The 54,467-nt window shown below is 62.1% G+C and carries 59 protein-coding genes (1 of these 59 cut by a window edge); 24 read left to right on the forward strand and 35 right to left on the reverse strand.

Features of this window, described 5'->3' with window-relative positions:
* Positions 1–31: 31 nt before the first annotated feature.
* The 5 genes from BM275_RS00540 (at position 32) to glpD (ending at position 6,246) form a co-directional block, all read left to right on the forward strand.
* Complete coding sequence (locus BM275_RS00540) at positions 32–796, forward strand: YoaK family protein (RefSeq protein WP_041013585.1); 765 nt, start codon at positions 32–34, stop codon at positions 794–796.
* Positions 797–1,028: 232 nt separating this feature from the next.
* Positions 1,029–1,910: an MIP/aquaporin family protein gene (locus tag BM275_RS00545; RefSeq protein WP_090518964.1), complete on the forward strand. Its 882-nt coding sequence runs from the start codon at positions 1,029–1,031 to the stop codon at positions 1,908–1,910.
* A gap of 12 nt (positions 1,911–1,922) precedes the next feature.
* Positions 1,923–3,431: a glycerol kinase GlpK gene (gene glpK, locus BM275_RS00550; protein WP_042928053.1), complete on the forward strand. Its 1,509-nt coding sequence runs from the start codon at positions 1,923–1,925 to the stop codon at positions 3,429–3,431.
* Positions 3,432–3,564: 133 nt separating this feature from the next.
* Entirely contained in the window at positions 3,565–4,323 is a 759-nt protein-coding gene (locus BM275_RS00555) for a DeoR family transcriptional regulator (protein WP_041013582.1), read from the forward strand.
* 387 nt (positions 4,324–4,710) lie between these two features.
* Positions 4,711–6,246, forward strand: coding sequence for a glycerol-3-phosphate dehydrogenase (gene glpD, locus BM275_RS00560; RefSeq protein ID WP_208607434.1), 1,536 nt, complete (start codon positions 4,711–4,713; stop codon positions 6,244–6,246).
* A gap of 9 nt (positions 6,247–6,255) precedes the next feature.
* Here glpD and BM275_RS00565 read toward each other — a convergent pair whose 3' ends face one another.
* Entirely contained in the window at positions 6,256–6,543 is a 288-nt protein-coding gene (locus BM275_RS00565; RefSeq protein ID WP_090518966.1) for a cell division protein ZapA, read from the reverse strand.
* The gene (locus BM275_RS00570) at positions 6,540–6,767 is read right to left on the reverse strand and encodes a hypothetical protein (protein ID WP_090518967.1); all 228 of its coding nucleotides are present in this window, start codon (positions 6,765–6,767) and stop codon (positions 6,540–6,542) included. The genes BM275_RS00565 and BM275_RS00570 overlap by 4 nt, the downstream gene beginning before the upstream one ends.
* Before the next feature lie 154 nt (positions 6,768–6,921).
* Here BM275_RS00570 and BM275_RS00575 point away from each other — a divergent pair, with 154 nt between their 5' ends.
* A complete protein-coding gene (locus tag BM275_RS00575; protein WP_014819951.1) occupies positions 6,922–7,203 on the forward strand; it encodes a peptidylprolyl isomerase in 282 nt (93 codons plus the stop codon).
* A gap of 95 nt (positions 7,204–7,298) precedes the next feature.
* Here the strand turns inward: BM275_RS00575 and BM275_RS00580 are convergent, their stop codons facing one another.
* Positions 7,299–8,894 (reverse strand): methyl-accepting chemotaxis protein, encoded by a 1,596-nt coding sequence (locus BM275_RS00580; RefSeq protein WP_046621797.1) that lies wholly within the window; start codon positions 8,892–8,894, stop codon positions 7,299–7,301.
* A gap of 296 nt (positions 8,895–9,190) precedes the next feature.
* Here BM275_RS00580 and BM275_RS00585 point away from each other — a divergent pair, with 296 nt between their 5' ends.
* The gene (locus tag BM275_RS00585) at positions 9,191–9,559 is read left to right on the forward strand and encodes a SpoIIAA family protein (RefSeq protein ID WP_003299292.1); all 369 of its coding nucleotides are present in this window, start codon (positions 9,191–9,193) and stop codon (positions 9,557–9,559) included.
* 97 nt (positions 9,560–9,656) lie between these two features.
* A complete protein-coding gene (locus BM275_RS00590) occupies positions 9,657–10,118 on the forward strand; it encodes a DUF3597 domain-containing protein (RefSeq protein WP_090518968.1) in 462 nt (153 codons plus the stop codon).
* A 40-nt stretch (positions 10,119–10,158) separates the two neighbouring features.
* Here the strand turns inward: BM275_RS00590 and BM275_RS00595 are convergent, their stop codons facing one another.
* From BM275_RS00595 to BM275_RS00605, 3 genes are all read right to left on the reverse strand, one after another.
* Positions 10,159–10,572 carry an HPF/RaiA family ribosome-associated protein gene (locus BM275_RS00595; protein ID WP_014819948.1) on the reverse strand — a complete coding sequence of 138 codons (414 nt, stop codon included), beginning with the start codon at positions 10,570–10,572 and terminating at the stop codon, positions 10,159–10,161.
* A gap of 311 nt (positions 10,573–10,883) precedes the next feature.
* Positions 10,884–11,144 (reverse strand): hypothetical protein, encoded by a 261-nt coding sequence (locus tag BM275_RS00600; protein WP_014819947.1) that lies wholly within the window; start codon positions 11,142–11,144, stop codon positions 10,884–10,886.
* Positions 11,145–11,333: 189 nt separating this feature from the next.
* The gene (locus BM275_RS00605) at positions 11,334–12,152 is read right to left on the reverse strand and encodes an inositol monophosphatase family protein (RefSeq protein ID WP_090518969.1); all 819 of its coding nucleotides are present in this window, start codon (positions 12,150–12,152) and stop codon (positions 11,334–11,336) included.
* A 398-nt stretch (positions 12,153–12,550) separates the two neighbouring features.
* Here BM275_RS00605 and BM275_RS00610 point away from each other — a divergent pair, with 398 nt between their 5' ends.
* On the forward strand, positions 12,551–12,946 hold the full coding sequence (locus tag BM275_RS00610; protein WP_046621808.1) for a DUF3597 domain-containing protein: 396 nt from the start codon (positions 12,551–12,553) through the stop codon (positions 12,944–12,946).
* Positions 12,947–13,002: 56 nt separating this feature from the next.
* Here the strand turns inward: BM275_RS00610 and BM275_RS00615 are convergent, their stop codons facing one another.
* Positions 13,003–13,239: a DUF2789 domain-containing protein gene (locus BM275_RS00615; protein ID WP_014819944.1), complete on the reverse strand. Its 237-nt coding sequence runs from the start codon at positions 13,237–13,239 to the stop codon at positions 13,003–13,005.
* A gap of 117 nt (positions 13,240–13,356) precedes the next feature.
* On the opposite strand from BM275_RS00615, the gene BM275_RS00620 reads away from it, so the two are divergent.
* Complete coding sequence (locus tag BM275_RS00620; RefSeq protein ID WP_090518970.1) at positions 13,357–14,289, forward strand: 2-hydroxyacid dehydrogenase; 933 nt, start codon at positions 13,357–13,359, stop codon at positions 14,287–14,289.
* Positions 14,290–14,323: 34 nt separating this feature from the next.
* Here the strand turns inward: BM275_RS00620 and BM275_RS00625 are convergent, their stop codons facing one another.
* Positions 14,324–15,532, reverse strand: coding sequence for an ammonium transporter (locus BM275_RS00625; RefSeq protein WP_090518971.1), 1,209 nt, complete (start codon positions 15,530–15,532; stop codon positions 14,324–14,326).
* Between the two features lie 280 nt (positions 15,533–15,812).
* On the reverse strand, positions 15,813–17,309 hold the full coding sequence (gene dgt, locus BM275_RS00630; RefSeq protein ID WP_090518972.1) for a dGTPase: 1,497 nt from the start codon (positions 17,307–17,309) through the stop codon (positions 15,813–15,815).
* 107 nt (positions 17,310–17,416) lie between these two features.
* On the opposite strand from dgt, the gene BM275_RS00635 reads away from it, so the two are divergent.
* From BM275_RS00635 to BM275_RS00645, 3 genes are all read left to right on the forward strand, one after another.
* A complete protein-coding gene (locus BM275_RS00635; protein ID WP_041013572.1) occupies positions 17,417–17,614 on the forward strand; it encodes a hypothetical protein in 198 nt (65 codons plus the stop codon).
* Between the two features lie 20 nt (positions 17,615–17,634).
* Entirely contained in the window at positions 17,635–18,324 is a 690-nt protein-coding gene (locus BM275_RS00640) for an MOSC domain-containing protein (protein ID WP_208607437.1), read from the forward strand.
* Between the two features lie 186 nt (positions 18,325–18,510).
* A complete protein-coding gene (locus BM275_RS00645; RefSeq protein ID WP_090518974.1) occupies positions 18,511–18,777 on the forward strand; it encodes a hypothetical protein in 267 nt (88 codons plus the stop codon).
* 38 nt (positions 18,778–18,815) lie between these two features.
* Here the strand turns inward: BM275_RS00645 and BM275_RS00650 are convergent, their stop codons facing one another.
* Entirely contained in the window at positions 18,816–19,700 is an 885-nt protein-coding gene (locus BM275_RS00650) for an EamA family transporter (RefSeq protein WP_090518975.1), read from the reverse strand.
* A 215-nt stretch (positions 19,701–19,915) separates the two neighbouring features.
* Here BM275_RS00650 and BM275_RS00655 point away from each other — a divergent pair, with 215 nt between their 5' ends.
* Positions 19,916–20,614 carry a YebC/PmpR family DNA-binding transcriptional regulator gene (locus BM275_RS00655; RefSeq protein ID WP_014819936.1) on the forward strand — a complete coding sequence of 233 codons (699 nt, stop codon included), beginning with the start codon at positions 19,916–19,918 and terminating at the stop codon, positions 20,612–20,614.
* A gap of 93 nt (positions 20,615–20,707) precedes the next feature.
* Positions 20,708–21,052, forward strand: a complete 345-nt coding sequence (locus tag BM275_RS00660) for a YajD family HNH nuclease (RefSeq protein ID WP_003299313.1) — start codon at positions 20,708–20,710, stop codon at positions 21,050–21,052.
* 21 nt (positions 21,053–21,073) lie between these two features.
* Here the strand turns inward: BM275_RS00660 and BM275_RS00665 are convergent, their stop codons facing one another.
* Complete coding sequence (locus tag BM275_RS00665) at positions 21,074–21,505, reverse strand: universal stress protein (protein WP_090518976.1); 432 nt, start codon at positions 21,503–21,505, stop codon at positions 21,074–21,076.
* A gap of 135 nt (positions 21,506–21,640) precedes the next feature.
* Here BM275_RS00665 and BM275_RS00670 point away from each other — a divergent pair, with 135 nt between their 5' ends.
* The 3 genes from BM275_RS00670 (at position 21,641) to BM275_RS00680 (ending at position 23,613) form a co-directional block, all read left to right on the forward strand.
* Positions 21,641–22,081, forward strand: coding sequence for a group II truncated hemoglobin (locus tag BM275_RS00670; protein ID WP_042925621.1), 441 nt, complete (start codon positions 21,641–21,643; stop codon positions 22,079–22,081).
* Positions 22,082–22,266: 185 nt separating this feature from the next.
* The gene (locus tag BM275_RS00675) at positions 22,267–22,815 is read left to right on the forward strand and encodes a non-canonical purine NTP pyrophosphatase (protein ID WP_046621846.1); all 549 of its coding nucleotides are present in this window, start codon (positions 22,267–22,269) and stop codon (positions 22,813–22,815) included.
* Positions 22,816–22,821: 6 nt separating this feature from the next.
* Positions 22,822–23,613, forward strand: a complete 792-nt coding sequence (locus BM275_RS00680; protein ID WP_041013568.1) for an SIR2 family protein — start codon at positions 22,822–22,824, stop codon at positions 23,611–23,613.
* 113 nt (positions 23,614–23,726) lie between these two features.
* On the opposite strand, the gene BM275_RS00685 is transcribed toward BM275_RS00680, so the two are convergent.
* Both BM275_RS00685 and BM275_RS00690 read right to left on the reverse strand, forming a co-directional pair.
* Complete coding sequence (locus BM275_RS00685) at positions 23,727–24,242, reverse strand: hypothetical protein (RefSeq protein ID WP_090518977.1); 516 nt, start codon at positions 24,240–24,242, stop codon at positions 23,727–23,729.
* 262 nt (positions 24,243–24,504) lie between these two features.
* Entirely contained in the window at positions 24,505–26,442 is a 1,938-nt protein-coding gene (locus BM275_RS00690; RefSeq protein WP_090518978.1) for a sodium:solute symporter family protein, read from the reverse strand.
* A gap of 155 nt (positions 26,443–26,597) precedes the next feature.
* Here BM275_RS00690 and BM275_RS00695 point away from each other — a divergent pair, with 155 nt between their 5' ends.
* On the forward strand, positions 26,598–27,443 hold the full coding sequence (locus tag BM275_RS00695) for a GNAT family N-acetyltransferase (RefSeq protein ID WP_046621844.1): 846 nt from the start codon (positions 26,598–26,600) through the stop codon (positions 27,441–27,443).
* An 18-nt stretch (positions 27,444–27,461) separates the two neighbouring features.
* Here BM275_RS00695 and BM275_RS22205 read toward each other — a convergent pair whose 3' ends face one another.
* The 8 genes from BM275_RS22205 to ispF all read right to left on the reverse strand — a co-directional run bounded on the left by BM275_RS22205 (position 27,462) and on the right by ispF (position 34,006).
* Entirely contained in the window at positions 27,462–27,599 is a 138-nt protein-coding gene (locus BM275_RS22205; protein ID WP_003299325.1) for a hypothetical protein, read from the reverse strand.
* 542 nt (positions 27,600–28,141) lie between these two features.
* Positions 28,142–29,137, reverse strand: a complete 996-nt coding sequence (gene rpoS / locus BM275_RS00700) for an RNA polymerase sigma factor RpoS (protein WP_003299327.1) — start codon at positions 29,135–29,137, stop codon at positions 28,142–28,144.
* Between the two features lie 100 nt (positions 29,138–29,237).
* Positions 29,238–30,038, reverse strand: a complete 801-nt coding sequence (locus BM275_RS00705; RefSeq protein WP_003299328.1) for a peptidoglycan DD-metalloendopeptidase family protein — start codon at positions 30,036–30,038, stop codon at positions 29,238–29,240.
* Positions 30,039–30,117: 79 nt separating this feature from the next.
* Positions 30,118–31,053 carry a polyprenyl-phosphate transporter gene (locus BM275_RS00710; protein ID WP_090518979.1) on the reverse strand — a complete coding sequence of 312 codons (936 nt, stop codon included), beginning with the start codon at positions 31,051–31,053 and terminating at the stop codon, positions 30,118–30,120.
* Positions 31,054–31,072: 19 nt separating this feature from the next.
* Entirely contained in the window at positions 31,073–31,708 is a 636-nt protein-coding gene (locus BM275_RS00715; RefSeq protein ID WP_003299331.1) for a protein-L-isoaspartate(D-aspartate) O-methyltransferase, read from the reverse strand.
* A gap of 38 nt (positions 31,709–31,746) precedes the next feature.
* Positions 31,747–32,496 carry a 5'/3'-nucleotidase SurE gene (gene surE, locus BM275_RS00720; RefSeq protein WP_090518980.1) on the reverse strand — a complete coding sequence of 250 codons (750 nt, stop codon included), beginning with the start codon at positions 32,494–32,496 and terminating at the stop codon, positions 31,747–31,749.
* Complete coding sequence (truD, locus tag BM275_RS00725) at positions 32,496–33,536, reverse strand: tRNA pseudouridine(13) synthase TruD (RefSeq protein ID WP_090518981.1); 1,041 nt, start codon at positions 33,534–33,536, stop codon at positions 32,496–32,498. Before truD ends, surE begins: the two co-directional genes overlap by 1 nt.
* Positions 33,533–34,006, reverse strand: coding sequence for a 2-C-methyl-D-erythritol 2,4-cyclodiphosphate synthase (gene ispF, locus BM275_RS00730; protein WP_090518982.1), 474 nt, complete (start codon positions 34,004–34,006; stop codon positions 33,533–33,535). The genes truD and ispF overlap by 4 nt, the downstream gene beginning before the upstream one ends.
* Positions 34,007–34,187: 181 nt before the next feature.
* On the opposite strand from ispF, the gene BM275_RS00735 reads away from it, so the two are divergent.
* Both BM275_RS00735 and BM275_RS00740 read left to right on the forward strand, forming a co-directional pair.
* Positions 34,188–34,490, forward strand: a complete 303-nt coding sequence (locus tag BM275_RS00735; protein ID WP_003285796.1) for an ArsR/SmtB family transcription factor — start codon at positions 34,188–34,190, stop codon at positions 34,488–34,490.
* A 38-nt stretch (positions 34,491–34,528) separates the two neighbouring features.
* A complete protein-coding gene (locus tag BM275_RS00740; protein WP_090518983.1) occupies positions 34,529–35,578 on the forward strand; it encodes an alkene reductase in 1,050 nt (349 codons plus the stop codon).
* 134 nt (positions 35,579–35,712) lie between these two features.
* Here the strand turns inward: BM275_RS00740 and fghA are convergent, their stop codons facing one another.
* Complete coding sequence (gene fghA / locus BM275_RS00745) at positions 35,713–36,558, reverse strand: S-formylglutathione hydrolase (RefSeq protein ID WP_090518984.1); 846 nt, start codon at positions 36,556–36,558, stop codon at positions 35,713–35,715.
* A gap of 89 nt (positions 36,559–36,647) precedes the next feature.
* Positions 36,648–37,763, reverse strand: a complete 1,116-nt coding sequence (locus BM275_RS00750; protein WP_041013633.1) for an S-(hydroxymethyl)glutathione dehydrogenase/class III alcohol dehydrogenase — start codon at positions 37,761–37,763, stop codon at positions 36,648–36,650.
* 163 nt (positions 37,764–37,926) lie between these two features.
* Between BM275_RS00750 and BM275_RS00755 the strand changes: the two genes are divergently transcribed.
* The 3 genes from BM275_RS00755 (at position 37,927) to BM275_RS00765 (ending at position 40,520) form a co-directional block, all read left to right on the forward strand.
* Positions 37,927–38,880, forward strand: a complete 954-nt coding sequence (locus BM275_RS00755) for a LysR family transcriptional regulator (protein ID WP_090518985.1) — start codon at positions 37,927–37,929, stop codon at positions 38,878–38,880.
* 83 nt (positions 38,881–38,963) lie between these two features.
* Positions 38,964–39,278: an HPF/RaiA family ribosome-associated protein gene (locus BM275_RS00760; RefSeq protein WP_014819923.1), complete on the forward strand. Its 315-nt coding sequence runs from the start codon at positions 38,964–38,966 to the stop codon at positions 39,276–39,278.
* A gap of 75 nt (positions 39,279–39,353) precedes the next feature.
* On the forward strand, positions 39,354–40,520 hold the full coding sequence (locus BM275_RS00765) for a baeRF3 domain-containing protein (protein WP_090518986.1): 1,167 nt from the start codon (positions 39,354–39,356) through the stop codon (positions 40,518–40,520).
* A gap of 33 nt (positions 40,521–40,553) precedes the next feature.
* Here the strand turns inward: BM275_RS00765 and ispD are convergent, their stop codons facing one another.
* The 12 genes from ispD to fabZ all read right to left on the reverse strand — a co-directional run.
* Entirely contained in the window at positions 40,554–41,270 is a 717-nt protein-coding gene (gene ispD / locus BM275_RS00770; RefSeq protein ID WP_090518987.1) for a 2-C-methyl-D-erythritol 4-phosphate cytidylyltransferase, read from the reverse strand.
* Positions 41,267–41,545, reverse strand: a complete 279-nt coding sequence (gene ftsB, locus BM275_RS00775; protein ID WP_014819920.1) for a cell division protein FtsB — start codon at positions 41,543–41,545, stop codon at positions 41,267–41,269. Before ftsB ends, ispD begins: the two co-directional genes overlap by 4 nt.
* Positions 41,546–41,687: 142 nt before the next feature.
* A complete protein-coding gene (gene eno / locus BM275_RS00780) occupies positions 41,688–42,977 on the reverse strand; it encodes a phosphopyruvate hydratase (RefSeq protein ID WP_014819919.1) in 1,290 nt (429 codons plus the stop codon).
* A gap of 33 nt (positions 42,978–43,010) precedes the next feature.
* Positions 43,011–43,856 carry a 3-deoxy-8-phosphooctulonate synthase gene (gene kdsA, locus BM275_RS00785; RefSeq protein ID WP_042925650.1) on the reverse strand — a complete coding sequence of 282 codons (846 nt, stop codon included), beginning with the start codon at positions 43,854–43,856 and terminating at the stop codon, positions 43,011–43,013.
* On the reverse strand, positions 43,853–45,484 hold the full coding sequence (locus BM275_RS00790) for a CTP synthase (RefSeq protein WP_090518988.1): 1,632 nt from the start codon (positions 45,482–45,484) through the stop codon (positions 43,853–43,855). Before BM275_RS00790 ends, kdsA begins: the two co-directional genes overlap by 4 nt.
* A 168-nt stretch (positions 45,485–45,652) precedes the next feature.
* A complete protein-coding gene (gene tilS, locus BM275_RS00795; protein WP_090518989.1) occupies positions 45,653–46,942 on the reverse strand; it encodes a tRNA lysidine(34) synthetase TilS in 1,290 nt (429 codons plus the stop codon).
* 145 nt (positions 46,943–47,087) lie between these two features.
* A complete protein-coding gene (locus BM275_RS00800) occupies positions 47,088–48,038 on the reverse strand; it encodes an acetyl-CoA carboxylase carboxyltransferase subunit alpha (protein ID WP_090518990.1) in 951 nt (316 codons plus the stop codon).
* 182 nt (positions 48,039–48,220) lie between these two features.
* Positions 48,221–51,742 carry a DNA polymerase III subunit alpha gene (gene dnaE, locus BM275_RS00805; protein WP_090518991.1) on the reverse strand — a complete coding sequence of 1,174 codons (3,522 nt, stop codon included), beginning with the start codon at positions 51,740–51,742 and terminating at the stop codon, positions 48,221–48,223.
* A 154-nt stretch (positions 51,743–51,896) separates the two neighbouring features.
* Complete coding sequence (rnhB, locus tag BM275_RS00810) at positions 51,897–52,535, reverse strand: ribonuclease HII (protein WP_090518992.1); 639 nt, start codon at positions 52,533–52,535, stop codon at positions 51,897–51,899.
* Positions 52,535–53,668: a lipid-A-disaccharide synthase gene (gene lpxB / locus BM275_RS00815; RefSeq protein ID WP_003299357.1), complete on the reverse strand. Its 1,134-nt coding sequence runs from the start codon at positions 53,666–53,668 to the stop codon at positions 52,535–52,537. The genes rnhB and lpxB overlap by 1 nt, the downstream gene beginning before the upstream one ends.
* A 1-nt stretch (position 53,669) precedes the next feature.
* The gene (gene lpxA, locus BM275_RS00820; protein WP_090518993.1) at positions 53,670–54,446 is read right to left on the reverse strand and encodes an acyl-ACP--UDP-N-acetylglucosamine O-acyltransferase; all 777 of its coding nucleotides are present in this window, start codon (positions 54,444–54,446) and stop codon (positions 53,670–53,672) included.
* Positions 54,443–54,467: the 3' end of a 3-hydroxyacyl-ACP dehydratase FabZ gene (gene fabZ, locus BM275_RS00825; RefSeq protein WP_003299359.1), read on the reverse strand. It continues 416 nt past the right edge of the window; only the last 25 of its 441 coding nucleotides appear in the window; its start codon lies off the right edge, out of view; its stop codon occupies positions 54,443–54,445. Before fabZ ends, lpxA begins: the two co-directional genes overlap by 4 nt.

A 54,467-nucleotide genomic window follows, 5' to 3' on the forward strand; every position in this document is an offset into this window, starting at 1 on the left:
TCGCCGCTTTGCTGCCGAGCGCGAGCCTGCCATGCCGATCAAGTACGCCCGTCGTCTGACCGATCGCCGACGGTCCGCCCATAGCAATCGTCAGCTCGGCCTGTGCCTCGCGTTTGTCGCGGGTGCCGCCAATGCCGGCGGGTTCATCGCCGTCCAGCAGTACACCTCGCACATGACCGGTATCGTCTCGGCAATGGCCGACAACCTGGCCCTCGGTGCCACCGATCTGGCGCTGGCAGGCTTCGGTGCATTGCTCTCGTTCGTTCTTGGTGCCATGTGCTCGACGCTGATGATCAATTTCTCGCGACGTCGCCGTCTGCATAGCCAGTACGCGCTACCGCTGGCGCTGGAAGCCGCGCTGTTGCTGCTGTTCGGTATCCTCGGCGCGCGCCTGATGACGGTTCCGGGTTTCTTCGTGCCGCTGACCGTGGTGCTGCTGTGCTTCATCATGGGCCTGCAGAACGCGATCATCACCAAACTCTCCAATGCCGAAGTGCGCACCACCCATATCACTGGCATGGTGACCGACATCGGCATCGAGCTGGGCAGGCTGATCTACTTCAACCGCAATCGTCATGACGACATGCCACCGGTTCGGGCCAACCGACAGCGCCTGCGCATCAACCTGCTGATGGTGATGAGCTTCTTCGTCGGCGGATTGAGCGGCGCAGCCGGCTTCAAGCATTTCGGCTTCATCGCCACGGTCCCGCTGGCCGCCTTGTTGCTGGCATTGGCTCTGGTGCCGATGGCTGACGATCTGCTGCTCGGCTGGCGCCTCTGGCGGCGTCGGCGCTAAGACACCGACGGTTTCCAACGCCCTCCCGCTTGGCAAGGCTTCATCGGTCACGGCGATGACTCGGACCGAGGCGACAGCAAGCACCACCATTTGTTCCCGCAGCGCGCCCGTAAAATGTTCGAATTTTTACTTTGACAGCTGCATTCTTTGCCTCTAAGTTTTCGTTTCCGAACAATTCCGAACCAACGCAGTGCTCGGAATAAAACAAAAACAAACGAACGAGGCTCCGCGCATGAGTACGCCCATCGTCCCGACGCTCAAGGGACAATGCATCGCCGAATTTCTCGGCACTGCCCTTCTTATCTTCCTCGGTACTGGCTGCGTCGCAGCGCTCAAGCTCGGCGGTGCCGACCTGGGGTTGTGGGAAATCAGCATCATCTGGGGCATCGGCGTTTCGATGGCGGTGTACCTTGCCGCCGGCGTCTCCGGTGCCCACCTGAACCCGGCCGTGACCATCGCATTGTGGCTGTTCGGCACATTCGAGCGGCACCGCGTTCCGGCCTACATCCTGGCGCAGGTGGCCGGCGCCTTCTGTTCTGCGGCGCTGGTCTACGGGCTGTACAGCAGTCTGTTTTTCGATTTCGAACAGGCCCAGCAAATGGTTCGCGGCAGTGTCGAGAGCCTCGAACTCGCATCGATCTTCTCGACCTACCCCCACGCCTCGTTGTCGTTCGGCCAGGCGTTTCTGGTGGAGGTCGTCATCACCGCCATTCTGCTCGCGATGATCATGGCCATCACCGATGACGGCAACGGCCTGCCCAGCGGCCCGCTCGCACCTTTGCTGATCGGCCTGCTGATCGCAGTGATCGGCGGCGCGATGGGACCGCTGACCGGCTTCGCGATGAATCCCGCACGGGATTTCGGGCCTAAACTGATGACCTTCTTTGCCGGCTGGGGTGACGTGGCCTTCACTGGCGGGCGAGACATTCCGTATTTCCTGGTCCCGATCTTCGCCCCGATTCTCGGCGCCTGCCTCGGCGCTGCAGGTTACAAGGCACTCATCTGCCGGCACCTGCCAGGCGTTGGATCGGCCGCCTGCGATGCACCAAAACCCAAGGAAAAGGCCTCTGCCGAAATGGGCTCCGCCCAGCCCGATATCAGCAAAGTTCGCTAAGGAAACGACGCCATGAGCAATCAGAACAAGCAATTCATCGTCGCCCTCGACCAGGGCACCACCAGCTCCCGCGCCATCGTGCTGGACCGCAACGCCAACGTGGTGACCATCGCTCAGCGCGAATTCGCGCAGATCTACCCGCAACCGAGCTGGGTCGAGCACGACCCCATGGAAATCTGGGCGACCCAGAGCGGTGTGTTCGTCGAAGCCCTGGCCCAGGCCGGCATCACCAACGAGCAGGTGGCGGCCATCGGTATCACCAACCAGCGCGAGACCGCCATCGTCTGGGACAAGATCACCGGCCGGCCGATCTACAACGCCATCGTCTGGCAGAGCCGCCAGAGCACGCCGATCTGCGACCAGCTCAAGCGCGACGGCATGGAAGATCACATCCGCAAGACTACCGGCCTGGTGATCGACCCCTACTTCTCCGGTACCAAGATCAAGTGGATTCTCGACCACGTCGAGGGCAGCCGTGAGCGCGCCCGCCGCGGCGAACTGCTGTTCGGCACCGTCGATTGCTGGCTGATCTGGAAGATGACCCAGGGCAAGGCCCACGTCACCGACTACACCAACGCCTCACGCACCATGCTGTTCGACATCCACAAGCTGGACTGGGACCCGGTGATGCTGGAAACCCTGGATATCCCACGCGAGATGCTGCCGGATGTACGCTCGTCCTCCGAGGTTTATGGTCACGCCTACCTTGGCTCGGGCCAGAGCACCGGCATCCCCATCGCCGGTATCGCCGGGGACCAGCAAGCCGCTCTGTTCGGCCAGATGTGCGTCGAGCCAGGCCAGGCGAAGAACACCTACGGTACCGGCTGTTTCCTGCTGATGAACACCGGCACCAAGGCGGTGCAATCCGAACATGGCCTGCTGACGACCATCGCCTGCGGACCGCGTGGCGAAGTGAACTACGCACTGGAAGGCGCCATCTTCAATGGTGGCTCCACCGTGCAGTGGCTGCGTGACGAGCTGAAGGTGCTCAACGAGTCGCTGGATTCGGAATACTTCGCCACCAAGGTGCCGGACAGCAACGGCATCTACCTGGTGCCAGCCTTCACCGGTCTCGGCGCGCCCTACTGGGACCCGCGTGCCCGTGGCGCACTGTTTGGCCTGACCCGCGGGGTCAAGGTTGATCACCTGATCCGAGCAGCATTGGAATCCATCGCCTACCAGACTCGCGACGTACTCGATGCCATGCAGCAGGATGCCGGCGAGCGCCTGCGCGCCCTGCGCGTGGACGGCGGCGCGGTAGCCAACAACTTCCTCATGCAGTTCCAGGCCGATATGCTCGGTACTCAGGTTGAACGCCCGCAGATGAAGGAAACCACGGCCCTCGGCGCTGCGTACCTGGCCGGACTGGCTACCGGTTTCTGGAGCGATCTCGACGAGTTGCGCAGCAAGAGCAGCATCGAGCGGGTGTTCGAACCGGCGTGCGGAAGTGAACAGCGCGAAGCGCTCTATCGCGGCTGGCAGAAGGCGGTCGACCGTACGCGCAACTGGGCCGAGGACTGATCCGACGGACAACAGGCCTGCCTCTGGAGGCGTTCGGAGACAGGCCTGGCATGTGCGAATTCGAACAGCCGGCGCTTTAATCGAACGCCAGACTACGGCATGCTTCCCGCACAACAGCGAACAAGGAAGCCTCATGAGCCTGGCGCCCCGACAGCAGAACATTCTGGAACTCGTGCGCGAGCGCGGCTACGTGAGCATCGACGAGCTGGCACGGCACTTCGCCGTCACGCCGCAAACCATCCGCCGCGACATCAACCAGCTCGGCGACGCCGGCCTGCTCCGGCGCTACCACGGCGGCGCGGCCTACGATTCCAGCGTGCAGAACACCGCCTACAGCCAGCGCGCGCACCAGATGCGCGACGAGAAACTGCGTATCGCCGCCGCCATGGCCGCGCGCATCCCCGACCAGGCTTCGCTGTTCATCAATATCGGCACCACCACCGAGGCGATCGCCCGCGCCCTGCTCAACCACCGTGACCTGAAGATCATCACCAATGATCTGCACGTGGCGAGCATTCTCAGCACCAAGGAAGACTTCGATGTGCTGATCGCCGGCGGCAACGTGCGCAGCGATGGCGGCGTGGTGGGCCAGGCCACCGCCGATTTCATCAGCCAGTTCAAGGTCGATTTCGCCCTGATCGGCATCAGCGGTATCGACGAGGACGGCACCCTGCTCGACTTCGATTATCAGGAAGTGCGCGTCTCCCAGGCGATCATCCATAACGCGCGCAAGGTCTTCCTCGCCGCGGACTCCAGCAAATTCGGCCGCAGCGCCATGACGCGCCTGGGCTCGCTGGAACAGATCGACTGCCTGTTCACCGACTCGGCACCGTCAGAGGTGTTCGCCGAGCTGCTGGCCCGCCACAAGGTGCAGCTGGAAATCGCGGAGTAGGCGGACCGCCTCCCTCGTTGCCAGCTTCCCACGCGGCGACGCTGAACCTGTAGCAGCGGTCTCGGCCGCGAATCGCAGCCAGCCAACAAACAGCTAACACGCAGCATCTACTGACTGAGCGCTCCCATGGTCCAGGGAGGAGCGCACTCCGCGCCGCGGCGCAGCCAAGTGCTCAAGGACGTCGCCCCAGTATGGGCAACCACTACAAGATGCATGCGGAGGCCGATATAAGCAGGCGCTCGGCTGTGCTCAACAGCGGATATCCCCATCTTTAGTTTTCGAATATTTTCCTTTTAATCAATTTCGAACATTTTTTCTTTCATAAGGATTCTTTTCCGAATAGCATGTTCAAAACCGAACATGTCTTTCGTTTTCGAGGAGAAGCCCGTGCCCCATTCCGCTCAGCCCGTCTCCGAGCTTTATGACGTCGCCGTAATCGGCGGCGGTATCAATGGTGTCGGCATTGCTGCCGATGCCGCCGGCCGCGGGCTGTCGGTGTTCCTTTGCGAACGCGACGACCTGGCCAGTCATACGTCATCGGCCAGCAGCAAGCTCATTCATGGCGGGCTGCGCTATCTGGAACACTACGAATTCCGCCTCGTTCGCGAGGCGCTGGCCGAGCGAGAGGTGCTGCTCGCAAAGGCGCCGCATATCGTCAAGCCGATGCGCTTCGTGCTGCCCCACCGTCCTCACCTGCGCCCGGCGTGGATGATCCGCGCTGGCCTGTTCCTCTACGACAACCTGGGCATGCGCAAGAAGCTGCCGGCTTCGCGGGGCCTGCGTTTCGGCAGTGAGAGCCCCCTGAAGCCAGCCATCACCCGCGGCTTCGAATACTCCGACTGCTGGGTTGACGACGCGCGACTGGTGGTGCTCAACGCCATGGCGGCGCGGGAGAAAGGCGCGCATATCCATACCCGCACCCAATGCCTGAGCGCCAAGCGTGCTGGCGGCATCTGGCATGTCGAGCTGCAGCGCGAGGACGGCAGCCGCTTCTCACTAAAGGCCAAGGCACTGGTCAATGCGGCCGGTCCCTGGGTCGCACAGTTCATCGGCGAAAACCTGCAGCAGCGCTCGCCGTACGGCATCCGCCTGATTCAGGGCAGTCACATCATCGTGCCCAAGCTGTATGAAGGTGAGCAGGCCTACATCATGCAGAACGAGGATCGGCGCATCGTCTTCGCCATCCCCTACCTGGATCGTTACACCATGATCGGCACCACCGATCGCGAGTACCGTGGCGACCCGGCCAAGGTGAGCATCAGCGAGGAAGAGATCGCCTACGTATTGGGCGTGGCCAACACGCACTTTCGCAAGCAACTCGAGCCCAGGGACATCGTGCATACCTTCGCCGGCGTCCGGCCGCTATGCGACGACGAATCGGATAACCCGTCCGCGGTTACCCGCGACTACACCCTGTCGTTGGCGGCGGAAGAAAAGCAGGCACCGCTGCTTTCGGTGTTCGGCGGTAAGCTGACCACCTACCGCAAGCTCGCCGAGTCGGCGATGGCGCAGCTCAAGCCGTTCTTCCCGGCTATGGGTGAAAGCTGGACGGCGCAGGCGGCACTGCCTGGCGGTGAAGGCATGAGCACAGCCGATGCACTCACCGAAGAGCTGGTGGCCAAGGTACAGGGGCTGAAACTGCCGCTGGCCAAGCGCTGGGCAACCCTCTACGGCAATCGGGTATGGCGCATGCTGGGCGAAGCGCGCTCGCTCGATGCACTGGGCGAAGACCTCGGCCAGCAGCTGCATGCGCAGGAAGTCGACTACCTGCGGCGCGAAGAGTGGGCAACCCAGGTGGATGACATCCTCTGGCGCCGCACCAAACTCGGGCTGGCCTTCAGCGAGCCGGAAAAGGCTCGCCTGCAGCGTTACCTGACAGAGCGCCCGGTCAGCGAAACCACGCGCAGCAGCGACGCAGCCTGAGGCAGCCGCTCAGCCCTGCGCCGCGAGCTGCTGATTGATACGGGCGACGCTGGCGGCGATGCGTTGCTCGACATCCTGCATTTGCTCGTTCTGTTGCAGCAGCGGCACGCAGAGATTCAGTGCGGTGAGCACCAGCAGCTTGTCGCCCGTGGCGTTGGGAAACTGTCGCTGGCTGTCGGCCAGATGCTGCTGCAGCAAGGCCGCCGCCTCCTGCAGCAGAGCCTCCTGGCTGGGCGGCGCGCGGAACGAGTATTCGCGGCCGAATACCCTGAGCACCTGAACGCCATCCGCCGTCATGCGGCGCTACTGCCAGCTGCACGCTCCACCAGCGCCTGCAGCCGCGCCAGGGTAGCGCCCTGCTTGTCTTCCTGCTCCAGCGCAGCCAGTTGCAGGTTGTCGTTCTCCTCACGCGCCTGCTGCAGCTGCTGCTCGAGCAAGACACAGTGCTCGCTCAGGTTCTGGTTGCGTTGCAGCAGATCGTTGATGACGTTTTCAAGTTGCGCAAGGGTGCTATCAAGCATGGAGCGTTTTCCGGGTCCGATGAAAAAGCGCGCGAGAGTACCCGAAAGGAAGGCCGCCGGGGGCCTTCATTAAGCCTTCAATGCCACGCGGTCCGGTCGCCAATGCCACCGGTTTGCGGTAGCCTCGGCAGCCTATTTGAAGAGGAGAGTCCCCATGGCACGCGCTACCGCCCGCCACATCCTGGTTTCCACCGAAGCCAAGTGCAACGAACTGAAAGCCGCTATCGAAGGCGGTGCCGACTTCGCCGAGGTCGCCAAGGAAAACTCCAGCTGCCCATCTAGCCGTCAGGGCGGCGATCTGGGTTCATTCGGCCCGGGTCAGATGGTCAAGGAATTCGACACCGTCGTATTCAGCGCCCCGCTCAATCAGGTGCAAGGCCCGGTGAAGACCCAGTTCGGCTATCACCTGCTGGAAGTGACCAGCCGTCAGGACTGATTACCCCAGTCCCCGCCCCTCATGGGCGGGGATGCCCTTGCGCCGGACAGGCGCCCTCCGCCAGCATTCCCCTCCCCCGATTCACGCCGACCTGATCACACCTCGAGACGGAAACGCCCGGTCAGTGCCTTTAGGCCTTTCATGCTCTGCATGATGGTATTGCCCGACGCAGCCGTGTCGTGGGTAACACCAGCAGCCTGATCGGCGACCTGAGCGATGCGCGTCAGCGACTGGTTCATGTCCTCGGCCACCTGCGACTGCTCCTCGGCCGCCGTGGCGATCTGATTGGTCATGCCGCGGATGGTCTGCACCGCGCCGACGATCTGCCCCAGCGCATGCTGCGCCGCCTCGATCTGGGTGAGCGTCACCGAGCTGCTCTGACGCGACGCATCCATGGCCGTACCCGCGCGGGTGGCCTGGCTCTGCAAGCGCTCGACCAGCACGCTTACCTCCTTGGCCGAGCTCTGCGTGCGGCTGGCCAGGCTGCGGACTTCGTCGGCAACCACCGCAAAACCGCGGCCCTGCTCGCCAGCACGCGCCGCCTCGATGGCCGCATTCAGCGCCAGCAGGTTGGTCTGCTCGGCGATCCCGCTGATCACGTTCAGCACCTTGCCGATCTCGTGACTGTCCTGCACCAGCTGCTGCATCACATCGGACAGGCTGTCGACATGACCGCTCAAGGTGCGGATGGCGCCGACCGACTCATTCATCACCGCGCTGCCAGAGTTGGTCTCCTGCTCAGCGACATCTGCGGCATTGGCGGCCTCGACCGTGCTGCGCGCGACTTCCTGGGAGGTGGCGAGCATTTCGTTCATGGCGGTGGCGACCTGATCAATCTCGGCTTGCTGCCCCTCGACGTTGCGCGCGCTGTCCCCGGCCAGATTCGCCATGCGCACGCATTGGCCATCGGCTTCGTCAGCAGCCAGACGCACACCGCGGATCATCTCTCCAACCTGCCCCAGCAGGCGGTTGTACGCCAGGGTGATCATGCCCATCTCGTCATCGGCGTGCCGCACCTGCAGCGGCGCGGAAAAGTCGCCCTGGCTGACCCTCTCCAGACGCCCCCGCAGCTCGTCGATCTGCAGCATCAGCCAGTTCATGCCGGCGACCCGTCCCAGCACGACCATCAGCAGGATGCACAGGGTCGAACCCAGGGCGACCCAGAGCTGCTGCGACGCGCTGCGGTTGGCTTCAGCGGAAATCAGCAGCACCACTTCGTTGGAAGCGGCAAGGATGTCGTTTGAGTCGGTGGCAATGGCGTTCACGTCAGCGCTCTGACCTGCGGCCAGTGCCTGTACGGCGGGCCGATAACGCTGCCAGATCTGATCGACGCGCTGCAGGTGCGGTTGTGCACTGGTCAGCTCCACCGGTGCGATGCCCTGGGCGCGGTCGCCGTTGAGCAGCAGCCGATGCGACTGCTCGAAGCGTTGGATGGTCTTGTCGACGGCGGTCTTGTCGCCGACGCCCTGCGCCGCCAGCAGCGCTTCCTTCATCATCTTCTGGCTGAGCATGCGCTGGGCTCCGGCCATGTCGATCTGGCTGGCGTCCTTGGCGGACATGAACAGCACAGCGGCGGTCAGGGCCGCACACAGGAAGATCAGGCTGTAGGAGAAGAAGAACTGATGATTGATGGTGCGCAGACCCAGTCCGCGCAAAAGGGACTGAATGACGTTCGCCAAGGTGCTGGTCATGGGGGTATCCACTACAGGGAGAGAAAGCGATGCCAGCGTCGAATGGCGTCGCAGCTAACACTGTTCTCGGCGGCGCCAGGGGCAACTTGATACCGTTTATCAACTATCTGCAAGCCGTGCCATTGCTGGCTTTGCGCGCCTTTTTTGGCACTCACGCAACGCAGCCCCACGTATTGACGCAGATCAACGAAAACGGCACTTGCGCACCTGTTTTTTTGGCCCGGTCGCGACGCAACGTCTATGGTCAGGTGTGCGGGGTAACTCGCATAAAACACAGATCAATCGAGGGTCTGCGCATGTTTCACGTATCGCGCCGAGGCGAAAACCGCATCGATATCGACTTCTCCGGCAAATTGGACAGTCAGGCCATGCGCGCTGCGCTGGATGACCTGCTGTTTAAATCCGAAGGCATCAGCCATGGCCGCATGCTCTATCGCATCGGCGACTTCGACCTGCCTACGCTCGGCGCTGTCGGCGTGGAGCTGTCACGGCTTCCGCACCTGTTCCGCTTCATACGCCGTTTCGACCGCTGCGCGGTGGTCGCCGGCAAGGAATGGCTGCGCAAGGCCAGCGAGGTGGAAGGGGCGCTGATCCCCGGGCTGACCATCAAGGCCTTCGACCTGCACCAGGAAGCCGAAGCCAGCGCCTGGCTGGAGCACGGCTGAGGGGCCACGCCAGGCCGACAATTACCCGACCTGCGGGAGCGAATGGTCTGTCCTGGGTTGCTGTCGAATATGGACATCAACAGTCAGGAGAACGGACATGGGACTTTTCGATACGATCAAGGCCAAGCTCGGCCTGGGTGATGCTTCCAACGAGGCGCAACACAAGGCTGATGCACCACCAGCCGACGCCACCCGCTCGAGCGCCGAGGGCATCACGCTGGGAGAAAGGCCCACCGCCACCGACAACGCGACTATCGCGCCGCACCAGGACTTGAATCAGTCATCAGCCACGGCGAGTGGCGTGGATGTGGTGGCACAACTGGAAGCCAAGGCGGCGGCGCACCCGGAAGCGCTGAACTGGCGCACCTCGATCGTCGATCTGCTGAAGTTGCTCGGGCTGGACAGCAGCCTGGAAGCACGCCGGGAGCTTGCTACGGAACTAGGCTGCCCGCCGGCAGAGATGGCGGACTCGGCGCAGATGAACATGTGGCTGCACCGGGCGGTGATGAAGAAGCTTGCCGAAAATGGCGGCAGGATTCCGTCGGAATTGCTGCACTAGATGTGTGAAGGGCCTTCCGAGGAAGGCCCTTGCTTACGGCTTATGAATTGCGGACCTGCTCGTCCGCGAGGAAATCTTCCTCCAAGAGTGCGTCACGCTCAGCCACCGCGCCATCGATCATCTGCGGCTGGGCTCCGGAGCGCTTGCTACGCAACTTGCCGAACTGGTGAGCGAGCGCATTGTTCAGCTTGTCCACCGCGCCGTCGATCGCCAACTCCAGCGATTCGGCCTTGTGGGTGACGGAGATCGGCTGCAGCCCCTTCGGCCGCGCTTCGATCTGGCAGCGCTTGTCATGGGCGCCGGCCTTGTCACCGTTTTCGTCGTTGAGGTGCACGACGACGCGCGTCAGCTCGTCGTCGAACCGGTCCAACCTGCTTGCGACACTGGCACTGACCCAATCAGCCAGACGGGCACTGCCTTCGATGTGGTTATCGCTGTGAACCTGGATTTGCATAAGTCGTCCTTACTTCCGCTTATGAGCACCACCGTTTCCGGTGGCTTGGTGATAGCTATGCCACCGTTTCACTTATTAAGCAACGGGCAAAATGCCGCCGACGCAGTCCTGCCCGTCAGCACTTTTCGCTTTGCTATCCGAAACTTAGCCGGTTCGCCGGCGTTCCTGCCGTAAACGGTACAGATTTGTGCGCTGGCAATTGCGAAGCGAATTGTGTGTGCAGGAACGAAGAACCGCACGCTCACTCGGCACGCTCAAGGCATGCGTCGGACGATGGACATCCGACGCATGAAAAGACGCTTCGGGCAGTGCTAGGCGGCCTTCTGGAACAGCTCGCGGCCGTGATCGAGATGCTGATCGACCAGCCACTTGCCATGGGCGATGGACAGTCGCTGGGCCTTTTCCAGCTCGTCCATGAACGCATGCTCGAGCGGTAGCGGCATACGGCGAGTCACGTGCCCGGCGGGATCGGTAATCCGGCAACCGCCAGCCCAGGGTGTCGGGGTACCGGGATATTCCATCACCTCGGCGGTGATGAGGTGGTCGCGGTGGGTGCATTGCATCATGGTCATGATCGTTACCTCGCTTCGTATGCGGGCAGCCATCAGATCACGCAGGTTGGCTCAGGCTGATGGGCCGCCGATTGTTCCTCCCCTGATGAACAGGGCCGTTTCGCCGGCCCCAGCGCGTCAGAACGGTATAGCACAGACTGCCCGACTCGGGCCTGGCAGTGCACGCTCGACTGACGAACGCGCAACGCCTCAGCCATCCAGCGAAGGGCCGATTAGCTCGGCCAGCTGTCGATACACGCCGGGCGCCGCCACCAGATAGGGGTTACCCCTGAGCAGCCCATCGTTGCGGAAGAAATCGTTGCGCAGCCCGCCCGTCTCGGCCACTAGCACCAACCCGGCCAGGCAATCCCAGCTCTTGAGTTCGGTCTCGTAGTAACCGATCAGTCGCCCTGCGGCGACGTAAGCCGTCATCAGCGCGCCGGAGCCATTGCGGATGAACATGCCGCCTTCGGCCAGCAGCTTTTCCAGAAACGGAATGAAATGCTCCTTGCCGCGCGGGTGAAAGGTGCCCGCACCGGTCAGGCCATCACGCACATGGCTGGCGGCGCTGGCCGTGATGGGTGTCTCGTTGACATAGGCACCGCGGCCGAGACAGCCATGGAAGAGTTCGTCATGGTTGGGGTCGGCGATCGCGCCGATGTGGGGTTCCCCGTCGATCAGCAGCCCGATGGAAACGCACCAGTTGTGCAGACCGTTGACGAAACAGGCAGTGCCGTCGATGGGATCGATCACCCACACGCAGCGGGCCTTGAGGTCGGCCGAGCCGCTTTCCTCGCCGAGAAAGCCGTCCTGCGGGAAGCGCTCGGCCAGGCGTGCGCGAATAAAGTCTTCGATGCTTTTGTCGGCGATGCTGACCACATCCTGCCGGTCGTTGCCCTTGTGCTCGACATCCAGCGTCTCGCGTTGCCGATAGAAATCCATGCCCAGCTGCGCGGCTTCCAGTGCGAGGCTCCTGGCGCAGGCGTAGCGGGCATCGATATCGAGGTCTTGCTGGGTCGACTCGCTCATGATCGGTTCCTGAAACAAAAGCGGCATTCTAGTGGACTGTTTGGTGAGTTGGTTGAGGCAAGTTCGGATGATCAGGGCTCCGAGACAAGGCGCTGCGACGAGTCATAGCGGGGCTATGGCAAGGAGCAGCAACGCGGTATCGGGGCCATGGGCGCCGAAATCGACCAACTGAACCTGCCAAACAGGCCACTCGACATGCGCCTGTTACAGCACGAGCGATGCAGGGAATCGACTGGGCAAGACGATGAATGACTTCGGTCCACCCAGGGCGCCCCAAAGCCCAATTTCCCCACGCCACTCGCCGGAACACCCCGTTCAATACGGATGCGACGAATCGATACACGAGCGGTCCTAACCTGCGAGCCACGGCTCATCATTCACGCAGACAGGAGATTCCCATGGGCTTGTTTAACTCGATACTGGAAAAGATCGGCCTCGGCCAGGCACATGCCGCACCCGACAGCACAGCGCCCTCCACACCACCTGAGGCCTCCACAGGCGGTGCCGGCGCACCCACGGGCCCTGCAGTGGACCAAGTGGACGTCGCGGCCAAGCTCGACGGCATGGCGCAGAATCACCCGGAGAAACTCAACTGGCGCACGTCCATCGTCGACCTGCTGAAGTTGCTCGGTCTGGACAGCAGCCTCACCGCGCGCAAGGAACTGGCTACCGAGCTGGGTTGCCCGGCTGACAAGATGGGGGATTCGGCGCAGATGAACATGTGGTTGCACAAGGCGGTGCTGAACAAACTGGCCGAGAATGGCGGCAACGTACCAGCCGATCTGCTGGACTGATCTGCCTCGAGGGGCGACAGGCGAGCTGCAGCGATTGCGGCAGCTCGCGCTGGTGATCAATGCTCGTGCATGCGCACGTTCAGCTCGTCGACAATCGGCGCCCACTCCGCATCCTCGACCCACTCATCGCGCAGCAGCGCGCGCTGCGACTCGTTCCAGACCGGCGCATCGGCCAGCCGAACGTCTTCCGGCAGGTGCCCATGCTTGCCGATGAATGCATCGATACTCGCCGGGTCTGACGCCAGACCCAGCTGCTCGAACAGAGTACCGAGGTCTTTGTTGGGTAGTTCCATGATGTTCTCCTTAGGCTCGTCAACAGGCTGAAAGGCGCGTCGCGCGTTCCGCTACTTGCCTATTCAGAGACTCTGCGGCTGACTACAGTTCCGCCTGGACCGATGAGGAATGACTGCATGGACATCCTGCTCTGCGGCAGCTTCGACGATAACGAGCGCGACGCCTGGCTCGCAGAGCTGCAGCGCGCCTTGCCGCAAGCCCGCTGGCACCTGTCCGCGACGGCGGAGAACGCGGGACTGATCACCGCGGCGGTGGTCGCGAACCCACCCGCGGGATTGCTGCAAGGCTTGCCAAACCTGCGGCTGATCCAGTCGCTCTGGGCCGGCGTGGACCGCCTGCTCAGCGACCCGAGCCTGCCGGACGTGCCGGTGGCACGCATGGTCGACCCGGCCATGAGCGCGGCCATGGCCGAAACTGCGTTGTGGGCAACACTCTCGCTGCATCGGGGTTTCTACGATTACGCCCGGCAGCAGCACGCCTGCGATTGGCGTCAACTGCCGCAGCGGCGGGCTGACGAAATCCAGGTGACGCTGCTGGGCATGGGCCAGATGGGCCGGACATGTGCCCAGCGCTTGGTCACCCAGGGCTACCGCGTGACCGGCTGGAAGCTTCGCAGCGGCGCCGCCGAGGGCGTCGCGCTGGAGCACGGCATGGATGCCCTCTGGCCGCTGCTGGCATGCAGCGACATTGTCATCAACCTGCTGCCACTGACGCCACAGACTGGCGATCTGCTGGACCGGCGTTTCTTCGAAGCTCTGCGCCCCGGCGCCGGGCTGGTCAACCTCGCACGGGGCGGGCACCTGGTCGAGGCTGATCTGCTGCAGGCGCTCGAATGTGGCCAGGTCGGCCATGCGGTGCTCGACGTGTTTCGCAGCGAGCCGCTGCCGGCAGAGCATCCGTTCTGGAAGCATCCACAGGTGACCGTGCTGCCCCACATCGCAGCCGCAACGGACATGCGCAGCGCGGCCGGGATCGTCGCCGTTAACCTGCAAGCGCTGCGTGACGGCGAACCGCTGCATGATCTGGTGGAGCGCAGCCGCGGCTACTGAGTGCGACTGCGACAACCGGACATAAGCAAGCGGCTCAATCCTGGCTGAGCGCGCCGATCCGGTGGATGGAAAGATCCGCGCCGTTGAACTCTTCCTCCTGGCTCAGGCGAATACCTGTGGTCAGCTTGAGCAGGCCGTAGACGCCGAAGCCGCCGAGCAGCGCCACCAGCATGCCCATGCCGCTGCCGATCACCTGACTGATCAGGCTCACGCCGCCCAGACCGCCCAGCGCGGACTGGCCGAAGATGCCGCAGGCCACCCCGCCCCAGATCCCGCACAGGCCGTGCAGTGGCCAGACACCCAGCACGTCATCGATCTTCCAGCGATTCTGCGTAGCGGTGAACGTCCAGACGAACAGTGCTCCGGCGATCGCACCAGTAGCCAGTGCGCCGACCGGATGCATCAGATCGGAGCCGGCACAGACCGCCACCAACCCGGCTAGCGGGCCGTTGTGCAGGAAGCCCGGGTCGTTGCGCCCGGCGAGCCATGCCGCTGCAGTGCCCCCAACCATCGCCATCAACGAATTCACCGCAACCAGCCCGCTGATACCCTCGATGGTCTGCGCGCTCATGACGTTGAAGCCGAACCAGCCGACGATGAGAATCCACGATCCCAAAGCGAGGAAAGGAATGTTCGACGGCGCGAATGCCACCAGCCTGCCGTCCCGGTAGCGACCGTTGCGTCGCCCCAGCAAAACCACCGCGCCAAATGCCAGCCAGCCGCCCATGGCGTGCACCACCACGGAGCCGGCGAAATCATGAAAGGACGCACCGAACTGGTGCTCGAGCCAGCCCTGGAAGCCGAAATTGCCGTTCCAGATAAGGCCCTCGAAGAACGGATAGACGAACGCGACGATCAGCAGCGTGGCGCACAGCTGCGGGCCGAACCGCGCGCGCTCGGCGATACCGCCGGAGATGATCGCCGGAATGGCCGCGGCGAAGGTCAGCAGGAAGAAGAACTTCACCAGCGCGTAGCCGTGGTCCACCACCAGCTGATCGGCCGGCTGCATGAAGGTCACGCCATAGGCGACCCAGTAGCCGATGAAGAAATACGCCAGGGTCGACACTGCGAAGTCGGTGATGATCTTCGATAACGCGTTGACCTGATTCTTCAGACGTACCGTACCTACTTCGAGAAAGGCGAAGCCGGCGTGCATGGCCAGCACCATCACCGCGCCCATCAGGATGAGCAGGGTATTCGAACCGTGGACCAGGGTTTCCACGGCGCTGTTGAGGTTTTCCATGGGTTACTACAGCCTCAGCGGATAAATCGCACCAAAACGGTTATCTCTGCCAGACGCATGCACCGAGATGCATCACCGCGCCATGTCGGGCCACCGTCACTTGCAGCCGGAGCTTGCTTGCAGCGAGACGCTGAAGCGCCATGAAACCTTTGATATCAACAGGTTAAGGAAACTACCGGAAATCCGTCATGCGCCATTGCGGGGCTCGCACGACGACTGCTGCACCAAGCAAAAGCAAGGCGCGTACCAAGCGCAGCGGCAGTTCTTGTGCAGCGCACCCTCAGAGGGCGGAAAGGGCCCGATACTCGTCCTGAGCCAGTTGGTCGGTCATGCCGCTGATGTAGTCCTGCAGCATCCGGTTGCGGTAGTAGAACTCCCACAGAGGCCAATCCGCCGATTGCTCAGCATGCTCCTTGAGCGCTTCGTGGTAGGCCTTGACCAGCTGGTTGGGCAGGCGTCGAGCCAGCATCTGCAGGTGAGGTTCGCTGCGGCAGGTGCCGAGGCTGAGTGCATCGAACACGGTGGCCGGCACGCGCAGCAGCGGCGCATAAAAGTCGAGCAGGCCCTGGAGAATGCGATAGCCCTGCAGTTGCAACGTTTCCACCTCGCGGTGGCAGAACACGTGCTCCATCGCGACATCCTTGAAGGTCTGCACGATGGCGTTGGGCAGGCTGTCGTCCTCCAGCAACGCGCGATCCAGGGTGCCGTGATAAACCGCGTCGATGTTGTCGATGAACTGCCGCGCAGCGTGCTGCACCAGCGGGTGGATCATGTTCACCCGCAGCCAGATGAAGAACTCGCCGGCCTTGTTGATCGGCTCCTTCTGTGCGCGTTCCAGCGCATAGTTGACCATGCCCCGGAAACTGCGCTCCGGACCCGGCACCGGGGCATCGACCGAACCATGCAGCGCGAACTTGGCGAGCAGCAGCTGCGCCAGCTGTTCGATGCTGAAGATGCCCTTCTCCACCGAATCCTCGATGTCGGCAAGGCAATAGGCGATGTCGTCGGCGGCCTCCATCACGTAGGCCAGCGGGTGACGCGTGCACGGCTGCAGATCGAGCGCCGCCTGCAGCGCACGCACGAAGGGTTCCTCGGACAGATAGAAGCCGGGCTTCTTCAGCAGGTAGGCGCCTGGGGTGCCCTTCGCGGGCTTGGCCTGATAGGCCGGACGGACGTACTTGAGCAGTCCGGCGGTCTGCGTATAGGTCAGGTTGAGGCGTTGCAGCGAGACCACCAGGCGAACCGCCTGGGCATTGCCTTCGAAGTGCTTGAGATCGACCAGCATCCGTTTGCGCAGCTCGGCATCGCCCTGCCCCGGCGTCACGGCGGCCGTGAACAGCGCGTCGAGATTGCGCTCGAACCACTCGCCGATGGCGTACTCGCCGAAATGGCCGAACGGCGGATTGCCGATGTCGTGCATCAGGCAGGTCATCTCTACCAGGCTCTGCAACGCCGGCTCGAGCCCGTCCAGGCCGAACTCCGCGGCGCGGTTGCCGAGCTGCTTGTACAGGGTGCGAACGATGAAGCGGCCGGTCTGCTGCACTTCCAGCGAATGGGTGAGACGGCTGCGCACTGCGGCATTGCGCTCCAGCGGAAAGACCTGGGTCTTCTGCTGCAGGCGGCGCACCGCGGCCGAGTTGATGATGCGCCCGCGATCGCTCTCCAGCTGGTCCAGCACGGCGTCGAGGCTGCCATCGCTGGCCCGCAGGCCCGCTTCGGCCTTGCCATAGGGGCGCTGGCGGGAGATTTTGTGCTTGAAGTTCATGGACACCGGCATGCATCGTTCTCGCGGCGCAAAAAGAATAGCCATCGAGCCTAACGCGAGCGTTCCGGGTTTACCATCGCTGCCCCTTTCATCGCCGAGTACGGCGACAGAGACGATTCGTGAGTCGAGCAGATTTTCATCAGAACAATGCCGAGCGCGCCCGCGCCGAAGCCCAACGCCTGCTGGACCAGCAAGCGGCCCTGGGCTCGCGCTGGCTGGCCTGGGTTGCCACCGAGCTGTATCAGCTCAGCCCACCGGAATACACCGCCATGGTCCGCCGCGAACTGGAGCAGCTCAACCGAGCACAGCAGCCGTGACCCAGCAGGGGCCACGCACCTTGCTCGGAGCCTGGACCGTCGACGGCCCATTGCTGTGCCGTCAGTTTTCGCCGCTGCCGGATAGTCGCAGAGCCACCGCCATGGACAAGCAAGCCAGCGACGGCCCGTTGTGGCTGGGCCTGGATGGCCTGCAGGGTGATCGGATCGCCGATCGGCGTTTTCATGGTGGGCCGGATCGCAGCCTCTGCCACTACCCGACCCAGCATTATCAGTATTGGTCGCAGCGCTTCCCGCCGCTGCGCGCGCGGCTTGGCCTCGGCGCCTTCGGTGAGAACCTAGGTAGCCAGGCGCTGGACGAAGAGCAGGTATGCATTGGCGATCTTCTTCGCTGGGGCACTGCGCTGATCGAGATCAGCCAGCCGCGCTCGCCCTGTATCAGGCTGGACAACCGTCACGGTGTGCGTGGCCTGGCACGGGAGTTGTCGGCGAGCGGCCGCACCGGCTGGCTCTACCGGACCATCGAGCCAGGCACCGTGCGTCCTGGCGACGCGTTGCAGTTGCTCGAGCGCCCTCATCCGCAGATCAGCGTCGCGCACCTGTGGCGCTGCTTTCTCGATCAGCATCTGGCTGAAGACAGCCTGCAGCAACTGGCGAAGCTACCTCCTCTGGCCTTGCATTACCGGGCGATCTTCCGCCAGCGCTACGACGCCCTTCGTGGGCGACGCGACCAGCACAGCCTGTTCGACTGATACCAAGGGTCTGTTCCCGTTTCGTGCGCGGCAAATGGCGCCATGCGGCGTTGCGGGACTTGGCAAGGGAACCACCATTACCTTCGTCCCGCGCCTGCGGAACGCCGCCCGGGCATGGCGCCATTTGGCGCAGCAACGCGGCTTGCGACGAAACGGGAACAGACCCTAAGCAAAGCAGTGCGTGCAATGCAGCCCAGCAGTGCCATACTGCAGCGGTCATGGAAGACACAGGCCGGAAACAGGCTTCGCTCCAGCAGCGACAGTCAGGTCTTCGCACATCAGGACATGTCCAGCCAGCAATCAGAGGTGAACACCATGAGCAAGGGAATGGACGCAAAGAAGAACGGCAAGAAAAAGCCGATGAAAACGGCGCAAGAAAAACGGATGGCCAAGCGCGACAAGAAGAGTGGCTCGGGCACTACGCTGCTCGGCGCCCACGCCGCCATCCATTGAGCCTTATCGCTGCGACGCCCGGTCTGATGCCGGGCGTTTCAGATCCTGGCCAGACGCAACCGACCGAACAACCAGCTACCGCAAACATTCACCCCCAGGCCGAGCATCACCAGCAACGCCCCACCCAATTGCAGCGTCCCCAGCCGCTCGCCCAGCAACACACTGGCTGACGTCAGCCCGACCACCGGCACCAGCAGCGAGAACGGGGCCACCTGGCTCGCCGGGTAACGCGACAGCAAGCGACTCCACAGGCCATAGCCGAGAATCGTCGCGCCGAATGCCAGATAGGCCAGCACCAGAATCGTCTGCCAACCAATGCCGCGCAGCGCCGCCTCGATCACCGCCGGCCCCTCGAGCCATAGCGACAGCGCCAGGAATGGCAGCGGCGGCACCAGACTGCCCCATACCACCAGCCCGACCAGGTTCACCTTGCCGACCTTGCGCGTGACGATGTTGCCCAGCGCCCACATCGACGCCGCGCAGATGGTCAGCACGAAACCGCTCAGGGTCATGCCCAGGCCCGTCTGCGCGCCGATCATCGCCAGACCGCAGGCCGCGATGACCAGTCCCAGCAAGTTGGCAGCGCGCAGTCGCTCGCCGAGAAACAGCGCCGCGAAGAACAGCGTGAAGAACGCCTGCGACTGCAACACCAGCGAGGCCAGCCCGGCCGGCATGCCGTGTTTCATGGCGGTGAACAGAAAGGCGAACTGACCGAGCGAGATAGTCAGCCCATAGGCCAGCATCCAGCGCAACGGCACCTGCGGACGCTTGATGAAGAACACCGCCGGCACGGCCGCCAGCATGAAACGCAGCGCACCGAGCAGCATCGGTGGCACATCGTGCAGGCCGACCATGATCACCACGAAGTTCATGCCCCAGACGACAATGACGACCAGCGCGAGCAGCAGATCCCGAGGCGACATGGCGACGCACCCTGTTGCGTAAAAGAAGCATTAAAGACGTCGCTTCCGGTGAGCGTGCCATACAGTGACTGCCAAATTGAGCGGCACAGTGCGGAGCAACCACCCATCGCCCTGACACGGGCAGCACAGGCCAGGCTTGACCGTCACCGGCGACGCAAGGCCGGAATACGCTATAGAATCCGCGCCTGACTTCATCACTTCAGACGGGGACGAGCATGGGCGCACAGTGGAAAGCGAAGCATAAGGAAGCGGCGGCGAACGCCAAAGGCAGGATCTTCGGCAAGCTGTCGAAGGAAATCATGATCGCAGCCCGCAGCGGTGCCGACCCCGACATGAATCCGCGTCTGCGCCTGGTCGTCGAACAGGCGAAGAAGGCCTCGATGCCCAAGGACACCCTGGAGCGCGCCATCAAGAAAGGCGCTGGCCTCAGCGGTGAGGTGGTCCACTACGAACGCACACTCTACGAAGGCTTCGCGCCGCATCAGGTGCCACTGATCGTCGAGTGCCTGACCGACAACGTCAACCGCACCGTTGCCGAAATCCGCGTGCTGTTCCGCAAAGGCCAGTTGGGCTCCTCCGGCTCGGTGAGCTGGGACTTCGACCACGTCGGCATGATCGAAGCCGCGCCTGAAGGCGACGCCGATGCGGAAATGGCCGCGATCGAGGCCGGTGCGCAGGATTTCGAAGCAGCCGACGAAGGCAGCACGCTGTTCATCACCGAGCCCACCGATCTCGACGCCGTGTGCAAGGCGCTGCCGGAATTCGGCTTTACCGTGCAGTCCGCGCAACTGGGCTATCGTCCGAAGAATCCGGTCAGCCTGTCCGGTGCCGAACTGGAAGAAGTCGAAGCCTTTCTCGAGGCCATCGACGCCCACGATGACGTGCAGAACGTCTACGTCGGCCTGGCGGGCTGACAGCCATTGACTTTACTTGGGGCTGTTCCCGCGCGTGGCGATGCCGACGCGGGGATGGGCCCTGACGAACAACGAACCCGGCGAGCATTCACCATGAGCAGCAGCAAACCGACCACGCCCTACAGTCAGCGCGAACAAGGCTATCGGGAAAAAGCACTGAAGATGTATCCCTGGGTCTGCGGTCGTTGCGCGCGGGAATTTTCCGGCAAGCGCCTGAGCGAGTTGACGGTCCACCACAAGGACCACAACCACGACAACAACCCCGAGGATGGCTCGAACTGGGAGCTGCTCTGCCTGTACTGCCACGACAACGAGCATTCCCGCTACACCGACAACCAGTACCAGGCCGAAGCCAGGCCGGGCAGCGACCTGGGCCCGAAGGAAACCTTCAAGGCCTTCGCCAACCTGGCCGATCTGCTCAAGGGCAAGCAGGACTGATCGGCCAGACCGACATTCAGCTCACTTGACCAAGAGCACCGGGACCGATACCTCGTGGATCACCCGGTTCGCCACCGAGCCCATCAGCATCCCGGTGAAGCTGCCCAGACCGCGAGTGCCCATCACCACCGTGTCGCAGCCCAGCCGCTTGACCGCGTCGTTGACCTGCTCGGCAACATTGCCCAGCAGCGCATGGGTTTCGCAGCTCAGGCCGCCGGCCTGCAACACGGCTGCCGCTTCGTCGAGCACGGAGCGCGCCTTGGCCATCAGGCCGTTGTTGAGTTCATCGATCATCGCCGACGTCACGTATTCGCCGTAGATGATCGGTTCGTGCTGAACGTTGACCACATGCACCTGTAGCGTGATCCCGGTATCCCGCGCCAGATCGACGACATACTGCAGGGCGCGCTTGGCGTTGTCCGAACCATCGTATGCAACCAGAAGCCTGCGCATTTCCTGTCTCCGCTGTTGTGTGGACCTTCAGCTTAGACCAGCTGCCTGCGCGTTGCGGGCGCTGCTCGCACTTGTTTTGATCTGGCACAAGCGCGCATCATCTCGCGCCCTTTCAACGAGACAGAGACGAGTCTGATGAACCCCGATCAAGGTCCCGCATTCGGCGTCGGCGACGCCTCGTTCCAGGCAGCCGGCGGCGAACCGGGCCTGCAACAGCTGGTCGCGGACTTCTACCAGGTGATGGACCTGGCGCCAGAAGCCGCGGGCGTTCGTGCAATGTATCCGGCGGACGTGAGCGACGCCCGGGACCGGCTGGCGAGTTTTCTGAGCGGCTGGCTGGGCGGCCCGAAGCGATACGCAGAAAAGTATGGCGGCATCAGCATTCCGCAGTTCCATACCCGCTGGCAGGTCGGCGAAGCCGAACGCGATGCCTGGCTGTTCTGCATGGAACAGGCCATCGCCCGTCAGCCATTTACGCCAGAGTTCGCCGAGTACCTGCTACGGCAGCTGCGCGTCCCCGCCGAGCGCATCCGTCAGGTGCAGGCAGTCTGCCCGATGCGTCCGGGCCGGAGCTGAAGCGCCCTCCCCGCCAGAGGCTGCAATGTCATTCGTTTAAGACGTGGCGCTGCAACGTCCATAGGCGCGCCTGATCGATTAATCCGCTGGGCAGGAGAACCGAGCCACTCACCTTGCGTCATACAGACAAGGGCGGCCGTCGTGGCGGCAGCATTCATCCGTCGAAACCGGAGCTGGCTCGTTCCATGAAAATCCGCTTCGCGTCCATCAATCCGCAGAAGATCCTCGAGGTTTGCGAGATTCTCCAGCCCAGCGGAATCGAGGTGAAGCCCTTTCCCATCCGTATCGAGGAGCTGCGTACCGAGGACCTGCACCAGCTGGTCAGCGACAAGCTGCTGGTCGCCTTCAAAATGATCGGTAAACCGGTCTTCGTCGAACACACCGGGCTTTTCATCAACAGCCTCAACGGCTTTCCCGGCGGGCTGACGCAGATTTTCTGGGATCGGCTGCAGGCCGAGCGATTCTCGGAGCTGATCGGGCGACTGGAAGATCCGGCTGCCGAGGCGCGAACCCTGATCGGCTATTGCGACGGTCGCAAACGGCATTTCTTCGAAGGCGTGGTTGCCGGGCGCATCGCACCGTCGCCAGCCGGGCATGGCGGCTTCGAATGGGACGACGTGTTCATTCCCGAAGGCCAGACCCAGACGTTCGCGCAGCTGGGCACGCAAAAGAACGGCCTTTCCATGCGCCGACGCGCACTCGACGCCTTCGTCGCCTATCTGCGGGAGTCCTGAGCAACCATGGACCAGCTCCGCGAAGCGTACCGGAACAATCGCCTGATCCTTTTTGTCGGTTCCGGCGTATCCGCCAACATTGGCTTGCCGCCGTGGAAGGAGCTGATCGACGAGATCGCCGTACAGCTCGACTACGACCCGGAGGTGTTCAACACCTACGGCAATTTCCTCGCCCTGGCCGAGTACTACCGGATCAAGAAAGGCAGCATCGGCCCGCTGCGCAGCTGGATGGACCGCGAGTGGCATCGCAACATCGAAATACGTGACTCGGAAATTCATCGGCTGATCGTGCGTGGCCGTTTTCCGGCGATCTATACCACCAACTATGACCGTTGGCTGGAGTACGCCCATGACGCCCATGCGGTGGACTACATCAAGATCGCCAACGCTAGTGACCTGACCAAGGCCCGTGATGGCGTTAGGCAGATCGTCAAGTTCCACGGTGACTTCGATGATGACGCCTCGATCGTGCTTGACGAGACCAGCTACTACCAGCGCCTGCAGTTCGAAACGCCGCTGGATATCAAGTTACGCGCCGACACATTGAGCAAGGCCGTTCTGTTTATCGGATACAGTCTTTCCGATACCAATATACGTCTGCTATTTCACAAGCTGTCGAAGATATGGAACGAACACGAGACGCTCGGTGTCCGGCCCATTTCATATGTGTTCTCACACAAGCCGAACCCGGTTCAGGAAGAAGTGTTGAGGCAATGGGGAATTCGCATGATTGCATCGGAAGACGATGAACCCGGCGTTGCGCTGAAGAACTTCCTGCAGCAACTGGTTGAAACCTGAGAGCCTTTTTCCAAAAACAAGCAAAGCAGCATTAAAACAAGCGAAACGGCACTTTGACGAAGGCACAGGCAATTTAGCATGCGCGATGTCGGGTGACATCGCGCATGCCCTGATCAGTAGTTGAAGCCAACACCGATGCTGTAGAGGAACACTCCGTCATCATATCGATCCTGTGCATCGCTGCCGCTCTTGAACAGGAACTGATATTCCGCCATCGCGGTAATGAACGTCTTGTCCTGAACCCAGTACTTGAAGCCGACTTCCGGCCCCGCCATGAACGTCTCGTCTACCCGGTCACCGTAGACTCCACCAATGCTCGCACCTATGAAAGGCCGTGCCTTGCCGGTGCCGAAGTGATAGTCATAGAAGACGCGAGTCGAGCCATCGAACTTGACACTTTCTCCCTCGGTATCACGCGCATTGACAGTCTGCCGGACACCCCAGAGAGAAGATTCGCTTATATACTGACCCCAACTTCCCTGTACGGAAAAAACAGTATCGTCAAAGTCCTTGTCGCTGCTTCCTGCACCACCCAATGTGATTTCCTTGTCACCGGTCATGGGAGCCGCACCGGCAACAGCCGGAAGCATAGCGGCAACCATTAAGGAAGTTTTGAAAAGTCGATTCATGACGGCACCTCTGCTTTTGTGCTTGTTATGAAATACGCAATAGCAATGCGTATTCCTGAGACAAGCATGTAAACCCTGAGACTGCTCAAAGGAATCGACGAATGACCGGCTTTTCATGCAAAACAATAGAAGAAAGCGTCAATTCGATGATTTTTATAAAATTAGCCTAGAACGCGATACTGTTATGCCAGCACGACAGCCTTCAAATAGATATTAGAAAGGCAATTATAGAATCGTTGCGCATATAAGCCCGTCCATTAAATCAGCCAGCCACATCCGCACTCTTCTCGTGAAGCTCAAGCGCATCATCTTCCCGTTCATCATCGAAATAACGGCTGAACGCGAGATACATCCACACGGGTGTCAAGGCCAACCCAACGGCGATACATATCCACGCCAGCACAGAACTTCCTTCCGGCTGTGGAAACAGCAACCGCCCCACGCCGATCAATAACGTGTAGACCGATAGCGCCGTAACGCCTACCGCAAACAGGCGTACACCGAGGGCCTTGAGCGACTCCCGGCGTGAGACGCCACAACGCACGGCGGTCTGTCCCCAGAAGCCGAACGGCCGCACCCTGCGATAGAAGCGATCCAGCGTCTCCTTGTCCGTGGGCGGGGTGATGTAGCTGACCAGAATCGCGGCGCTGCAGGTAACCAGGGACATGATGCCCAGACGTATCCACTCACGCTCCGGATCGGTGCCCAGGTAGTAGAGCAGCAAGGGCGCGGTGATCAGCGATGCGATCATTGCCGTCAGCTCGGAGTACAGATTGATCCTCTCCCAGAGCCAGCGCAGCACCAGCACCGAACCCATTCCGGCACCGAACAGTAAGGAGATGAACCAGGCCGTCTGGATCGAACCGAGGTTGGCCATGATGACCATCGCGATCAGCAGGATCAGCACGTTGGAAAGACGCGCGACCAGAACCAGCTCTTTGTCCTTGGGCTTGCGCTTGAGCAGCTTCGGCGCGACGACCCCACCATAGACATCATTGCTCCAGTACGAAGCACCCCAATTGAGGTGCGTATCAACGGTCGACGCCAGGGCCGCCAGTAGGCCCACCAGCATCAACCCGCGGAAACCCGGTGGTAGCAATTCTTCGATACCGGTGACGAACAGCGCCTCGCGCGCGGCGGTGAAACCTCCACCACTCATCTCTTCTGGACTGAACGGATACAGCACCAGCAGACCGATCGCTATCGCCAGCCAGAACAGGCTGCGCAGGAATATCTGCAGCCAGGTGAATACCAAACCGGCAATACGCGCCTCACGATCTGTCGGGCAAGCCATACTGCGCTGCGCCAGGTATCCGGTACCGTCGGAATTCATCTGGAACAGCCACTGCAAACCGACGATCACCAGGAATGGCGTCAGCGCCTCGCCGGCATTGCTCGGCGGCGAGAACGAAAGCATCTTGGCCGCCTGCTCACTGCCATACAGCTCGACGATCCGATCGGTCAGGCCGCCCAGTCCACCGGCTGCGTCCACCACGAACCAGGCGTATACCAACGTGCCCAGCATCGCCACGCTGAACTGCATGACATCGGTCTGCACCACCGCACGCAGGCCTCCAGTGATCGAGTACATCGCCGTGAAGGTCAGGATCAACAGGATCGGAATGAGATTGTTGGTGCTGGTCGTCAGCTGATCGAGCCCACTGATACTCTCACCAAGCCGTATACCGCTGGCTTCCACTGCGCCCATGATCATCGCGTAGACGCCGCCTGGCAGCCACTCGTGCCATGGCAGAAACACCTCGGCAATGCGAATGGCCGCGACCAGTACCATTGCCAGCACCACACAGTTGATAACGGTGCCGTAATAAATCGCCTTGAACAGCCGCAACGGCACCACTGCGGGGCCGCTGTAGCGCACACGAGTGAGTTCGGCGTCGGTGAGCACCCCGGCACGGCGCCAGCCGGAGGCGAATACCCATGCCAGCAGCAGGAATGCCAACCCATAGATCCACAGCCGCCACAACGCGAAAACCCCGGCAGTCGCGACCAGACCACTGACCAGCAACGGCGTATCGGCCGCGAACTGCGTGGCGGACATCGACACGCCTGCGCGCCAGCCCTTGATGGTTCGTCCGGCAAGAAAGTATTCGTGAAGGCTCTGCGAGGCTTTGGAGCGGGCGCGCATCCCTGCCGAAAGGCCGTAGAAAACGAATGCGAGCACAATCAGTAGATCCAACATGTTGTTATTCCTGTCGTTGGAAACGCTAAGGGTGAGAGCGTCAAGACGACGGAAAAGATGCAGCAAACGGATGAAAGGCAGCGGACGGATACAGGGCGTATGGTGATCGCAGCTCAGGCGCTAGACTAGCGCCCTCGAAGAATCCACGGTCGGTCATGCCCACTCTCGACTATTCGCCGCTCCCCAGGTCCCTGCAGCCGCTGTTGGTCAGGTTCTATAGAGCCCACAACAGCCGTAACCGCATACGTCCCGAGGCCACATGCTGGGTGGCCCGGCGCGGCGCTATCCTGGGTGGGCTCTGCCTGACGCCAGTAGCGGATGGGCATTTTCTGACCGGCTTGTTGGTGACCCCCTCAGAGCGGAGCCGCGGCATTGGCGCGCAGCTTGTACGCGAAGCGCTGATGTCGAACAGCGGACCGGTCTGGCTGTTCTGTAAACCGGAACTTCTGGATTTCTATACGCGACTTGGCTTCGTCATGACGGACCTGCTGCCTGACACCCTGGCCGACCGACTGGCCCGCTACCGACGGACCAAGGCACTGATTGCCCTGCTCAATGACCGAAGGATGATGCCAATGCCGGCTGCAACCCTGAACATCGCCATCGCCTGTCTGATCGACGAACGCGGACGCCTCCTGGTCGTGCGCAAACGCAGCACCCGCTTCTTCATGCTCCCCGGGGGCAAGGCAGAGCCGGGCGAAACACCTCTGCAAACCCTCAAGCGGGAGCTTCATGAAGAACTCGACCTGAGGCTCGAGGATGATGATCTCGAGTCGTTCGGGCATTTCTGCGCACCGGCTGCCAACGAGCCGGACCATCAGGTGGAGGCGGATGTGTTCATCGGACGCCTGCCCCACGCAGTGAAGGCGCAGGCCGAACTGGAAGAACTGGGTTGGCTGGAGATCGCGCCATGCGCGAGGGAGGATGTGGCGCCGCTGTTGCGCAGGCATATCATGCCTGCGCTATTGATGCGTACGAAGGGGAAGGAACAAGCCGTCTGAGCGTGCGCCTCCGATTGATCAGGGCGAGATCGGATCGCTGGCTGGAAAGGTTTCTTCGATAGCCTCATCGAGCTGATCTTCGTCAGCCTCATCCGGCCGACGGGTCACGTCATCCTGCTCTTTGGTGGGCTGGTCGTTGTGCTGGTCGCCGTTCATGTGGTTCTCCGCTGATGGACTGTTCCCATTAGGCCGTGCCCCGGCCACTCGGTTCAGCGGGAGTTTCTTGCAGGCAAAAAAAAGGGGCGGGTTTGACCCCGCCCGCCTCCTTCCTTGTTCCCTGTATCCCTTCTCATCTTCCTGGATGACACCGCTTCCTGCGGCGGTCCTTGACCTTCATCCTGAAGGCCGCGCTAATCCCTGAGCACGGGTGCGATATTAATGATCGGCGTGACGACAACAAGCTGTGGCATCCAGCCGCAGCACTGCCTGGCCCATCCAGAGCATCTAATAAGTTCTATAAAAATCAGTAAGTTGCGTAGTGAGCCGGGCATAAATCGCCGGTCGCCGTAGCTGTTTCGCGGGCTTTGCTTACAACGCTTGTAAGCAAATGCGTACACAGGGAGAGGACAACCAGGAAAATCGACCGCGGCGGATTAAGCCAAGGGATCGACCCAGGCCGCGTGTGTAAGGGGTCAGGAAGAGTGCAGCAGCGGCGGGATTGTCGTCGGGCCCGGCAACCAGACCCGACGACATTGATGTCACTGGAACAGCGCGTCGCTCGACAGGCCGTTACGCTCGAGAATCTCGCGCAGACGGCGCAGCGCCTCCACCTGAATCTGGCGAACACGCTCGCGGGTCAGGCCGATCTCCTGCCCCACCTCCTCCAGCGTCGAAGCTTCATGGCCGCGCAGGCCAAAACGACGGATAACCACCTCCCGCTGCTTTTCGGACAGATCAGACAGCCATTGGTCGATGCTGTTGGACAGATCGTCATCCAGCAGGAGCTCGCAAGGATCGGTCGGGCGATCGTCGGTCAGTGTATCGAGCAGCGTCTTGTCCGTGTCCGGGCCAAGCGACACATCCACCGAAGTGACGCGTTCGTTGAGCCCGAGCATGCGCTTGACCTCACCGACCGGCTTCTCCAGCAGGTTGGCGATCTCTTCAGGGCTGGGTTCGTGGTCGAGCTTCTGGGTCAGCTCGCGAGCGGCCCGGAGGTAGACGTTCAATTCCTTGACCACATGAATCGGCAGGCGAATCGTGCGGGTCTGATTCATGATCGCCCGTTCGATGGTCTGTCGAATCCACCAGGTGGCATAGGTGGAAAAACGGAAGCCGCGCTCGGGGTCGAATTTCTCCACCGCGCGAATCAGACCGAGATTGCCCTCCTCGACCAGATCGAGCAGGGAAAGACCGCGATTGACGTAGCGTCGGGCGATCTTCACCACCAGGCGAAGGTTGCTTTCGATCATGCGCTTGCGCCCCGCCGGATCGCCTTTCTGCGCCAAACGCGCGAAATGCACTTCTTCTTCGGGGGTCAGGAGGGGGGAGAAACCGATTTCGTTGAGATACAACTGGGTTGCATCTAGCGCCCGGTTGTAGTCGATGAACTTGTGCTGTTTGCTGGATGTGGCCTTGGGTCTGCCTGCACTGGCAGCCTTGGTCACTTTGTCTTTCTGGTCGAAGTGGATCGGCGTTTCCATGAGCAGAACCGCATCGTCGACGTCAAACTCCAGCGCGTGGTCTTTAAGTGCCATTTTATTCTTGTCCTGTTCCGGGTTCGACAACAGGCCCAAGCGACGCGGGTCCCTGGCTACGCTCAAGCCCAACCTAGTGCTGGAACAGGCAGGCGACAGGTCAACGTCTTGGCAGGTATTGCAGCGGGTCTACGGGTTTGCCCTGGCGACGAATCTCGAAATGCAGCTTCACCCGGTCGGTTCCCGTCGATCCCATCTCGGCGATACTTTGCCCAGCCTTGACTTGTTGACCCTCCCGCACCAGCAGCCTGCGGTTGTGTCCGTAGGCGCTTACATAGGTATCGCTGTGCTTGATGATCACAAGTTCGCCGTAACCCCGTAATCCACTGCCGGCGTACACAACAGTCCCATCAGAAGCAGCCAGGACAGGCTGTCCCAAATCCCCAGCGATATCAATTCCTTTATTCAAACTACCGTTTGAGGAAAAACGACCGATGATCGTGCCGTTCGCTGGCCATGCCCAACCGCTTGCAGAGCGGGTCACAGGCGTAACCGGAGTGCGCGCCGGCTGGCTAACCGCGGGCTTAGGTTGTGTGGTGATCGCCGGCTGGCGCGGCACCGGATTGGCGACCACGACCGGGGTGGATGGGGCGGGACTGGAAGAAGGCTTGGGCACCGGCTGCGGGGTAGCAGCGGCCGTTCGGGTGGCGCCGCCGCTAAAGCGAATCCGCTGACCGGGATAGATGACATGCGGCGGCTGAATGCCGTTTACGCGGGCCAGATCGCGCCAGTCCCAGCCGAAGCGGAAAGCGATGGACCACAGCGTGTCGCCGCGGCGCACGATGTACTGCCCGCTGGTGACACGATCACGCTGGTTGCGATCGACGACCTGCACACCACCGCCCGGAGGCGAGGATGCGCAACCGACCAGCGTGCCGGCGATCACCAGCACGCCGACCATCGAGCGGACCAAAGGGTCGCGAATCCACCGCCGTACTGCTGTGAGCCTCAATGCCCGCTCCCTTTCATAGACACGTGCGTCAAACGCCTTCCGTCATCGGCTGGCGTCGCCCGGCGAACCACTCGAGACCCAGCACCAGGACGATGCCGCCCACGGCCAGCAGTATGGCCAGCAGCAACTGTGGGTCCTGGCCAGTCAGATCGCCATAGGCGCCGGGCAGCAGATTCTGCTGCAGGACCGGAACGTTCTCGCCGCTGGAGTTGGTACGCCAGGTCAGCGTTTCTTTCCACGGCCAGACCTTGTTCAGCGAGCCGAGCATTAATCCGGTCAGAAACGCCAGGGTCAGGTCGCGCCAGCGCTTGAGCAGCCAGCTGAGGAACTTGGCAAAGCTGAGCAGACCCACCAGGCAACCGGCAGCGAAGATCGCCATCACGCCGATATCGAAGTTCTTTACCGCACCCAGCACCACCGGATACAGCCCCAGCAAGACGAGGATGAAGCTGCCGGATATCCCCGGAAGGATCATGGCGCAGATGGCGATGGCACCGGCGAAGAACAGGCTCAGGCCGTCACTGCTCCATTGCACCGGGGCCGCCACCGTTATCCAGTAGGCGAAACCGATACCCAGGCAGAAACTCACCAGCCGCGACAGGTTGCGCCGCTGGATCTCCTTGCCCACCAGATGCACGGAAACCAGGATCAGGCCGAAGAAGAAGGACCAAACGGGAATCGGATGCTCTTCCAGCAGGAAGGTAATCAGCCTGGCCAGGCTGAGGATGCTGGTCAGGATGCCGGCAAACAGCACCACCAGAAAACTGCCGTTGGCGGTCTTCCACGCCTCGGCGACGCGCCCCCGCAGCAACGGGCGGATGGCATAGGGCACCGCACTGATCGAACGCAGCAGCTCGTCGTAGATGCCGGTGATGAAAGCCACCGTACCGCCCGAGACACCGGGCACCACATCCGCTGCGCCCATGGCCATGCCCTTGGCGTACAACAATAAAGCGTCTTTCATGCTTTCTTCCGCTGAATGATCAAATCACGGGGCCATTGAGCAGCGGCACGAAACGTACGGTATCCAGAAGATGACGCGAAAAGCCGTTCTCCTCTCGAATGATCAGCATGAGTTGCTGGACCTCGCCGGCCCCTACCGGGATCACCAGACGCCCACCGGGCGCCAACTGATCGAGCAGGGCCTGCGGCACATCAGCTGCCGCTGCGGTGACGATGATCCCGTTGTAAGGCGCCAATGCTGGCCAGCCTTCCCAACCATCGCCCCAGCGAAAGACCACATTGCGCAGCTTGAGTTCGGCGAGGCGCTCCTTGGCTCGGTCCTGCAGCGCCTGAATGCGCTCGACCGAGAAGACCCGCTCGACCAGCTGCGCCAGCACGGCGGTCTGGTAGCCGGAGCCGGTCCCGATTTCGAGAACCTTGTCCAGCGGCCCGTCGGCCAGCAGCAGCTCGCTCATGCGTGCAACCATGAACGGCTGGGAAATGGTCTGGTTGTGTCCGATCGGCAGCGCCGTATCTTCATAGGCACGGTGCGCCAGGGCTTCGTCTACGAACAGATGACGTGGCGTGCGGCGGATGACTTCGAGCACCTGGGCGCTGGAAAGACCTTCCTCGTACAGGCGCTGGATGAGGCGATCACGGGTGCGTTGGGAGGTCATTCCCGACCCATGCAGCAGGCTGTCTTGTTCGCGATGTCTCACAGCACGTTCTCCAGCCAGCTCTCGAGACCGTTGAAGGCCTCATGAAAAGTTCGATCCAGCTGCAGCGGGGTAATCGATACGTAACCCTGCATCACCGCATGAAAATCGGTACCCGGTCCGCCATCCTCGACGTCCCCGGCCACGGATATCCAGTAGCCCTCCTTGCCCCGAGGGTTGGCCTGTTTGACCGGCGGCTTGGCACGGCTGCGATGTCCCAGACGAGTGAGCTGGATACCACGAATGTGATCAAGCGGCAGGTTCGGCACGTTGACGCTGAGCACCGTGCGCGGCGGCACTTCGAGCTGGTCGTGCTTCTCCACCAGCAGGCGCGCGATATGCGCAGCGGTCGGCAGGTTTTCCGTCGAGCGGGAGACCAGCGAGAAGGCAAAGGCCGGGCGGCCGGTGAAGCGGCCTTCGATGGCCGCGGCGACCGTGCCGGAATAGAGCACATCGTCACCCAGATTGGCGCCGAGGTTGATGCCCGAAACCACCATGTGCGGTGTTTCTTCGAGCAGCCCGTTCAGGCCCAGATGCACGCAATCGGTGGGCGAGCCGTTCAGCCCGATGAAGCCGTTCGGCATGCTGACAGGATGAAGCGGGCGGTCCAGGGTAAGGGCGCTGCTGGCGCCGCTCATGTCCTGGATCGGGGCTACCACCTTGCACTCGGCATAGTCGGCCAGCGCGTCATAAAGCGCGGCGAGCCCGGGTGCATACACCCCGTCGTCGTTGGCGATCAGAATACGCATCAGATGTCCGTCTGCCCTGCCAGGCTGACCAGCTCACGCACCACGGCGGTGGCGAAGCATCCGGTCGGCAGGACGAATTCCAGTTGCAGAATGTAAGGCTCGGGATAATGCCACGACAAACCGCCGATGGGGAGGCGAAGAATGCGCCGTTCGTGCTTCATTCCTGCCTGCGCCAACCAATTGACGACCGCGGGTTCAGTTTCGGCGACGGCGTTTTCCAGTGCCTGAATTTCGTCACCTGCTGGAGAGCGTTCCATGCCCCATAAAGGGCCGGTCGGATGCAGATCCAGAATCGTCAGGCGCGGGTCGTCGCACTCCTCCGGCCCGGCCGGGAAAAAGCTGCGGCTGTCGGTGAACGCCAGAAGATCGCCTACCCGTGCCTGATCCCAGCTGCCATCCCCAACCCGTTCGGCGAGCACACGATTGAACAGGTAACTGCGACCAGCCGAAAGCAGCCGCGAACGCATGTTGCGCTGCTCCGGAAGCTCACCTTTCGCCGCGAAGTGCCGTGCACCGTGCAGGTTGCTGCCCTCATAGCCGAAACGCTGCAGGCCGAAGTAATTCGGCACGCCGGAGGCCTTGATCCGCTCCAGCCGCTCATCCAGCGCGGCATGTTCACCGCGCAGCTCCGTCAAGCGTAGGCGGAAGCCATTGGCCGAGTGCGCGCCGCGCTGCAGCTTACGCTGATGCCGGGTGCGCTTGAGGATCGCCAGGCCGTCGCTCTCGGCAGCGGCAAGATCCGGATCACTCTTGCCCGGCAGATGCAGGCTGAACCACTGGCGAGTCAATGCCTGGCGGTCCTTGAGCCCGGCGTAGCTGATCATCTTCAGCGGCACGCCAGCGGCGCGGGCGATGCGTTTGGCGGCTTCCTCGGTGTTCAGATTGCGCTTTTCCACCCACAACCAGAGGTGCTCGCCTTCGCCGGACAGCGGGATATCGAGCACTTCATCGACCTGAAAATCCTCGGCAACCGCTTTCAGCACCGCACTGCCACAGGGCTCGCCATGGGCGCGCGGCCCGAGCAGCTGATCTTCGGTCATGCGCGGACCAGCAAGGCAACCGCGTGAACGGCGATCCCCTCCTCACGCCCGGTGAAACCCAGCTTCTCGGTCGTGGTGGCCTTGACGTTGACCTGGTCCAGCTCGACCTGCAGGTCGGCCGCGATCAACGCGCGCATGCAGTCGATGTGCGGTGCCATCTTCGGCGCCTGGGCGATGATGGTGGCGTCGACATTGCCGACGACGTATCCCTTGGCCTGGACCTGGACGAGCACATGGCGCAGCAAAGCGCGGCTGTCAGCGCCCTTGAATTGCGGGTCGGTGTCCGGGAAGTGCTTGCCGATATCGCCCAGCGCAGCGGCACCGAGCAACGCGTCACTCAAGGCATGCAGCAGCACGTCACCGTCGGAATGAGCCAACAGCCCAAACCTGTGTGGAATCCGCACGCCGCCAAGCGTGATGTGATCGCCCTCGCCGAAGCGGTGCACGTCGTAACCGTGGCCGATACGCATAGATGCAAAACCCTGAAAATCTCGAGGCGGCGATTCTACAGGAGCCGGGTGCTGCTTGAGTGTCAGCGGCACCTCCCGATCATCGATACAGCCAATAACCACCATCAGTCGAATCGATCTCATATCGGAAAACAACGATATATAGTTCGCCTCATTCCGATATACAGCCCAGAGCCATCCCATGCCGGACGACTTCGACGACATCATCAAGGCCCTCGCCCACCCGCTGCGTCGCGACATCCTGCGCTGGCTGAAGGAGCCGCAGCGATATTTCTCCGAGCAGCACCATTCGCTGGAAAACGGCGTCTGTGCCGGGCAGATCGACCAGCGTGCCGGCCTGTCGCAGTCAACCGTATCGGCCCATCTGGCGACCCTGCAGAAAGCCGGGCTGATCACCAGCCAAAAGGTCGGCCAGTGGCACTTCTTCAAGCGCAACGACGCGATCATCGAGTCGTTCGTCGAGCGCATCGGCCAGGAACTCTGAGTCCCTTTTCGCACCACCAGTAAAGGAGCGGTATTGCTATGCCCACACTTTTCGACCCGATCAAGATCGGCGATCTGGAACTGAACAACCGCGTCATCATGGCTCCCCTGACCCGCTGCCGCGCCGAGCCCGGCCGCGTTCCCGGCGACCTGATTGCCGAGTACTACGCCCAGCGCGCCGACGCCGGCCTGATCATCAGCGAAGCCACCTCCGTGACCCCGATGGGCGTCGGCTACCCGGACACCCCCGGCATCTGGTCCGCCGAGCAGATTCAGGGCTGGAAGAAGGTCACCGATGCGGTGCACGCCAAAGGCGGCAAGATCGTCCTGCAGCTCTGGCACGTCGGCCGTATCTCCGACCCGATCTACCTCGACGGCCAGCTACCGGTCGCACCCAGCGCCATCAAACCAGCCGGCCATGTCAGCCTGGTGCGACCAATGAAGGATTACGAGACGCCTCGTGCGCTGGAAACCGCTGAGATTCCGGGCATCGTCGAGGCCTACCGCAAGGGTGCGGAGAACGCTAAGGAAGCTGGTTTCGATGGGGTCGAGATTCATGGCGCGAACGGCTATCTGCTCGACCAGTTCCTGCAGGACAGCACCAACCAGCGCAGTGACGCCTACGGTGGCGCGCTGGAAAACCGCGCCCGGCTGATGCTGGAAGTGACCGATGCCGCCATCTCCGTGTGGGGCGCAGGGCGTGTTGGCGTACACCTGGCGCCGCGTGCCGACTCCCATGACATGGGCGATTCCAACCGCGCCGAGACCTTTGGCTACGTTGCCGGTGAACTGGGCAAGCGCGGTATCGCCTTCATCTGCACTCGCGAAAAAGCCGGTGAAGACAGCCTCGGCCCACAGCTGAAGAAGATATTCGGTGGCATCTATATCGCCAACGAACGCTTCACCAAGGAACAGGCCAACGCCTGGCTGACTGAGGGCAAGGCCGATGCCGTGGCCTTCGGCATCCCGTACATCGCCAACCCGGATCTTGTCGAGCGCCTGCGTCAGGACGCACCGCTGAACGAGCCGAAACCCGAGCTGTTCTACGCCCAGGGCCCGGCTGGCTATACCGATTATCCGTCGCTCTAAGCTCCTGGCGATGGAAAGGCCCGACCGGCATGTCCGGACGGGCCTTTTTTATTCCTGCCGCACAGGCACCTGAGGTATCGACCAGCGCGGCGAGCCGAACCGGACGCGCGGCTGAGGCTCCACCGTCATCCACCCTACGCCTTCAGCGCCTCGGCATGATGACGCAGGTGATCATCGATAAAGCTGGCGATGAAGTAGTAGCTATGGTCATAGCCCGGCTGGATGCGCAGCGTCAGCGGGTGCCCGACAGCGTCCGCAGCGGCACGCAGCGCCTGCGGTTTGAGCTGACCCTCCATGAAGTCATCACGATCGCCCTGATCGACCAGCATCGGCAGCTTCTCGCCGGCCTCGGCAATCAGCGCGCAGGCATCCCACTCGCGCCAGCGCGAACGGTCGGCGCCCAGGTAGCGGCTGAACGCCTTCTCGCCCCACGGGCAGTTGAGCGGATTGCTGATGGGGGCGAACGCCGAGACGGACCGATAGCGACCCGGATTCTTCAGCGCACAGATCAGCGCGCCGTGGCCACCCATCGAATGCCCGCTGATGCCCCGGCGGTCGGAGACAGGGAAGTTCGCCTCGACCAATGCCGGCAGCTCGTCGACGACGTAGTCGTACATCCGGTAATGCTGAGCCCAGGGTTCCTGGGTGGCGTTGAGGTAGAAGCCGGCGCCAAGGCCGAAGTCCCAGGCGCCATCGGGATCGTCCGGCACGCCGGTGCCGCGTGGACTGGTATCCGGCGCGACAATGATCAGGCCGAGCTCGGCAGCCAGCCGCAACGCCCCGGCCTTCTGCATGAAGTTCTCATCGGTGCAGGTCAGCCCGGACAGCCAGTAAAGCACCGGCAGCTGTTCGCCCTGCTCCGCCTGCGGCGGCAGGTACACGGCGAACACCATGTTGCAGTTCAGGCTGCTGGAACGGTGGCGATAGCGCTTGTGCCAGCCGCCGAAGCTCTTGTTGCTGGAAACGATTTCAAGGGTCATGAACAGGCCTCGCGAAGGTGGAAACCGCGCGGGCTTCCACCGGTCGAGGTGGACAAGCCGTCTGGCGACGGCGTTATCCACCCTGGGGATCAGAAGTGAATGACGGTCCGGATGCTCTTGCCTTCGTGCATCAGGTCGAACGCTTCGTTGATCTGGTCCAGGGGCATGTTGTGGGTGATGAAGGTGTCCAGCGGAATCTCGCCGCTCTGCGCCTTCTCCACATAGCTCGGCAGCTCGGTACGACCCTTCACGCCGCCGAAAGCCGAACCGCGCCAGACGCGTCCCGTGACCAGCTGGAACGGACGGGTACTGATCTCCTGCCCCGCACCGGCGACGCCGATGATGGTCGACTCGCCCCAGCCCTTGTGGCAGCACTCGAGCGCGGCGCGCATCAGTTGAACGTTGCCAACGCACTCGAAGGAATAGTCGACGCCGCCGTCGGTCATCTCGACGATCACGTCCTGGATCGGCTTGTCGTGGTCCTTCGGATTGACGAAATCGGTGGCGCCCAGTTCTTCGGCAATGGCGAACTTGCCCGGATTGATGTCGATGGCAATGATCCGGCTGGCCTTGGCCATCTTCGCACCGATGATCGCTGCCAGGCCGATGCCGCCCAGGCCGAATATCGCCACGGTCGCACCCTCTTCCACCTTCGCGGTGTTGAGCACGGCACCGATACCGGTGGTGACGCCGCAACCGAGCAGGCAGACCTTTTCCAGCGGGGCCTCTTTCGGGATCTTAGCCACCGAGACTTCCGGCAGCACGGTGTACTCGGAGAAGGTCGAGCAGCCCATGTAGTGGTAGATCGGCTCGCCCTGATAGCTGAAGCGGGTGGTGCCGTCGGGCATCAGACCCTTGCCCTGAGTGGCGCGAACCGAGCTGCAGAGGTTGGTCTTGCCCGACTTGCAGAACTTGCACTGCCGGCATTCGGCGGTATAGAGCGGAATCACGTGATCGCCGACGGCAACCGAGGTGACGCCCTCGCCCACCGCCTCGACGATGCCGCCGCCCTCGTGACCGAGGATGCACGGAAACACGCCCTCCGAATCCTCGCCCGAGAGCGTGTAAGCATCGGTGTGGCACACACCGGTGGCGACGATGCGGATCAGGACTTCGCCAGCCTTGGGTGGGGCTACGTCCACTTCCACGATCTGCAGAGGCTGGTTGGGGCCGAAGGCAACGGCGGCGCGGGACTTGATGGTCATGGACATCACTCTCGATGTGATTGGAAAGCAGAGAGTGTAATTCATGGCCAAACAGGGATTAACGACAGCCCCGGGAAAACATTATTGCTGTTGAGGGACAATCGGCGCTCATCACGTTAGGATCTTTGCAACCCGCTTGCTGGAATCTGACACCGGAGAACCCATGAGCCGCTGGGAAGGCCTTGACGAATTCGTGGCTGTCGCCGAATGCGGCAGCTTCATGCGCGCCGCTGAGCGGCTGCGGGTTTCGTCCTCGCATGTCAGCCGACAGGTCGCGCGCCTTGAAGAACGTCTGCAGGCGCGTTTGCTCTATCGCACCACCCGCCGCGTCTCGCTGACCGAGGCCGGGCATACCTTCTTCACCCGCTGCCAGCGCTTGATCGAGGAACGTGACGAAGCCTTTCTGGCCATCAGCGATCTGCACAGCGCACCGACCGGGCTGTTACGCATGACCGCTGCGGTGGCCTATGGCGAGCGCTTCATCGTGCCGCTGGTGAACGAATTCATGGCCCAGCACCCGCAACTGCGCGTCGATATCGAGCTGTCCAACCGCACCCTCGATCTGGTTCAGGAGGGCTACGACCTGGCCATCCGCCTCGGCAAACTCGGCGAGTCGCGCCTGGTCGCCACCCGCATCGCGCCGCGAGCAATGTATCTGTGCGCTGCACCGAGCTACCTGGAACGCTACGGACGGCCACACACCCTGTCGGAGCTGGCGCGACACAACTGCCTGATCGGCACGAGCGACATCTGGTCGTTTCAGATCGAGGGCCGCGAGCAGCACTTCAAGCCCAGCGGCAACTGGCGCTGCAACAGTGGCGAGGCGGTGCTGGATGCAGCCCTGCGTGGCTTTGGCCTGTGCCAGCTGCCGGACTACTACGTGCAAGGGCCGCTGCGTCGCGGCGAGCTTGTTTCGCTACTGGAAAGCAATCAACCGCCAGATACCGCCGTCTGGGCGGTTTACCCGCAAAGGCGTTATCCGCTACCGAAAGTTCGCCTCTTGGTCGAGGCGCTCAAAACCGGCCTTGCCAGACGTTCGGAGTACGCCGGGACTGGCGAGCTGAACGGGTACAGAACCGCGCGTCAGACGCCTCTAATGACGCGGAACCCGCCTTAATCCCCCACGTCGTACCCTGTGTAGCTGCTGCTCTTCGAGCCGCCCGCGCTGGACGAGCGCAGCGCTGCAATCAGGAGGAAACCATGCAGGTTCTGGTGAACAGTAACCACAGCATCAGCGTCACCGCCGATCTGGAAGAGCGAGTGAAGGCCACGGTCGAGACCGAACTGGAGCGCTTCGATGATCATCTGACCCGAGTCGAGGTCCATCTCAACGACGAAAACAGCAGCAAGAGCGGCCCCCATGACAAGCGCTGCCAGATGGAGGCAAGAGTCAAGGGTCACGACCCCATCTCGGCCACCCACAAGGCCGAAACGCTGGACCTGGCAATCAACGGCGCCGCAGAGAAGCTGAACCACGCGCTGAGCCACGTTCTGGACAAGCTCAACCGCCACTGACTGGCCCTCGATGGCCAATGAGCGCGCCATCGACACTTCTGCGAGGGACCGAACCACCGCTACTGGAGGCCACGCATGAACCGACTGCTCGACCGCGAAACCCTGACCAAACTGCTGTCAAAACGAGACGGGCCCTGCCTGTCCGTGTACCAGCCCACTCATCGCAGCTTTCCCGAGCGTCAGCAGGACCCGATCCGCTTCAAGCACCTGGTCAAGCAGCTGGAAGAATCACTCAAGCAGCAAGGCCATGGCGACAAGGCACACACCCTACTCGAGCCGTTCTACGCCCTTATCGATAACAGTGACTTCTGGAACCACAGCCTCGACGGCCTGGCCGCTTTTGCCGCCAAGGACTACTTCCGGGTCTATCGACTGCAACGCAGCGTGCCGGAAATGGCCGTGGCCAACGCGCGCATGCACCTCAAACCGCTGGTACGCATTGCACAGTCAGCCGACCGCTTTCAGATCCTCTGCCTCTCGCGCGACTCGGTACGCTTGTTCGAGGGCAACCGTGATGCCCTCGACGAGGTGAAGCTGCACGACGGTGTGCCCCGGACACTCGCCGACGCCCTGGGCAGCGACCTCACCGAGAAGGGTCAAAGTGGGTTTCCCCAGGGCTATGGCCGCTCCAGCGAACGCGGCGACCCGATGCAGGTGGAGGCCGGCGGCAGCGGCAAGCAGGCGGAGATCGACCGGGACCGTGATCGCTACTTTCGCGAAGTCGATCGCGCCATCACCGAACATCACTCGCGCCCATCCGGCCTGCCGCTGATCCTCGCCGCTCTGCCCGAGCAGCAGTCGCACTTCCGACGCCTCAGCCACAATGACTGCCTGCTGCCGGAGGGCATCGAGACCGGCCAGAACGCATTGAGCGTCAATGAGCTACGTGAGAAAAGCTGGATGGTGATGCAGCCGCGCTATCTCAAGCGCCTGGAAGGCTTGCTCAACCAGTTCGGCGCATCCCATGGCCAGGGGCTGGCATCCGACCACCTCGAGGATATCGGTCAGGCCACCCGCCAAGGCCGGGTCGCCACCTTGCTGGTGGAGGCCGAGCGGCAGATTCCCGGCCATGTCGACAAAACTGACGGAACGGCAACGCCGACCAGCGAAGATGACGTCAACACACCCGACCTGCTGGACGAGCTGACCATCTGGACACTCGAGCAAGGTGGAGACGTGGTTGTGGTACCGACCGAACGGATGCCGACCGGCACCGGCGCTGCGGCGATCTATCGTTTCTGATGAAAATGGCGGGCAGGCAATCCCTGCCCGTTCTCAAGACTCGCGGTCTGTCTTCCAGCGCTGCGCCAGCCACTCCAGATCTTCGGGCCGGGTGACCTTCAGGTTGTCCGCCCGCCCTTCTACCACCCTAGGCGAGTGACCTGCCCACTCCAGTGCCGACGCCTCGTCGGTAACCTGCATACGGGAGGCGAGTGCAGCTTCGAGCGCGTCGCACAACATGCCCAGGCGGAACATCTGCGGAGTGAAAGCCTGCCAGATGACGCTGCGGTCCACCGTCTCCACCACACGCCCATCCGGACCTACGCGCTTGAGGGTGTCCCGCGCCGGAACAGCCAGCAGACCACCGACCGGATCATCGGCCAACTCGGCCAGCAACCTGTCCAGATCCTCACGCGCAAGATTGGGACGGGCCGCGTCGTGTACCAGCACCCAGTCATGCTCATTCGCGCCCAGCTCATCGAGGCGCTGCAGCCCACTGAGTACCGAATCACAACGCTCACGACCGCCCGGTGCAAGCTGCACGCGAGTATCGCGAGCGCAGGGCAGCGCTGGCCAGTAGGGATCGTCAGGCGCAATGCAAACCACCAAACCAGCAAGTGCCGGGTGGTCCAGAAAACAATCGAGGGTGTGTTCGATGATGCTGCGCTCACCCAGCAACAGATACTGCTTGGGACGGTCAGCGCGCATACGACTGCCGACGCCGGCAGCCGGGATGACGACCCAGAAGGCAGGCTGATCGCGCGGGCTCATTCGATCAGCTGATAGAGGGTTTCGCCCTCTTTGACCATGCCGAGCTCCTGGCGGGCCCGCTCTTCGACGGTCTCCATGCCCTGCTTGAGCTCCAGAACCTCCGCCTCGAGGATTCGATTGCGCTCAAGGAGCCGCTCGTTCTCACCCTGCTGTTCGGCGATCTGCTTGTTCAGGCCATTGACCTGAGCCAGGCTGCCCTCGCCCACCCAGAGACGGTACTGCAGACCACCCAGCAGCAGTATCAGTACGACGAACAACCAGTAGGGGCGACGCATAGAAGGCATGAAACGACTTCAGCTGAAATTCGGGTATTGGCAAACAGCGACGGCTCTGGAGGCACGAAGAGTTTGCACGCGGGCACGGAGCGATTGAAACAAAAAAGGGCGACTTGCGCCGCCCTTTTTTAAGTGCCGCGGATCAGCCGCGGAATTCGGCGCGACCCTTGTACGGTGCCTTGCCGGCCAGCTGCTCTTCGATACGCAGCAGCTGGTTGTACTTGGACACGCGGTCCGAACGGCACAGCGAACCGGTCTTGATCTGACCAGCGGCAGTACCCACGGCCAGGTCGGCGATGGTGCTGTCCTCGGTCTCACCGGAGCGGTGCGAGATCACAGCGGTATAGCCGGCGGCCTTGGCCATCTGGATGGCTTCCAGCGTTTCGGTCAGCGAGCCGATCTGGTTGAACTTGATCAGGATCGAGTTACCGATCTTCTCGTCGATGCCGCGCTTGAGGATCTTGGTGTTGGTCACGAACAGGTCGTCACCGACCAGTTGCACCTTGTCGCCGATCTTGTCGGTCAGCACCTTCCAGCCAGCCCAGTCGGACTCGTCCATACCGTCTTCGATGGAGATGATCGGATAGCGCTGGCTCAGACCGGCCAGGTAGTCGGCAAATCCGGCGGCGTCGAACACCTTGCCTTCGCCGGCCAAGTCGTACTTGCCGTCCTTGAAGAACTCGGAGGAAGCGCAGTCCAGAGCCAGTGTGACGTCGTCACCCAGCGTGTAGCCGGCGTTGGCGACGGCTTCGGCGATTGCGGCCAGGGCGTCTTCGTTGGACGCCAGGTTCGGCGCGAAGCCACCCTCGTCACCCACGGAGGTGCTCAGGCCACGGGCCTTCAGCACAGCCTTCAGGTGGTGGAAGATCTCGGCGCCCATGCGCAGCGCGTCGGCGAAGGTCTTGGCGCCGACCGGCTGGACCATGAATTCCTGGATGTCGACGTTGTTGTCGGCATGCTCGCCGCCGTTGATGATGTTCATCATCGGTACCGGCATGGAGTAGACGCCCGGGGTGCCGTTCAGATCGGCAATGTGCGCGTACAGCGGCACGCCCTTGGCCTGAGCAGCAGCCTTGGCGGCAGCCAGCGACACGGCAAGGATGGCGTTGGCCCCCAGCTTGCCTTTGTTCTCGGTACCGTCGAGCTCGATCATCGCCTGGTCCAGCGCTTTCTGATCGAGCGGGTCCTTGCCCAACAGCAGGTCACGGATCGGGCCATTTACGTTGGCTACGGCGGTCAGTACGCCCTTGCCCAGGTAACGACTCTTGTCGCCATCACGCAGTTCCAAAGCCTCGCGGGAACCGGTGGATGCACCAGACGGCGCGCAGGCGCTGCCGATGATGCCGTTGTCCAGGATCACGTCGGCTTCCACTGTGGGGTTGCCACGGGAATCGAGAACTTCACGCCCCTTGATGTCGACGATCTTTGCCATTGTTGTTAACACTCCGTAGATAGCTGCAAGGCTTCAAGCAGTTTCGATTGGCGGGAAATTCTTGACGAGATCATCCAGCTGCTTGAGCTGGGTAAGGAAAGGCTCGAGCTTGTTCAGGCGCAGCGCGCACGGGCCGTCGCACTTGGCGTTGTCCGGATCGGGGTGCGCTTCGAGGAACAGCCCGGCCAGGCCCTGGGACAGGCCGGCCTTCGCCAGATCGGTCACCTGGGCACGACGACCACCCGCCGAATCGGCGCGACCGCCTGGCATCTGCAGGGCGTGGGTGACATCGAAGAACACCGGGTATTCGAACTGCTTCATGATGCCGAAGCCGAGCATGTCGACGACCAGATTGTTGTAGCCGAAGGAGGAGCCGCGCTCGCAGAGGATCAGCTGATCGTTGCCGGCTTCCTCGCATTTGCGCAGGATGTGCTTCATCTCCTGCGGCGCGAGGAACTGCGCTTTCTTGATGTTGATCACCGCACCGGTCTTAGCCATCGCAACCACCAGGTCGGTCTGCCGCGAGAGGAAGGCCGGCAGCTGGATGATGTCGCAGACATCGGCCACCGGCTGCGCCTGCCAGGGCTCGTGTACGTCGGTGATGACCGGCACGCCGAAGGTCTTCTTCACTTCCTCGAAGATCTTCATCCCCTCTTCCAGACCGGGGCCGCGGAACGAGGTGATCGAGGAACGGTTGGCCTTGTCGAAGCTCGCCTTGAAGACGTAGGGAATGCCGAGCTTCTCGGTCACCCGCACGTACTCTTCACAGGCCTGCATGGCCAGGTCGCGGGATTCCAGGACGTTGATGCCGCCGAACAGCACGAACGGCTTGTCGTTGGCGATCTCGATGTTGCCTACGCGAATGGTCTTCTGGCTCATGCCTTCTTCGCCTTGTATTCCAACGCTGCGTTGACAAAACCGCTGAACAGCGGATGGCCGTCACGCGGCGTGGAGGTGAATTCAGGGTGGAACTGGCAAGCAACGAACCAGGGATGATCCGGAGCCTCGACCACTTCCACCAGCGCGCCGTCGCCGGAACGCCCGGTAATCTTCAGGCCCGCTGCCTGCAATTGCGGCAGCAGGTTGTTGTTCACTTCGTAACGATGGCGATGGCGCTCGACGATGCGCTCCTGGCCGTAGCACTCGAATACGTTGGAGCCGGCTTCGAGGCCGCACTCCTGCGCGCCAAGGCGCATGGTGCCACCCAGATCAGAGTTATCGCTGCGGGTTTCAACCGCGCCACTGGCGTCTTCCCATTCGGTGATCAGACCAACCACCGGGTGACCACTGTCCTTGTCGAACTCGGTGGAGTTGGCATCGGACCAGCCCAGCACGTCACGAGCGAACTCGATGACCGCGACCTGCATACCCAGGCAGATGCCCAGATATGGGATCTTGTTCTCACGGGCATAACGTACCGTAGCGATCTTGCCCTCGACGCCGCGCAGACCGAAACCGCCCGGCACGAGAATGGCGTCGACACCTTCCAGCAGGCTGGTGCCCTGATTCTCGATGTCTTCGGAGTCGATATAACGCAGGTTCACTTTGGTACGGCTCTGGATGCCAGCGTGGCTCATCGCCTCGATCAGAGATTTGTACGCGTCCAGAAGTTCCATGTACTTACCGACCATGGCGATGGTGACTTCCTTCTCCGGGTGCAGCTTGGCATCGACGACACGATCCCATTCGGAGAGATCGGCACCACGACACTCCAGGCCAAAGCGCTCGACCACGTAGTCATCGAGGCCCTGGGCATGCAGGATGCCTGGAATCTTGTAGATGGTATCGGCGTCCGGAAGGCTGATCACCGCGCGCTCTTCGACGTTGGTGAACAGCGCAATCTTGCGCCGCGAGGAGACGTCGATGGCACGATCGGAGCGGCAGACCAGTACGTCAGGCTGCAGGCCGATGGAGCGCAGCTCCTTCACCGAATGCTGGGTCGGTTTGGTCTTGGTCTCGCCGGCGGTGGCGATGTACGGCACCAGCGTCAGGTGCATCAGCATGGCGCGCTTGGCGCCCACTTCGACGCGCAACTGGCGGATCGCCTCGAGGAACGGCTGCGACTCGATGTCCCCGACGGTGCCGCCGACTTCAACCAGGGCAACGTCGGCATCGCCGGCGCCCTTGATGATGCGACGCTTGATCTCGTCGGTGATGTGCGGAATGACCTGAATGGTCGCACCCAGGTAATCACCCCGGCGCTCGCGGCGCAGCACGTCTTCGTATACGCGACCGGTGGTGAAGTTGTTGTTCTGGGTCATACGGGTGCGGATGAACCGCTCGTAGTGCCCCAGATCGAGATCGGTTTCGGCGCCGTCGTGGGTGACGAACACCTCGCCGTGCTGGAACGGGCTCATGGTGCCCGGATCGACGTTGATGTAAGGGTCAAGCTTGAGCATCGTGACCTTCAGGCCCCGCGCCTCCAGGATGGCCGCCAATGAAGCCGAGGCGATGCCTTTCCCCAATGAAGAAACAACACCACCCGTGACGAAGATGTAGCGCGTCATGAAAAACCCTAGAAGTCTGCGTTAAGCGGCCGGCGCCGCCGGGGGAAAGCGAAGATGCCATTGCTCGCGAGCGGCAATAGCGCAACTGCCACGGATTCGAAGAAACCGCAGAAGCTGTATTGAGACGGGAGCGTAGTCTACCGGAAAGGCCTTATCAGCTCAAACCACTTAGAAGTCCGGCACGCACCAATACAGGGCGAACCGCCCGTTCGCCAGGAGTGGCAGATTGGCCACGCCGACCAGTTCATCATTGCAGTAAAGCAATGGCAGACGACTGCGCGCAAAATGGGGAACGCCAGCCTCGTTAAGCAGACGTTTCAGGTCGCGCCGGCCGCGGCCAGGCACGAGAAGCGCCTCGCCACCGAGCCGATAGCGGACCTGGAGTTTACCGGCAGGTGGCTCACCCTCCCCTCGAAGCATGCCATTGCCTGGGAGCTCCAGGGCTGTAGACGGATCCGACCAATCGATCGGCTCGACAACCGGCTCAAGCCAGCTATTGGGCAGCCACCAGACCCGCTCGCCAGTGCGCTGCAGCTCACCCCCTGCCAAGCACCATCGCGGCGTGGCATCCGGCCGGGCATTCAGCAGCGACGCCCAGCCGGCCCAGTGATCCTCATCCGGCGCCAGCGTGAAGCTCGCCAGCCAATGACGTAGCGCGTTGCGCTGACGCACCGGCGTCAATGCTCGCAACGGCGATAGCGCAAGGCTGGGCAGGCGCAGCCACTCAAAAGCGCTGGTCGTGTTCGCAATGAGCAGATCCTGTTGCGCCAGCTCGTCCAGCAGTTGCTGCGCTTCAGTCATATGAGCCGCTGCTCGAGCCATACTCGAAGCCGCCTGCGGCCAGCGCCGCTTTAAAAGCGGCATGACCTCGCAGCGCAGAAAATTGCGCGAATAGCTGTGATCCTGATTGCTCGGATCCTCGACCCAGCGTAATGCGTTGCGCCGGGCGTACGCCTCGAGTTCGATGCGCGATACGCCGAGAAGCGGTCTCACCAGTCTGCCCAGACCTAGCGACCGCTCCACCGGCATCGCTGCCAGACCGCGCACGCCAGCCCCTCGGAGCAGACGAAACAGCACAGTTTCGGCCTGATCGTCACGGTGTTGACCTGTCAGGAGCAACTCGCCCACCCCCAGGCATTCGGAGAACGCTTCATAGCGAGCCTCGCGCGCCGCACGCTCCAGGCTTGCGCCAGGCACGACCTTCACGCGGACCATCTGCAAAGGAACGTCTAAGCCGTCGCAGATCGCCTGGCAATGCGCCAGCCAGCCGTCACCAGCGGCTTGCAGACCATGATGCACATGGATCGCGCGAATCGCAGGCAGCTCATGCTGTCCAGCGAGCCGTACCAGCAAATGCAACAGGACGGTCGAATCAAGACCACCAGACAACGCGACCCACCACGTCGGTGAACCACGCCAAGGTGCGAGAGCTGAAAGCAGGAGGGAGTCGAGGGACATACGAGCGCTTCGATGACCGGCGTTGACGGCAAGCATAAAGCCCGGCGGCAGAAGCAGCGATAGGACGTTGGGGGCGATCAACCCACTGGCTGACGCGCCTCGATTCCGAACGGCGAAAATCGAGACGCGAATCAGGCGTGACGGATCAGGCGATACCGTAGCTCATCAGGCGCTCATAGCGGCGCGCGAGCAGCGCATCGGTATCCAGCGACTTGAGCATATGCAGCTGGCTGCTCAGCTGCTCACGCATGGCCGCAGCCATGACGGCAGGATTGCGGTGGGCGCCGCCCAGAGGCTCCGGGATCACCTTGTCGACGATGCCCAGGTCCTTGAGACGCTCAGCCGTCACACCCATGGCCTCGGCCGCTTCAGGTGCCTTCTCGGCGGTGCGCCAGAGAATCGAGGCGCAGCCTTCCGGCGAAATCACCGCGTAGGTGGAATACTGCAGCATGTTCAGCTGGTCGCAGACGCCAATAGCCAGGGCTCCGCCAGAACCGCCCTCACCGATCACGGTGGCGATGATCGGCGTCTTCAGACGTGCCATGACGCGCAGGTTCCAGGCAATGGCCTCGCTCTGGTTGCGCTCTTCGGCATCGATACCCGGATAGGCGCCCGGGGTGTCGATGAAGGTCAGGATCGGCATCTTGAAGCGCTCGGCCATCTCCATCAGACGGCACGCCTTTCGGTAACCCTCGGGGCGCGGCATGCCGAAGTTACGGCGTACCTTCTCGCGCACCTCACGGCCCTTCTGATGACCGATGATCATCACCGGCTGTCCGTCCAGACGCGCAGTACCGCCCACGATAGCGGCGTCATCGGAGAAGTGGCGATCACCGTGCAGCTCTTCGAACTCGCTGAACAGGTGATTGATGTAGTCGAGGGTGTAGGGGCGCTGCGGGTGGCGAGCCAGGCGGGCGATCTGCCAGCTGGTCAGATTGCCGAAGATGCTTTCGGTGAGCGATTCGCTCTTGTCCTGCAGGCGGGCAATCTCATCGCCGATGTTCAGCGAGTTGTCGTTACCAACCAGGCGCAATTCTTCGATCTTGGCTTGCAGCTCGGCGATCGGCTGTTCGAAATCCAGGAAATTCGGGTTCATAGGCATCCGTCATGCGTCGACGGCCAGGCGGCCGGGAGGCTGTTCCGTTTTTTGCGCCTTACCTTACGGGACAGGCGCATTCAGGTCGAACAAAAATTGTTCTGAACCATGACCCGGTCATCACCGGGCCGTTCGGGTCGGACCCGGAAAGCGCCATCGGCGACCTTCCGGGCCTCGGCCCTCTATCGGTATTGCAGGAAGACGTTGTCGCGTCCGAACTGGTCACGCAATGCCTGAATCAAGTTGTCGGCCGGGTCGATCCGCCAGGCTTCACCGAACTGCAGCAGGGCACGCGCGTCACGACCGGTGTACTCCAGCGTAATCGGGCAGGCCCCGCGATGACGGCCACAGACCTCAGCCAGCCAACGCATGCGCTCACCCTTGAGCGCTTCACCAGCGACCTTGACCCGTAGACTTTCGGCGAGCCCGGTGCGCGCCTCTTCCAGGCTCATCACCCGCTTGGCGCGCAGCCGCAGGCCACCGGAAAAGTCATCGTTGCTTACCTCGCCCTCCACCACGACCAGCGCATCGGTTTGCAACAACGCCTGAGCAGTATTGAAAGCCTCGGCGAACAGTGACGCCTCGATGCGCCCCGAGCGGTCATCCAGGGTGATGAAACCCATCTTGTCGCCCTTCTTGTTCTTCATTACCCGCAGATTGACGATCAGGCCGGCAATGGTCTGCTCGCCACGCGCCGGACGTAGATCGACGATGCGCTGGCGTGCGAAGCGGCGCACCTCGCCCTCGTATTCATCGATCGGGTGACCAGTGAGATAGAGGCCTAGGGTGTCCTTTTCACCTTTCAGACGCTCCTTCAGAGACAGCTCGCGCGCCTTGCGGTGGTTGGCGTAGACGTCAGCTTCGGGCTCGGCGAACAAGCCGCCAAACAGGTCCATGTGGCCGCTCTCAGCGCTGCGCGCCGTCTGCTCCGCGGCCTGCACCGCTTCTTCCATCGCCGCCAGCAAAACCGCCCGATTGCGGTCGATGTTGGCCTGATAGGCCTTGACCTCTTCGAAGAAATACGGACCCAGACGATCCAGCGCACCGGAGCGAATCAGCGCCTCAAGGGTACGCTTGTTGATCCGTTTCAGGTCGATCCGCGCGCAGAAGTCGAACAGGTCCTTGAATGACCCACCTTCGGCACGACATTCAGCGATGGCCTCGACCGGCCCCTCGCCCACGCCCTTGACTGCACCTAGGCCATAGACGATACGGCCGTCATCGTTGACGGTGAACTTGAACTCGGAAATGTTCACATCGGGCGGGTCGATGCGCAGCTTCATGCTGCGGCATTCCTCGATGAGGATCACCACCTTGTCGGTATTGTGCATATCCGCCGAGAGCACGGCAGCCATGAACGGCGACGGGTAGTGCGCCTTGAGCCAGGCCGTCTGGTAGGAAACCAGACCGTAGGCCGCCGAGTGCGACTTGTTGAAACCGTAACCGGCGAACTTCTCTACCAGGTCGAAGATGTTGCCTGAGAGTTCTTTGTCGATGCCATTGTTGGAACAGCCTTCGATGAAACCACCGCGCTGCTTGGCCATCTCCTCGGGCTTCTTCTTGCCCATGGCGCGGCGCAGCATGTCCGCACCACCCAGCGTATAGCCGGCCATGACCTGTGCGATCTGCATCACCTGTTCCTGGTACAGGATGATGCCGTAGGTGGGCTTGAGCACTGGCTCCAGCCCGGCGTACTGGTAGTCCGGGTGTGGATAGGAGACTTCGGCACGCCCGTGCTTGCGGTTGATGAAGTCGTCCACCATGCCCGATTGCAACGGACCGGGACGGAACAGCGCCACCAGTGCGATCAGGTCTTCCAGGCAGTCGGGCTTGAGCTTTTTGATCAACTCCTTCATACCGCGGGATTCGAGCTGGAAAACCGCGGTGGTCTCGGCCTTCTGCAGCAACTGGTAGGTTGGCTTGTCATCCAGCGGGATGAAGTCGATGTTGATCGGCTCCAGGCCCCTCTTGGCCTGTTCGCGGTTGATGGTTTCCAGCGCCCACTTGATGATGGTCAGCGTCCGCAGGCCGAGGAAGTCGAACTTCACCAGACCGGCCTGCTCGACGTCGTCCTTGTCGAACTGGGTCACCAGGCCGCCACCCTCCTCGTCGCAAGCGATCGGCGCGAAGTCGGTGAGCTTGGTTGGCGCGATCACCACACCACCGGCGTGCTTACCGGTACCGCGAGTAATACCTTCGAGCTTGAGCGCCATCTCCCAGATTTCCCGGGCGTCCTCGTCAACGGCGAGGAAGTCGCGCAGCGGCTCCTCCATTTCGTAGGCCTTTTCCAGCGTCATGCCGACTTCGAAGGGAATCATCTTCGACAACCGATCAGCCAGGCCGTAGGACTTGCCCTGCACCCGCGCCACGTCGCGCACCACGGCCTTGGCCGCCATGGTGCCGAAGGTGATGATCTGGCTGACCGCATTACGGCCATATGCCTCGGCCACGTAATCGATGACCCGGTCGCGACCATCCATGCAGAAGTCGACGTCGAAGTCGGGCATGGAAATACGTTCGGGGTTGAGGAAGCGTTCGAACAGCAGGTCATAGGCCAGCGGATCGAGGTCGGTGATCTTCAGCACGTAGGCGACCAGTGAGCCGGCACCCGAGCCACGACCTGGGCCGACCGGTACGCCGTTGTTCTTCGCCCACTTGATGAAGTCCATAACGATCAGGAAGTAACCGGGGAAGCCCATCTGGATGATGGTGCCCAGCTCGAACTCAAGGCGATCGATGTAGACCTGCTTCTTCGCCTCGTAGTCAGGAGTGTCCTTGGGTAGCAGCACTTCAAGGCGTTCTTCCAGCCCTTCGAACGACACCTGACGCAGGTAGTCGTCGATGGTCATGCCCTCGGGCACGGGGAAGTTAGGCAGGAAGTAGGTGCCCAACTGCACTTCGATGTTGCAGCGCTTGGCGATCTCGACGGTGTTTTCCAGCGCCTCGGGGAGGTCGCTGAACAGCTCGGCCATCTCTGCCGGAGTCTTCAGATACTGCTGATCAGAGTAGGTACGCGGCCGCCGCGGATCGTCCAGAGTTCGGCCTTCACCGATGCATACGCGGGTCTCGTGGGCCTCGAAGTCTTCCTGCTTGAGGAAACGCACGTCGTTCGTCGCGACCAGCGGCGTACCGCTGCGCTCGGCGAGCGCGACTGCAGCGTGCAGATACTCTTCGTCATTGACCCGGCTGGTGCGCTGAACTTCCAGGTAGAAGCGATCGGCAAACACATCGCGCCATTCAGCCAGACGCGATTCGGCCAGTGGTTCGTCGCCATTGAGCAGCGCCTGGCCGACCTCTCCCTCCCTGGCGCCAGACAAGGCGATCACACCTTCGGCGGCCTGCTTGACCCAGTCGCGCTCGATGATCACCAGATCGTTGCGCTGGCCTTCGGTCCAGCCGCGAGAGATCAACTCGGTGAGATTGCGATACCCCTTGGGATTCATCGCCAGCAAGGTCAAGCGGCTGAGAGGACCGTCCTCGTCACAACCAGCCATCCAGATATCGGCACCGCAAATCGGCTTTATGCCGGCGCCCTGCGCGGCTTTATAGAACTTGACCAGCGAGCACATATTGCTCATGTCGGTCACCGCCACTGCCGGCATGCCACCTGCCGCGACCGCCTTGATCAGCGGCTTGACCCGAACCAGCCCATCGACCAGCGAGTACTCGGTATGCAGACGTAGATGGACGAAGGAAACAGGCATGAACAGACCTTGAGCTGGCAGAACGACAAGCGCGGGATTGTACCGGAAAGCACGGACGGGCTGGCGACCGCGCTAGCGGTAGCCGACACGGCAAAAGGGTGTTCGGCGGCCCAGGCCTCATAAAGCACCTGGCTGGCCCGCGTACCGTTACCAGCTAGACCAGCAGCACGCTGGCCGGGATGTCGGTCTCGACAACTGCCTGCTCAAGCAGCGTACGCACGGGGGCGAAAGAGCGCCGATGAATGGGCGTTGGTCCTAGCCGACGAAGCGCCTCCAGATGGCTCGGAGTCGGATAACCCTTGTGCCCGGCCAGCCCATAACCCGGATAGCAGAGATCCAGGGCCTGCATTTCGCGGTCACGACTGACCTTGGCCAGGATGGATGCCGCAGCGATAGCCGGCACCTGACCGTCGCCCTGGATCACCGGTGCGCTGGGCACGTTCAGCTGAGGGCAGCGATTGCCATCGATGAGTGCCAGCCGCGGCGTGACACTCAGTCCATCAACCGCACGCTGCATGGCGAGCATCGTGGCGTGAAGGATATTCAGCTGATCGATCTCTTCGACCTCGGCTCGGGCAATGCACCACGCCACCGCCTTTTCGCAGATCTCGTCGAACAACACTTCACGACGGGCTTCGCTCAGCTTTTTCGAGTCGTTGAGGCCTTCGATCGGACGCGCCGGATCGAGGATCACTGCGGCGGTCACTACAGGACCACACAGCGGCCCGCGTCCGACCTCGTCGACGCCGGCAACCAGCTCTTCTACCAGATTGAAATCGAGTCCGAACTGCATCAACGAACTCCAACCAGGCGCAACACGGCATCGGCGGCCTGACTCGACGCATCGCAACGCAGGGTACGATGAATACTGTCGAAGCCTTCGGTTTGCACGTCACCATCGTCCAGCAGTGGCGACAGAGACTGCGCAAGCGCTTCGGGGGTAGCGGCGTCCTGCAGCAACTCGGGAACCAGCAGACGCTGGGCCAGCAGGTTGGGAAGCGCAACATAGGGGCTCTTCACCAGCCGCCGGAGGATGCGGTAAGTCATTGGCGCTACGCTGTAGGCCACCACCATAGGACGTTTGAACAAGAGCGCCTCAAGCGTTGCCGTACCGGAAGCAATCAACACGGCGTTGCAGGCGGCCAATGCCTCATGGGACCGGCCATCGAGCAGGGTCAGCGGCAAATCACGAGTAACCAGCATCTGCTCAAGCTGCAGCCGCCGCTCGGGGCTGGCGCAAGGCATGACAAAACGAATCCCGGGACGCATGGCGCGCAACCGCTCGGCAGCGGAAAGGAACAGATCCCCCAGTCGAGCGACCTCGCCGCCCCTGCTACCGGGCATCAGCGCGACGACCAGACCATCCGCTGGCAATCCGAGCGCTTGCCGCGCCGCGGCACGATCGGCGCAAAGCGGAATGGCATCAGCCAGGGGATGACCGACGAAGCGAACAGGTACCTGGTGCTCGTCGTAGAACCTGGCCTCGAACGGAAACAGCGTGAGCATCAGATCGCAGGCGTCACGGATCTTCAGTACCCGCTTCTGACGCCAGGCCCAGACCGACGGACTGACGTAGTGCACGGTCTTGATTCCGGCGCGGCGCAGCTTGAGCTCAAGCCCGAGATTGAAGTCCGGTGCGTCGATGCCGATGAATACATCCGGCCGCTGCTGGATCAGCGTGTCCACCAGGCGTTTGCGGCGGGCCAGCAGCTCCGGCAAACGACCGAGCACTTCGACCAGGCCCATCACTGCCAGACGCTCGAGCGGAAAGTACGACTGCAACCCTTCGGCCTGCATGCGCGAGCCGCCGACCCCGATGAATTCGACATTCGCGTGCTGAGCCTTCAGCGCCTGCATCAGGCCCGCACCAAGGATGTCACCGGAGGACTCCCCGGCTACCAAGGCAACCCTGAGCGGCCGGTTCATCTCAGCGGATGATGCCACGAGTTGAAGCCTGGATCGAGTCGCGGAAGATCGCAACCTCGGGGAATGCCGCTGCACTTTCGGCCAGCTCGGTGAGTGCGGCCTCCACGGTCAACCCCTTGCGGTAGACGACCTTGTAAGCGTTGCGCAGGGCGTGAACGGCTTCGGCGCTGAAGCCACGACGACGCATGCCCTCGAAGTTCATGCTGCGCGCCTCCGCCGGATTGCCGAACACGGTGACAAATGCCGGTACATCCTTGCCGATCGCCGTGCCCATGCCGGAAAAACTATGGGCGCCGATATGGCAGAACTGATGCACCAGGGTGTAACCGGAGAGAATGGCCCAGTCGCCCACATGGACGTGACCGGCCAGCGCGGTGTTGTTGACCAGAATGCAATGATTGGCGATCACGCTGTCGTGGCCGATGTGAGCATAAGCCATGATCAGGTTGTGATCACCGAGGGTGGTTTCGGAGCGATCCTGCACGGTGCCGCGATGGATGGTGACACCCTCGCGAATCACGTTGTGATCGCCGATCACCAGGCGCGTCGGCTCACCCTTGTACTTCAGATCCGGCGTATCTTCGCCAACCGAGGAGAACTGATAGATGCGATTGTGCCGACCGATACGGGTCGGCCCTTTGATGACCACATGCGACGCGATCACCGTACCCTCGCCAATTTCGACGTCCGGACCAATGATCGACCATGGGCCGACCTGGACGTCATCCGCCAAGCGAGCCGCAGGGTCGATGATGGCGCGAGGGTCGATCAAACTCATATCTTCTGTTCCGCGCAGATG

Origin of the sequence: Stutzerimonas kunmingensis (genome assembly GCF_900114065.1) — a bacterium.
In the GTDB taxonomy this organism is placed as follows: Bacteria; Pseudomonadota; Gammaproteobacteria; order Pseudomonadales; family Pseudomonadaceae; genus Stutzerimonas; species Stutzerimonas kunmingensis.

What these genes read in the sequence shown, in the direction of transcription:
- BM275_RS00645 (WP_090518974.1), top strand. Translation starts at nt 18,511, where the DNA reads ATGCAGCCCAGCAGTGCCATACTGCAGCGGTCATGGAAGACACAGGCC.
- BM275_RS22205 (WP_003299325.1), bottom strand. Translation starts at nt 27,599, where the DNA reads ATGAACGGCGACCAGCACAACGACCAGCCCACCAAAGAGCAGGATGAC.
- kdsA (WP_042925650.1), bottom strand. Translation starts at nt 43,856, where the DNA reads ATGAGCCAGAAGACCATTCGCGTAGGCAACATCGAGATCGCCAACGAC.
- BM275_RS00590 (WP_090518968.1), top strand. Translation starts at nt 9,657, where the DNA reads ATGGGACTTTTCGATACGATCAAGGCCAAGCTCGGCCTGGGTGATGCT.
- BM275_RS00545 (WP_090518964.1), top strand. Translation starts at nt 1,029, where the DNA reads ATGAGTACGCCCATCGTCCCGACGCTCAAGGGACAATGCATCGCCGAA.
- BM275_RS00605 (WP_090518969.1), bottom strand. Translation starts at nt 12,152, where the DNA reads ATGAGCGAGTCGACCCAGCAAGACCTCGATATCGATGCCCGCTACGCC.
- glpK (WP_042928053.1), top strand. Translation starts at nt 1,923, where the DNA reads ATGAGCAATCAGAACAAGCAATTCATCGTCGCCCTCGACCAGGGCACC.
- BM275_RS00575 (WP_014819951.1), top strand. Translation starts at nt 6,922, where the DNA reads ATGGCACGCGCTACCGCCCGCCACATCCTGGTTTCCACCGAAGCCAAG.
- tilS (WP_090518989.1), bottom strand. Translation starts at nt 46,942, where the DNA reads ATGTCCCTCGACTCCCTCCTGCTTTCAGCTCTCGCACCTTGGCGTGGT.
- BM275_RS00600 (WP_014819947.1), bottom strand. Translation starts at nt 11,144, where the DNA reads ATGACCATGATGCAATGCACCCACCGCGACCACCTCATCACCGCCGAG.
- BM275_RS00610 (WP_046621808.1), top strand. Translation starts at nt 12,551, where the DNA reads ATGGGCTTGTTTAACTCGATACTGGAAAAGATCGGCCTCGGCCAGGCA.
- BM275_RS00790 (WP_090518988.1), bottom strand. Translation starts at nt 45,484, where the DNA reads ATGACGCGCTACATCTTCGTCACGGGTGGTGTTGTTTCTTCATTGGGG.
- BM275_RS00715 (WP_003299331.1), bottom strand. Translation starts at nt 31,708, where the DNA reads ATGACCTCCCAACGCACCCGTGATCGCCTCATCCAGCGCCTGTACGAG.
- BM275_RS00710 (WP_090518979.1), bottom strand. Translation starts at nt 31,053, where the DNA reads ATGAAAGACGCTTTATTGTTGTACGCCAAGGGCATGGCCATGGGCGCA.
- BM275_RS00580 (WP_046621797.1), bottom strand. Translation starts at nt 8,894, where the DNA reads ATGACCAGCACCTTGGCGAACGTCATTCAGTCCCTTTTGCGCGGACTG.
- rpoS (WP_003299327.1), bottom strand. Translation starts at nt 29,137, where the DNA reads ATGGCACTTAAAGACCACGCGCTGGAGTTTGACGTCGACGATGCGGTT.
- BM275_RS00765 (WP_090518986.1), top strand. Translation starts at nt 39,354, where the DNA reads ATGAACCGACTGCTCGACCGCGAAACCCTGACCAAACTGCTGTCAAAA.
- lpxA (WP_090518993.1), bottom strand. Translation starts at nt 54,446, where the DNA reads ATGAGTTTGATCGACCCTCGCGCCATCATCGACCCTGCGGCTCGCTTG.
- BM275_RS00540 (WP_041013585.1), top strand. Translation starts at nt 32, where the DNA reads ATGCCGATCAAGTACGCCCGTCGTCTGACCGATCGCCGACGGTCCGCC.
- BM275_RS00665 (WP_090518976.1), bottom strand. Translation starts at nt 21,505, where the DNA reads ATGCGCAGGCTTCTGGTTGCATACGATGGTTCGGACAACGCCAAGCGC.
- rnhB (WP_090518992.1), bottom strand. Translation starts at nt 52,535, where the DNA reads ATGCAGTTCGGACTCGATTTCAATCTGGTAGAAGAGCTGGTTGCCGGC.
- BM275_RS00670 (WP_042925621.1), top strand. Translation starts at nt 21,641, where the DNA reads ATGAACCCCGATCAAGGTCCCGCATTCGGCGTCGGCGACGCCTCGTTC.
- BM275_RS00570 (WP_090518967.1), bottom strand. Translation starts at nt 6,767, where the DNA reads ATGCTTGATAGCACCCTTGCGCAACTTGAAAACGTCATCAACGATCTG.
- BM275_RS00595 (WP_014819948.1), bottom strand. Translation starts at nt 10,572, where the DNA reads ATGCAAATCCAGGTTCACAGCGATAACCACATCGAAGGCAGTGCCCGT.
- BM275_RS00800 (WP_090518990.1), bottom strand. Translation starts at nt 48,038, where the DNA reads ATGAACCCGAATTTCCTGGATTTCGAACAGCCGATCGCCGAGCTGCAA.
- BM275_RS00690 (WP_090518978.1), bottom strand. Translation starts at nt 26,442, where the DNA reads ATGTTGGATCTACTGATTGTGCTCGCATTCGTTTTCTACGGCCTTTCG.
- ispF (WP_090518982.1), bottom strand. Translation starts at nt 34,006, where the DNA reads ATGCGTATCGGCCACGGTTACGACGTGCACCGCTTCGGCGAGGGCGAT.
- fghA (WP_090518984.1), bottom strand. Translation starts at nt 36,558, where the DNA reads ATGACCCTTGAAATCGTTTCCAGCAACAAGAGCTTCGGCGGCTGGCAC.
- BM275_RS00755 (WP_090518985.1), top strand. Translation starts at nt 37,927, where the DNA reads ATGAGCCGCTGGGAAGGCCTTGACGAATTCGTGGCTGTCGCCGAATGC.
- BM275_RS00685 (WP_090518977.1), bottom strand. Translation starts at nt 24,242, where the DNA reads ATGAATCGACTTTTCAAAACTTCCTTAATGGTTGCCGCTATGCTTCCG.
- surE (WP_090518980.1), bottom strand. Translation starts at nt 32,496, where the DNA reads ATGCGTATTCTGATCGCCAACGACGACGGGGTGTATGCACCCGGGCTC.
- BM275_RS00655 (WP_014819936.1), top strand. Translation starts at nt 19,916, where the DNA reads ATGGGCGCACAGTGGAAAGCGAAGCATAAGGAAGCGGCGGCGAACGCC.
- BM275_RS00695 (WP_046621844.1), top strand. Translation starts at nt 26,598, where the DNA reads ATGCCCACTCTCGACTATTCGCCGCTCCCCAGGTCCCTGCAGCCGCTG.
- BM275_RS00740 (WP_090518983.1), top strand. Translation starts at nt 34,529, where the DNA reads ATGCCCACACTTTTCGACCCGATCAAGATCGGCGATCTGGAACTGAAC.
- BM275_RS00625 (WP_090518971.1), bottom strand. Translation starts at nt 15,532, where the DNA reads ATGGAAAACCTCAACAGCGCCGTGGAAACCCTGGTCCACGGTTCGAAT.
- BM275_RS00680 (WP_041013568.1), top strand. Translation starts at nt 22,822, where the DNA reads ATGGACCAGCTCCGCGAAGCGTACCGGAACAATCGCCTGATCCTTTTT.
- lpxB (WP_003299357.1), bottom strand. Translation starts at nt 53,668, where the DNA reads ATGAACCGGCCGCTCAGGGTTGCCTTGGTAGCCGGGGAGTCCTCCGGT.
- BM275_RS00735 (WP_003285796.1), top strand. Translation starts at nt 34,188, where the DNA reads ATGCCGGACGACTTCGACGACATCATCAAGGCCCTCGCCCACCCGCTG.
- BM275_RS00615 (WP_014819944.1), bottom strand. Translation starts at nt 13,239, where the DNA reads ATGGAACTACCCAACAAAGACCTCGGTACTCTGTTCGAGCAGCTGGGT.
- ftsB (WP_014819920.1), bottom strand. Translation starts at nt 41,545, where the DNA reads ATGCGTCGCCCCTACTGGTTGTTCGTCGTACTGATACTGCTGCTGGGT.
- BM275_RS00675 (WP_046621846.1), top strand. Translation starts at nt 22,267, where the DNA reads ATGAAAATCCGCTTCGCGTCCATCAATCCGCAGAAGATCCTCGAGGTT.
- dgt (WP_090518972.1), bottom strand. Translation starts at nt 17,309, where the DNA reads ATGCCGGTGTCCATGAACTTCAAGCACAAAATCTCCCGCCAGCGCCCC.
- truD (WP_090518981.1), bottom strand. Translation starts at nt 33,536, where the DNA reads ATGACCGAAGATCAGCTGCTCGGGCCGCGCGCCCATGGCGAGCCCTGT.
- BM275_RS00760 (WP_014819923.1), top strand. Translation starts at nt 38,964, where the DNA reads ATGCAGGTTCTGGTGAACAGTAACCACAGCATCAGCGTCACCGCCGAT.
- BM275_RS00555 (WP_041013582.1), top strand. Translation starts at nt 3,565, where the DNA reads ATGAGCCTGGCGCCCCGACAGCAGAACATTCTGGAACTCGTGCGCGAG.
- eno (WP_014819919.1), bottom strand. Translation starts at nt 42,977, where the DNA reads ATGGCAAAGATCGTCGACATCAAGGGGCGTGAAGTTCTCGATTCCCGT.
- dnaE (WP_090518991.1), bottom strand. Translation starts at nt 51,742, where the DNA reads ATGCCTGTTTCCTTCGTCCATCTACGTCTGCATACCGAGTACTCGCTG.
- BM275_RS00585 (WP_003299292.1), top strand. Translation starts at nt 9,191, where the DNA reads ATGTTTCACGTATCGCGCCGAGGCGAAAACCGCATCGATATCGACTTC.
- BM275_RS00705 (WP_003299328.1), bottom strand. Translation starts at nt 30,038, where the DNA reads ATGGTCGGCGTGCTGGTGATCGCCGGCACGCTGGTCGGTTGCGCATCC.
- BM275_RS00650 (WP_090518975.1), bottom strand. Translation starts at nt 19,700, where the DNA reads ATGTCGCCTCGGGATCTGCTGCTCGCGCTGGTCGTCATTGTCGTCTGG.
- BM275_RS00660 (WP_003299313.1), top strand. Translation starts at nt 20,708, where the DNA reads ATGAGCAGCAGCAAACCGACCACGCCCTACAGTCAGCGCGAACAAGGC.
- BM275_RS00620 (WP_090518970.1), top strand. Translation starts at nt 13,357, where the DNA reads ATGGACATCCTGCTCTGCGGCAGCTTCGACGATAACGAGCGCGACGCC.
- ispD (WP_090518987.1), bottom strand. Translation starts at nt 41,270, where the DNA reads ATGAGCCCGCGCGATCAGCCTGCCTTCTGGGTCGTCATCCCGGCTGCC.
- BM275_RS00750 (WP_041013633.1), bottom strand. Translation starts at nt 37,763, where the DNA reads ATGACCATCAAGTCCCGCGCCGCCGTTGCCTTCGGCCCCAACCAGCCT.
- BM275_RS00565 (WP_090518966.1), bottom strand. Translation starts at nt 6,543, where the DNA reads ATGACGGCGGATGGCGTTCAGGTGCTCAGGGTATTCGGCCGCGAATAC.